This is a genomic window from Methanococcoides sp. NM1 (assembly GCF_900774285.1).
Lineage (GTDB): Archaea > Halobacteriota > Methanosarcinia > Methanosarcinales > Methanosarcinaceae > Methanococcoides > Methanococcoides vulcani.
Genome location: NZ_CAAGTW010000002.1, coordinates 56537 through 114207 on the forward strand (window position 1 = coordinate 56537; position 57671 = coordinate 114207).

At 44.6% G+C, this 57671-nt stretch carries 59 protein-coding genes, 1 tRNA gene and 1 pseudogene (2 of these 61 running past the window's edge); 43 read left to right on the top strand and 18 right to left on the bottom strand.

Going from position 1 to position 57671, the window contains the following annotated elements:
• Positions 1 to 327, bottom strand: partial view of a DUF3467 domain-containing protein gene (locus E7X56_RS02215; protein WP_135604450.1) — the 5' portion only. The gene continues 45 nt to the left of window position 1, outside the view; the window shows 327 of its 372 coding nt (coding positions 1-327); the start codon lies at positions 325 to 327; its stop codon lies beyond the left edge, outside the window.
• Between the two features lie 94 nt (positions 328 to 421).
• Positions 422 to 2899 (bottom strand): DUF5814 domain-containing protein, encoded by a 2478-nt coding sequence (locus tag E7X56_RS02220; protein WP_135604452.1) that lies wholly within the window; start codon positions 2897 to 2899, stop codon positions 422 to 424.
• Between the two features lie 172 nt (positions 2900 to 3071).
• Between E7X56_RS02220 and E7X56_RS02225 the strand changes: the two genes are divergently transcribed.
• Entirely contained in the window at positions 3072 to 4052 is a 981-nt protein-coding gene (locus E7X56_RS02225) for an ATPase domain-containing protein (protein ID WP_135604454.1), read from the top strand.
• 73 nt (positions 4053 to 4125) lie between these two features.
• On the opposite strand, the gene E7X56_RS02230 is transcribed toward E7X56_RS02225, so the two are convergent.
• From E7X56_RS02230 to E7X56_RS02260, 6 genes are all read right to left on the bottom strand, one after another.
• Positions 4126 to 4890 (bottom strand): MTAP family purine nucleoside phosphorylase, encoded by a 765-nt coding sequence (locus tag E7X56_RS02230; protein ID WP_135604456.1) that lies wholly within the window; start codon positions 4888 to 4890, stop codon positions 4126 to 4128.
• 18 nt (positions 4891 to 4908) lie between these two features.
• Complete coding sequence (locus tag E7X56_RS02235; RefSeq protein WP_135604458.1) at positions 4909 to 6036, bottom strand: DUF373 family protein; 1128 nt, start codon at positions 6034 to 6036, stop codon at positions 4909 to 4911.
• A gap of 514 nt (positions 6037 to 6550) precedes the next feature.
• The gene (locus E7X56_RS02240; protein ID WP_244603369.1) at positions 6551 to 8074 is read right to left on the bottom strand and encodes a catalase; all 1524 of its coding nucleotides are present in this window, start codon (positions 8072 to 8074) and stop codon (positions 6551 to 6553) included.
• Between the two features lie 433 nt (positions 8075 to 8507).
• The gene (locus tag E7X56_RS02250; RefSeq protein WP_135604462.1) at positions 8508 to 9131 is read right to left on the bottom strand and encodes a 6-hydroxymethylpterin diphosphokinase MptE-like protein; all 624 of its coding nucleotides are present in this window, start codon (positions 9129 to 9131) and stop codon (positions 8508 to 8510) included.
• Between the two features lie 15 nt (positions 9132 to 9146).
• Entirely contained in the window at positions 9147 to 12323 is a 3177-nt protein-coding gene (gene ileS / locus E7X56_RS02255) for an isoleucine--tRNA ligase (protein ID WP_135604464.1), read from the bottom strand.
• Between the two features lie 176 nt (positions 12324 to 12499).
• The gene (locus E7X56_RS02260; RefSeq protein WP_135604466.1) at positions 12500 to 13816 is read right to left on the bottom strand and encodes a KamA family radical SAM protein; all 1317 of its coding nucleotides are present in this window, start codon (positions 13814 to 13816) and stop codon (positions 12500 to 12502) included.
• A 364-nt stretch (positions 13817 to 14180) separates the two neighbouring features.
• Here E7X56_RS02260 and E7X56_RS02265 point away from each other — a divergent pair, with 364 nt between their 5' ends.
• The 25 genes and pseudogenes from E7X56_RS02265 (at position 14181) to E7X56_RS02380 (ending at position 31439) form a co-directional block, all read left to right on the top strand.
• Positions 14181 to 14666, top strand: a complete 486-nt coding sequence (locus tag E7X56_RS02265) for an RNA-binding protein (protein WP_135604468.1) — start codon at positions 14181 to 14183, stop codon at positions 14664 to 14666.
• A 183-nt stretch (positions 14667 to 14849) separates the two neighbouring features.
• Positions 14850 to 15230 (top strand): cell division protein SepF, encoded by a 381-nt coding sequence (gene sepF / locus E7X56_RS02270; RefSeq protein ID WP_091690040.1) that lies wholly within the window; start codon positions 14850 to 14852, stop codon positions 15228 to 15230.
• Positions 15227 to 15892: a ZPR1 zinc finger domain-containing protein gene (locus E7X56_RS02275; RefSeq protein WP_135604470.1), complete on the top strand. Its 666-nt coding sequence runs from the start codon at positions 15227 to 15229 to the stop codon at positions 15890 to 15892. The genes sepF and E7X56_RS02275 overlap by 4 nt, the downstream gene beginning before the upstream one ends.
• A gap of 70 nt (positions 15893 to 15962) precedes the next feature.
• Positions 15963 to 17399 (top strand): proline--tRNA ligase, encoded by a 1437-nt coding sequence (gene proS / locus E7X56_RS02280; protein ID WP_135604472.1) that lies wholly within the window; start codon positions 15963 to 15965, stop codon positions 17397 to 17399.
• Between the two features lie 30 nt (positions 17400 to 17429).
• A pseudogene (gene cobT / locus E7X56_RS02285) lies at positions 17430 to 18476 on the top strand (nicotinate mononucleotide-dependent phosphoribosyltransferase CobT).
• Positions 18477 to 18622: 146 nt separating this feature from the next.
• Positions 18623 to 18821, top strand: a tRNA-Trp gene (locus E7X56_RS11690).
• Between the two features lie 189 nt (positions 18822 to 19010).
• Positions 19011 to 19604, top strand: a complete 594-nt coding sequence (locus E7X56_RS02290) for a 50S ribosomal protein L15e (RefSeq protein WP_135604474.1) — start codon at positions 19011 to 19013, stop codon at positions 19602 to 19604.
• Positions 19601 to 20056, top strand: coding sequence for an RNA-binding protein (locus tag E7X56_RS02295; RefSeq protein WP_135604476.1), 456 nt, complete (start codon positions 19601 to 19603; stop codon positions 20054 to 20056). The genes E7X56_RS02290 and E7X56_RS02295 overlap by 4 nt, the downstream gene beginning before the upstream one ends.
• Positions 20049 to 20780, top strand: coding sequence for a ribonuclease P protein component 3 (rnp3, locus tag E7X56_RS02300; RefSeq protein WP_135604478.1), 732 nt, complete (start codon positions 20049 to 20051; stop codon positions 20778 to 20780). The genes E7X56_RS02295 and rnp3 overlap by 8 nt, the downstream gene beginning before the upstream one ends.
• A complete protein-coding gene (locus E7X56_RS02305) occupies positions 20777 to 21139 on the top strand; it encodes an Rpp14/Pop5 family protein (protein ID WP_135604480.1) in 363 nt (120 codons plus the stop codon). The genes rnp3 and E7X56_RS02305 overlap by 4 nt, the downstream gene beginning before the upstream one ends.
• A 114-nt stretch (positions 21140 to 21253) precedes the next feature.
• Complete coding sequence (psmA, locus tag E7X56_RS02310; RefSeq protein WP_135604482.1) at positions 21254 to 22027, top strand: archaeal proteasome endopeptidase complex subunit alpha; 774 nt, start codon at positions 21254 to 21256, stop codon at positions 22025 to 22027.
• A gap of 40 nt (positions 22028 to 22067) precedes the next feature.
• Complete coding sequence (locus E7X56_RS02315) at positions 22068 to 22760, top strand: ribosome assembly factor SBDS (RefSeq protein WP_135604484.1); 693 nt, start codon at positions 22068 to 22070, stop codon at positions 22758 to 22760.
• A gap of 11 nt (positions 22761 to 22771) precedes the next feature.
• Positions 22772 to 23560, top strand: a complete 789-nt coding sequence (gene rrp4, locus E7X56_RS02320) for an exosome complex RNA-binding protein Rrp4 (RefSeq protein WP_135604486.1) — start codon at positions 22772 to 22774, stop codon at positions 23558 to 23560.
• Between the two features lie 50 nt (positions 23561 to 23610).
• Positions 23611 to 24636, top strand: a complete 1026-nt coding sequence (rrp41, locus tag E7X56_RS02325; RefSeq protein ID WP_135604488.1) for an exosome complex exonuclease Rrp41 — start codon at positions 23611 to 23613, stop codon at positions 24634 to 24636.
• A complete protein-coding gene (rrp42, locus tag E7X56_RS02330) occupies positions 24617 to 25408 on the top strand; it encodes an exosome complex protein Rrp42 (protein ID WP_135604490.1) in 792 nt (263 codons plus the stop codon). The genes rrp41 and rrp42 overlap by 20 nt, the downstream gene beginning before the upstream one ends.
• 94 nt (positions 25409 to 25502) lie before the next feature.
• Positions 25503 to 25790, top strand: a complete 288-nt coding sequence (locus E7X56_RS02335; protein ID WP_135604491.1) for a 50S ribosomal protein L37ae — start codon at positions 25503 to 25505, stop codon at positions 25788 to 25790.
• Between the two features lie 4 nt (positions 25791 to 25794).
• Positions 25795 to 25935, top strand: coding sequence for a DNA-directed RNA polymerase subunit P (locus tag E7X56_RS02340; protein WP_091690053.1), 141 nt, complete (start codon positions 25795 to 25797; stop codon positions 25933 to 25935).
• Between the two features lie 6 nt (positions 25936 to 25941).
• Positions 25942 to 26409, top strand: a complete 468-nt coding sequence (locus E7X56_RS02345; protein WP_135604493.1) for an rRNA maturation protein — start codon at positions 25942 to 25944, stop codon at positions 26407 to 26409.
• Positions 26406 to 26660, top strand: coding sequence for a KEOPS complex subunit Pcc1 (locus E7X56_RS02350; RefSeq protein WP_135604495.1), 255 nt, complete (start codon positions 26406 to 26408; stop codon positions 26658 to 26660). The genes E7X56_RS02345 and E7X56_RS02350 overlap by 4 nt, the downstream gene beginning before the upstream one ends.
• Before the next feature lie 84 nt (positions 26661 to 26744).
• Entirely contained in the window at positions 26745 to 27098 is a 354-nt protein-coding gene (locus tag E7X56_RS02355) for a prefoldin subunit beta (protein WP_135604497.1), read from the top strand.
• Positions 27099 to 27161: 63 nt separating this feature from the next.
• Complete coding sequence (locus E7X56_RS02360) at positions 27162 to 28127, top strand: bifunctional oligoribonuclease/PAP phosphatase NrnA (protein ID WP_135604501.1); 966 nt, start codon at positions 27162 to 27164, stop codon at positions 28125 to 28127.
• 49 nt (positions 28128 to 28176) lie between these two features.
• Positions 28177 to 29481, top strand: a complete 1305-nt coding sequence (locus tag E7X56_RS02365) for a phenylacetate--CoA ligase family protein (protein WP_135604503.1) — start codon at positions 28177 to 28179, stop codon at positions 29479 to 29481.
• Between the two features lie 45 nt (positions 29482 to 29526).
• Positions 29527 to 29964 (top strand): ACT domain-containing protein, encoded by a 438-nt coding sequence (locus tag E7X56_RS02370; RefSeq protein ID WP_135604506.1) that lies wholly within the window; start codon positions 29527 to 29529, stop codon positions 29962 to 29964.
• Positions 29965 to 30095: 131 nt separating this feature from the next.
• On the top strand, positions 30096 to 30443 hold the full coding sequence (locus tag E7X56_RS02375; protein ID WP_210409230.1) for a DUF2103 domain-containing protein: 348 nt from the start codon (positions 30096 to 30098) through the stop codon (positions 30441 to 30443).
• A gap of 18 nt (positions 30444 to 30461) precedes the next feature.
• On the top strand, positions 30462 to 31439 hold the full coding sequence (locus E7X56_RS02380; protein WP_135604510.1) for a methanogenesis marker 12 protein: 978 nt from the start codon (positions 30462 to 30464) through the stop codon (positions 31437 to 31439).
• A gap of 194 nt (positions 31440 to 31633) precedes the next feature.
• Here E7X56_RS02380 and E7X56_RS02385 read toward each other — a convergent pair whose 3' ends face one another.
• A complete protein-coding gene (locus E7X56_RS02385) occupies positions 31634 to 32470 on the bottom strand; it encodes a carbon-nitrogen family hydrolase (RefSeq protein ID WP_371413337.1) in 837 nt (278 codons plus the stop codon).
• Positions 32471 to 32607: 137 nt separating this feature from the next.
• Here E7X56_RS02385 and E7X56_RS02390 point away from each other — a divergent pair, with 137 nt between their 5' ends.
• From E7X56_RS02390 to E7X56_RS02405, 4 genes are read left to right on the top strand one after another with little or no spacing between them, the layout of a single operon-like run.
• Entirely contained in the window at positions 32608 to 33747 is a 1140-nt protein-coding gene (locus tag E7X56_RS02390; RefSeq protein WP_135604882.1) for a methanogenesis marker 9 domain-containing protein, read from the top strand.
• Positions 33737 to 34708: a triphosphoribosyl-dephospho-CoA synthase gene (locus E7X56_RS02395; protein ID WP_135604512.1), complete on the top strand. Its 972-nt coding sequence runs from the start codon at positions 33737 to 33739 to the stop codon at positions 34706 to 34708. The genes E7X56_RS02390 and E7X56_RS02395 overlap by 11 nt, the downstream gene beginning before the upstream one ends.
• A complete protein-coding gene (locus E7X56_RS02400) occupies positions 34708 to 35304 on the top strand; it encodes a DUF447 domain-containing protein (protein WP_135604514.1) in 597 nt (198 codons plus the stop codon). The genes E7X56_RS02395 and E7X56_RS02400 overlap by 1 nt, the downstream gene beginning before the upstream one ends.
• Positions 35305 to 35307: 3 nt before the next feature.
• A complete protein-coding gene (locus E7X56_RS02405) occupies positions 35308 to 35775 on the top strand; it encodes a nucleoside deaminase (protein WP_135604516.1) in 468 nt (155 codons plus the stop codon).
• On the opposite strand, the gene E7X56_RS02410 is transcribed toward E7X56_RS02405, so the two are convergent.
• Positions 35776 to 36681 (bottom strand): tetratricopeptide repeat protein, encoded by a 906-nt coding sequence (locus E7X56_RS02410; protein ID WP_135604518.1) that lies wholly within the window; start codon positions 36679 to 36681, stop codon positions 35776 to 35778. It lies immediately after the preceding gene.
• Between the two features lie 287 nt (positions 36682 to 36968).
• Between E7X56_RS02410 and E7X56_RS02415 the strand changes: the two genes are divergently transcribed.
• The 8 genes from E7X56_RS02415 to E7X56_RS02450 all read left to right on the top strand — a co-directional run bounded on the left by E7X56_RS02415 (position 36969) and on the right by E7X56_RS02450 (position 44395).
• Positions 36969 to 39512: a PAS domain-containing protein gene (locus tag E7X56_RS02415; protein WP_135604520.1), complete on the top strand. Its 2544-nt coding sequence runs from the start codon at positions 36969 to 36971 to the stop codon at positions 39510 to 39512.
• Positions 39513 to 39652: 140 nt separating this feature from the next.
• A complete protein-coding gene (locus E7X56_RS02420) occupies positions 39653 to 40498 on the top strand; it encodes a hypothetical protein (RefSeq protein ID WP_135604522.1) in 846 nt (281 codons plus the stop codon).
• Between the two features lie 216 nt (positions 40499 to 40714).
• On the top strand, positions 40715 to 41068 hold the full coding sequence (gene rpl7ae / locus E7X56_RS02425) for a 50S ribosomal protein L7Ae (RefSeq protein WP_048194001.1): 354 nt from the start codon (positions 40715 to 40717) through the stop codon (positions 41066 to 41068).
• A gap of 22 nt (positions 41069 to 41090) precedes the next feature.
• Positions 41091 to 41306 carry a 30S ribosomal protein S28e gene (locus tag E7X56_RS02430; RefSeq protein ID WP_048205001.1) on the top strand — a complete coding sequence of 72 codons (216 nt, stop codon included), beginning with the start codon at positions 41091 to 41093 and terminating at the stop codon, positions 41304 to 41306.
• A 5-nt stretch (positions 41307 to 41311) separates the two neighbouring features.
• A complete protein-coding gene (locus E7X56_RS02435) occupies positions 41312 to 41500 on the top strand; it encodes a 50S ribosomal protein L24e (protein ID WP_135604524.1) in 189 nt (62 codons plus the stop codon).
• 13 nt (positions 41501 to 41513) lie between these two features.
• Complete coding sequence (gene ndk, locus E7X56_RS02440) at positions 41514 to 41963, top strand: nucleoside-diphosphate kinase (protein ID WP_135604526.1); 450 nt, start codon at positions 41514 to 41516, stop codon at positions 41961 to 41963.
• A gap of 163 nt (positions 41964 to 42126) precedes the next feature.
• A complete protein-coding gene (infB, locus tag E7X56_RS02445; RefSeq protein WP_135604528.1) occupies positions 42127 to 43902 on the top strand; it encodes a translation initiation factor IF-2 in 1776 nt (591 codons plus the stop codon).
• An 85-nt stretch (positions 43903 to 43987) separates the two neighbouring features.
• The gene (locus E7X56_RS02450) at positions 43988 to 44395 is read left to right on the top strand and encodes a 30S ribosomal protein S6e (protein WP_091690070.1); all 408 of its coding nucleotides are present in this window, start codon (positions 43988 to 43990) and stop codon (positions 44393 to 44395) included.
• A 147-nt stretch (positions 44396 to 44542) separates the two neighbouring features.
• On the opposite strand, the gene E7X56_RS02455 is transcribed toward E7X56_RS02450, so the two are convergent.
• The 4 genes from E7X56_RS02455 to E7X56_RS11695 all read right to left on the bottom strand — a co-directional run bounded on the left by E7X56_RS02455 (position 44543) and on the right by E7X56_RS11695 (position 47772).
• Positions 44543 to 45835 (bottom strand): hypothetical protein, encoded by a 1293-nt coding sequence (locus E7X56_RS02455; RefSeq protein ID WP_135604530.1) that lies wholly within the window; start codon positions 45833 to 45835, stop codon positions 44543 to 44545.
• Between the two features lie 18 nt (positions 45836 to 45853).
• Complete coding sequence (locus E7X56_RS02460; RefSeq protein WP_135604532.1) at positions 45854 to 46942, bottom strand: 26S protease regulatory subunit; 1089 nt, start codon at positions 46940 to 46942, stop codon at positions 45854 to 45856.
• A gap of 105 nt (positions 46943 to 47047) precedes the next feature.
• Positions 47048 to 47617 carry a hypothetical protein gene (locus tag E7X56_RS02465; protein ID WP_135604534.1) on the bottom strand — a complete coding sequence of 190 codons (570 nt, stop codon included), beginning with the start codon at positions 47615 to 47617 and terminating at the stop codon, positions 47048 to 47050.
• Entirely contained in the window at positions 47617 to 47772 is a 156-nt protein-coding gene (locus E7X56_RS11695; protein WP_167879423.1) for a hypothetical protein, read from the bottom strand. The genes E7X56_RS02465 and E7X56_RS11695 overlap by 1 nt, the downstream gene beginning before the upstream one ends.
• Before the next feature lie 142 nt (positions 47773 to 47914).
• Between E7X56_RS11695 and E7X56_RS02470 the strand changes: the two genes are divergently transcribed.
• The 3 genes from E7X56_RS02470 to E7X56_RS02480 all read left to right on the top strand — a co-directional run bounded on the left by E7X56_RS02470 (position 47915) and on the right by E7X56_RS02480 (position 52701).
• Positions 47915 to 49246, top strand: coding sequence for a zinc-ribbon domain-containing protein (locus E7X56_RS02470; protein WP_167879424.1), 1332 nt, complete (start codon positions 47915 to 47917; stop codon positions 49244 to 49246).
• Positions 49247 to 49387: 141 nt separating this feature from the next.
• A complete protein-coding gene (locus E7X56_RS02475) occupies positions 49388 to 51172 on the top strand; it encodes a PEGA domain-containing protein (RefSeq protein ID WP_135604538.1) in 1785 nt (594 codons plus the stop codon).
• 137 nt (positions 51173 to 51309) lie between these two features.
• The gene (locus tag E7X56_RS02480; protein WP_135604540.1) at positions 51310 to 52701 is read left to right on the top strand and encodes a tetratricopeptide repeat protein; all 1392 of its coding nucleotides are present in this window, start codon (positions 51310 to 51312) and stop codon (positions 52699 to 52701) included.
• Positions 52702 to 52775: 74 nt separating this feature from the next.
• Here E7X56_RS02480 and E7X56_RS02485 read toward each other — a convergent pair whose 3' ends face one another.
• Positions 52776 to 54122, bottom strand: a complete 1347-nt coding sequence (locus tag E7X56_RS02485) for an MATE family efflux transporter (RefSeq protein WP_135604542.1) — start codon at positions 54120 to 54122, stop codon at positions 52776 to 52778.
• Between the two features lie 152 nt (positions 54123 to 54274).
• Here E7X56_RS02485 and E7X56_RS02490 point away from each other — a divergent pair, with 152 nt between their 5' ends.
• Positions 54275 to 54667: a co-chaperone YbbN gene (locus E7X56_RS02490; protein ID WP_135604544.1), complete on the top strand. Its 393-nt coding sequence runs from the start codon at positions 54275 to 54277 to the stop codon at positions 54665 to 54667.
• 156 nt (positions 54668 to 54823) lie between these two features.
• Here the strand turns inward: E7X56_RS02490 and E7X56_RS02495 are convergent, their stop codons facing one another.
• From E7X56_RS02495 to E7X56_RS02505, 3 genes are read right to left on the bottom strand one after another with little or no spacing between them, the layout of a single operon-like run.
• Positions 54824 to 56467 carry an AMP-binding protein gene (locus tag E7X56_RS02495; RefSeq protein ID WP_135604546.1) on the bottom strand — a complete coding sequence of 548 codons (1644 nt, stop codon included), beginning with the start codon at positions 56465 to 56467 and terminating at the stop codon, positions 54824 to 54826.
• 36 nt (positions 56468 to 56503) lie between these two features.
• Positions 56504 to 56905: a thioesterase family protein gene (locus E7X56_RS02500; RefSeq protein ID WP_135604548.1), complete on the bottom strand. Its 402-nt coding sequence runs from the start codon at positions 56903 to 56905 to the stop codon at positions 56504 to 56506.
• Between the two features lie 10 nt (positions 56906 to 56915).
• Positions 56916 to 57494 carry a helix-turn-helix domain-containing protein gene (locus E7X56_RS02505; protein WP_135604550.1) on the bottom strand — a complete coding sequence of 193 codons (579 nt, stop codon included), beginning with the start codon at positions 57492 to 57494 and terminating at the stop codon, positions 56916 to 56918.
• Positions 57495 to 57630: 136 nt separating this feature from the next.
• Here E7X56_RS02505 and E7X56_RS02510 point away from each other — a divergent pair, with 136 nt between their 5' ends.
• Positions 57631 to 57671, top strand: partial view of a hypothetical protein gene (locus tag E7X56_RS02510; protein WP_135604552.1) — the 5' end (the start) only. It continues 406 nt past the right edge of the window; the window shows 41 of its 447 coding nt (coding positions 1-41); its start codon is at positions 57631 to 57633; its stop codon lies beyond the right edge, outside the window.

Consider the following 57671-nt stretch of genomic DNA (forward strand, 5'->3'; position numbering starts at 1 on the left):
TTTTGGTGGCTGCTTCTGCACTCTGGCGATCGGTCCGAACATTGCCTCGTAGTCGCGGATGTGCTGCTCAAGCCAGTGGGAAAGCTCCAGTGCCGCAAGAGGTGAGAGTATCACTTCTGTCTCAATGCTTCTCTGGACCACCTGTGAATTAGATGACTTGTCGAATCCCTTTGGGCTGTCATTGTAGAAGCCGATCCTGAAATCATAAGGGCTGTGTCCGCCAAGTGCACCGATGGCATAAACTTGTTTGAAGTCCTCAGGTTTCCTGATCTCGATCTTCAACTTCTTTGTCACTTTACCTTCAGGATTTTTTTTCTCTTCTGTCATGGTCATATATCCTTCAAAAGCCGTACCTAATTTGGAAAAGTAATTGTTAACATACATTAAAAGGTTTTGTTATCATTAATTCAAAGTGCGGTCTTCATCCTACGATAAGCTTCTTAAGATGCCTCGCCGAATTTGCCAGGTCCTTTTTGGAATAAGCCTTTGCGATCCTTTCAACAGCATCAAGGTTGCGTATCGCATCATCCAGGTATCCCAGCAGGTCTCCCGGGTAGGCAGTGATGCCGTACTTATCCTCAAGGTAGTTCACGATCTGTATTGGGTCATAACCGTCTACCCTCAGGTCAATGATCTTCTCCGAGAACAATCTCTCAGGACAACCGCAGTAAGGACTTTCCTTGCAACCGCAGGTCAGGAAATCAGTAGCGAAGTTCAGGATCTGGTCCTGCATCTTCATCTCAAGCCTGGAAAGGTTCTCACCCTCAAGCACAATGTCCATGGAAGCTCCCTGGAACACCCTTGAAGGCATGTTGATCTTCAGTGCAGTAGATATCTGGGCTGCGTACTTGAAATAGACCGCTTCAAAGAACTCGAGGTTGGTTATTATCTCCACCGGCCTGTGCTCGGAAAGCACTGCATCCCGTATCAGGAATGCCTTTGAAACGGAAAGGAAATGTCCGGCAGCAATGCTTCCGAACTTCGTAAGTGCGATATTGTCTCCCTTGATATTCAGGAACTTCTTTTTCTGTAGCCTTGAAAGCAGTGCCTTCAATGAATAGTTTGCAAGCATACCTTTGTGTATCGCCTCAAGGTCATGCTTTGATGATGTCACCGCAGCAGTAGCCAGGATTTCCTCCATCTGTTCCTCTTCACCATATTCCACCTCAGTGTGTTCCATCTCTCCGTTAAGGAGCTTGATGGCAACCTCTTCCTCTGTGCCGTTCTGCTCGCTGGTATAGCTCTTCTGTGGCGTAGCAAGGACCACTACCACACCCCTGTCATGGAAATCCGGCCTTCCTGCACGTCCCAGCATCTGCAGGAACTCCTGCATGGTAAGCCATTCGATACCCATTGAAAGGGATTCGAATATAACCTGTGATGCAGGGAAATCAACACCTGCTGCAAGTGCAGCTGTTGTGACCACGACAGGTAGCTCTCCCTTCTCAAAACGTCTCTCTACCTTCTTCCTCTCCTGCATGGAAAGACCTGCATGGTAAGGGGCAGTGGATATTGGAAGTGCCTGAGCTATTCGGTGGCAGTTCCTTCGTGAGTTCGTGAATATGATTGTCTGGCCTTTGTGGCCTTTGGAGGATGTTTTGGCATACTCGTCCCGCACAAGCTTTGACATAAGCCTTATCTTGTTGCTCTCCGGGCAGAACAGCAGGTGTCGCTCAATGGGCACGGGCCTGTATTCATACTCCACAAGCTCGGCATTAAGTCTTTTCGCAAGCAGCTTCGGTTTAGCCACGGTAGCTGAAAGATAGATGAACTGTGCTCCCGATGCTACGTACTTCAGCCTTCCGATAAGCCCGTCCACTCTATGGCCACGCTCGGCATCCTCTATCATGTGGACCTCATCGATAACAACAGTGCCGATCTGGCCCAGAAGGTCGGAATCCTTTGACCTTAGTATGTAGTCAAGACCTTCATATGTGGCCACAATGATGTCAGAATCAAGTGTTCTTCGCATGGACTTTGTCTTCGATGTCCGTATCCTGGAACTTCCCACTCTTATAGATGCCTTGATCCCGATTTCGGAATACCTCTTGTTGAACTGGTCATACTTCTGGTTCGCCAATGCCACAAGCGGTACAAGATATAGCATCTTCCCCTGGCCACGTATGATGTTCTCAATACCGGCTATCTCTCCGATGAGCGTCTTTCCGGTAGCAGTTACCGATGTCACAAGCTGGTTCTTACGCTTTAACAGCCCCTTTTCCACCGACAGAGATTGTACCGGCAATAGAGTATCAGACTTCTTTAATAGTACCTTTTTGAACTTATTTGACAGCGGGATGTCCTTTATCCTGATCTGCGTGAGCTGCGTCTGGGCCTCTATCGTATCAAATCGTGTGTACTCAAGGTCAAGGTCCTCCGGACTCAACATGCCTATTGTGCGGTCAAGGTCCCGTGTGTTGAGCATGATCTGCTGGATTCGTTCTGCCGCCTCATCTCCAAAATAACTATGGGCATTTCGAAGTGCACGGTCCAGTTCTTCTTTTGCACATTCCTCGCAAATAAGCTCATGATGATATTTGATGGATTTTTTATTGATAAAGTTGAATCTCTTTTTCAAAAGGCAGAACCTGCACACATGTGCATGCTCCCAATCAAGATGAAAACCTGCAAGCAGTTCCTTAACATCTTCCTCTCCCTTCCTCTCGCTTTCGATGTCGATGAGAATACGTTCTGACATCCGTAGCAGGTCTATGAACTCTTCAGGTGGTCTAAGTTCATCCTTTTCATCCCTGAAGATCCGGAACTTGTGTGGACGCGGTCCTGCGTCTGTCTTTCGCAGGATAAGCTCTCCGGTAAACTGGGGATGACGTTTCCTGTCCTTAATGGCCATTACAATGACCTTGGCCTTTTCGGCCTTGAGAAATGTCCACAGAGTCATTTTCGGGTTTCAAAGAGATGTACTTGTATATAAACAATGTTAATCCTTGTAATTTCACAATGAGTGTACTTCATGTGGGCATATGTGTTCATGCCTTTTATATGCATGTACATGCCTACATTTAATTGAGTATATCTAACCTGATCGTATAATTCGGTATGGGGTGTAACAAATGTCAAGTCAGCTTTCTGTAGGTACGGAGGTAATAATAACTCCAAGGGTGTCGCAACGTAAAAGAGCGGCAGAACAGGAGTTATCTCTTGCAGAAGAAACCCAAGTACAGAGGAAGCTTGAACTACGAGCCGTTCCGCAGGACATTGTTCCTGTAATTGAAACAAATGATTTCAGGGAAACTGTGGTTTCCAGTGAGATCATGGAGACCATGAGTTCTGTGGTAAGCAGGGATACAAATGAGGTCAAGTCTATCCCTAAGAATGTCTATAATGGTCCTGTTGTCGTTCCAACTGGTATCTACGTATTGGACAGGACCCTTGGAGGGGGCCTTCCTCTAAACTCCATGGTCTATTTCTCTGCAGATCCAAGATCCATGTCAGAGGTATTCTTTTACGAGTTTACACAGTCCCGTAAAACATATTACTTCACCACTGGGCGCAGACCTAAATATGTCCGCAGTGATATCATGAACCAGAACCTTGATCCTTCGAATGTCATATTTGTGGACATCTATAGTGAGTATTATTTCACTTCCATGGGAGACATGGTCGATCATCTGGGTAATGGGCACATTGATTCCAAGATCATAGAGTACGCCGAATATAACTTACGCACCATCCTGAATGATTCACAGGGCGAAGAGATCAACATCATTTTTGATAATTTCTCGTTTTTCATGAACCTCAATGTGAATCCGGGACTTCTCAAGCGTCTGATCAATCTTCTCTATGAGACCACAAAAGAAGCCAACAGCATTACATTCCTCTATTCTTTGAAAGGAAGTCATGATGAACGGGCTGAAAATGAAATTCTCAATGCATCAGATGTTATCTTTGATGTAGATGTTGAAAGGCATCCTGATAAGATCCTGAGCAAGCTTTCGATCCCAAAGATACGTGGAATGGCACCTAAAACAGATGTTATCAAGTTCAATGTCTCAGAAGGCATTAACATTGATACATCAAAGGATATTGCATAATCCCTTTTTATTTTCTTCTTTTTCTAATTCTGCTTTTAGCTATTCTTAAGCTTCAAATTCGACCTGAATGATCTCAAAGCCGTGCTCCTTGCATAGCATTCATGCATTCACATTCACGTGTTGCAGGAATGCAGTCAATGACATCGGTTAGCACTTCCAGCAGAATATCCTGCGTCGTACCAAGCTCATCCACTACCTCGTCAGCTGTTATCTTGTTCTCTGTCAGTCCGCATGCCTGGTTCGTTATGGTGCAAATGGATGCATAGCACAATTCCAGTTCTCGTGCAAGGACAACTTCCGGAAGTCCTGTCATGCCTACAATATCCCCGATCGTGCTCATCATTTTGATCTCTGCACGGGTCTCAAAGCGTGGTCCTTCGGTACAAACATATGTCCCTCTGGTATAGTCAAGCCCTTTCTTCTCAAGTGTATCCATAAGGCACTTGCTGATCTGGGGGCAATATGGTTCTGTCATATCAACATGAACTGTGTTCTTGTCATAGAATGTGGATATGCGGCTCTTGGTAAGATCGATAAAATCATCAGGGATGACAAAACTGCCAATGTTGTGACTTTTCATAGTTCCCACTGAATTGGTGGCAACTATCTTTTCTGCACCAAGTTCCCTGATGGCCCAGATGTTAGCACGGTAATTGATCATATGGGGAGGAACATGCTCAGCAGCTCCGGAATGCCTCGGGACTATGGCTATAGTCTTATTGTTCAGTTCGATGATGTATGCACCAACATCCCCATAAGGTGTATTAACGATCTTTGCAAATCCCTCTATGAAAGATGAGAATCCAACACCACCAAGTACTGCTGCATCGATTTTCATGTGTGGTAATCCGTCTTATTATTTTTTAGTTTTACCCTTTCCTTTCTTCGGGAGCTTCTCAGATGATGGACTGGTCATGGATATCTTGATGCCGAGAAGGGCGATCAGTATTGCACCTACAACAGAGTATACAAAATACTGCAGGCTCAGTTCATTACTTGCTGTGTCACCGGTAAAAGCGCTTACTGAGAGTATATAAGTGCTTGCACCCCAGAAAAGCAGACCAATTGCTATTATGAAAAGAGCCGGCGAAACTTCTTTTATTGTAAAACTTTCGCTGATCTTCTGGTCGACCATCTTCCCGATGTCTGCAAAAAGGATGGCTATAACGTACCACCAGATGGTGACATTAATGAAAACGGTAATGAGGGTAACTATTCCATAGTACCAGCTACCGCCTGTAATATGGTACTGCCAGAGCGTCACAGCTCCTATCATGGTGGCGATCACTCCGAGGATAGCAGCTATCGTGTAAGTGACAAAGGTCATCTGGCCTTCGTAAAAAGAATCCTTCATTCTTTCTCTCAAAAGAGCGAATGGCTGGTCGAGGTTAAATCCCCTGTAAAGCATGTACATGCCGATTGCAGCCGATATGCCAATAATTGCACCTTCCGGGTATCTTGCCAGCAGGAAAATTGCATAGATAAGCGCTGCAAGTCCCAGCGGAACAAAGAATGTCTGTGATATTTTCGGATCGTTCAGTGCATTTTTTAGGATATAGTAAGTACTTTCGAGGTTTGCACTTTGCTTAACCACGATACGCTTGACCGAATCGATCTTGATGCGGGATTGGACGATAGGCAGGAGTGTTTCATCCTCTGCTCCATCGGATATGAATATTGCATTTGTGATCTCATTCTCGCTCAGGAATGCATCCAACTGGGAAGATATCTTCTGGTCTGATATAACACCCACATTCTTGTCACCTGCAAATGTGATGATCTGGGCATCAAGTCCCTTTGCAAGCAGTTCATCAAGAACATTCACGCCGCCAAATATTGTATTGCTGTCGGAATCCTCCGGATCTGCAGTTGCAAGTTTCACTGCTGCATCGATGTTATCTTCACGTCCTATGATTGGAGTGATAACATTTGCTTTTTCACCAAGATCATTGTCCCTGTCAATGCATATGACTAAAGTTTGCATGAAACCTCTTTATGTTGTAAATTTGTACGAATAACACTTCAATTCTGTTCATTGTGTTAAAATTCACTACCTGACTTTAGAAGTATTACAATTAAAAGAATATAAAGGATGCTATCTCAGCCTTGATATTATTGCATCTGATGTTGTATTATTATGCCTGATGATACACTTGATTATTTTTTTTCTGCTCTTGATTCAGGAAATAAACCTTGAGAATTCAAATAGTAACGTTCACCGGGATTATTAATTATGTCTGGATCAAGATCTTTAGCAGTTTGATCAGTTGCCTTGAAGGCAATAATAAGAATTGTTTGAACTAATTGCATAAGTCCTAAGCATACTCATAAGGAGGTCTGGGAATGAAATATTCCTGCTATTCTCTTCAGTGTAGTGGTGGCAATGGCAGTAGAAGTAATAGCAGCGGTAGTAGTAACCACCGTGAAACCAGAATTGATTGGAAATCAGGATATTTCAGTTTCACGGCGGGCATTAAACATTTCATCGCAATGCAGTTTTACTCTTCAGTGGCTTTTGCACGTTCTTCTTTGGTCATGTCGGCAAGACGTTCTACTTCCTTTACATCAAGTCCCAGCCCCTCAGCTACCCGGCTTCCGTAATCAGGGTCAGCCTTGAAGAACAGAGCTGTCTGCCTTAACTGGATACGCTTTTGTGCACCTGAAAGATGGGACACAATATTGCCTACCAGATTCTCACGAGCCTGATCGTCCATGACGTTGCGATACAGGTTGCCTGCCTGTACGAAATCATCGTTGGGGTGGCTATAAGGCGTACGTGCTGCCGGACCGGAGACTTCAAATTCCGGTTCCAGAGCATCCTGATCTGGCTCAGGTCCGCCAAAACTGTTGGGCCAGTAATTTGGTCCGCCACCACCATTGGCATCAATGCGCATGGCTCCGTCACGCTGGTAATTTACCTCTGGTGCGTTCTTGGGTCTGTTCACAGGGATCAGGTGATAGTTGGGCCCAAGTCTGTGGATGTGAGTGTCGTGGTAGGAAAATACCCTGGCCTGCAGCATCTTGTCTGGCGAGATCGCGATCCCTGGCACAAGGTTGCCGGGGCTGAATGCTGCCTGCTCGATTTCTGCAAAGTAATTTTCCGGGTTCCGGTTCAGCACCAGCTTTCCTATCTTGATGGTCGGGAAATCACCGTGTGGCCAGACCTTGGTTATGTCAAGGATATCAAACCGGTATTCTTTGGCCTGCTCCAGTGTCATGATCTGCATCTCAAGGGTCCAGGAAGGGTAGTCTCCCCTCTCGATAGCCTCATAGAGGTCCCTTGTAGCATGGTCGGGGTCGCTGCCGCTTATTTTATCTGCTTCCTCGTGGGTCAGGTTCTTTATTCCCTGTTCGGTCTTGAAATGATACTGTACCCAGACGTAATTGCCATCTTCAGTGTACCATTTGTATGTGTGGCTCGAGTAGCCGTTCATGTTGCCGTAGGTTGCAGGCGTACCCCTGTCCGAGAACAGGATGGTGACCTGGTGGATAGATTCCGGAGTAAGGGAAAGAAAGTCCCAGAACATGTTGGGGTCCTTGCAGTTGGTTGCAGGATTCCTTTTCTGGGTGTGAATGAAATCTGGGAACTTCAATGGGTCTCTTATGAAGAACACAGGGGTATTGTTACCTGCCAGGTCATAGTTTCCTTCTTCTGTGTAGAACTTAATAGCAAATCCTCGTGGATCGCGTGCTGCATCAGCAGACCCCTTCTCACCACCCACGGTTGAAAAGCGGACAAGTACTTCGGTACGCTTCCCGATCTCTGAAAGAAATTTGGCTTTTGTGTATTTGGTAACGTCGGCGGTCACCTCGAAGTAACCTCCTGCACCTGCACCTTTTGCATGTACTACGCGCTCAGGTATTCGTTCACGGTCAAAGTGTCCGAGTTTCTCCAGCAGATGAACGTCCTGCATTAGAACAGGCCCACGTTCTCCGGCTGTTAAACTGTTCTGATCGTCCCCGACCGGGATCCCAAAGGCAGTAGTTAACACCTTTGGAGCTTTCTCATTTGTATAACTCAATCTTGTTTCCCCCATTGTTGATCTAATTTCAACTGGTGTTAGCGAGAGATAAATAATGAAATCTCTTATGCTTCACCTTTCTTGAATGAAATAGTATGGTCTCGATCTCCCACTGTTTCGAGGATACGGGGAGCGAACCCATGCTCCCCGCTCATACTATTCAGTAATTCTTTGTGTTCAAGTTCCTCATGTTCAGACAGTTTGCCCCCAATTGTCTGATACAAAATTTATGCTTACATGTTATTTATCTATTCTGTAAGCAGGGTGTATGTGGCAAAAACAGTAAGCAACAATGTTAACAATTTTTGTAGATTTCAATAGGTCGCGCATTGCTATATCAAAAGCTGCCCAATAACCTCTTTGTGTTATCTATTAAGAAAATGCATTGGTTTTGCAATAAAACCAGTATGGGTAAATTCAAAAAAAGAAAGTTTCAGAAAGCCCCTAAGAGCTTCTGTGCCCACTTGAGCTTCTTTTCCTTCATTGGTGTCACGTTCTTGTCATGGAAATCAAAACCCACAAGGGTGATGCTTTCAGCATTGAACTCGGATGCAAGGAAAACGCATCTGTCTCCGTCCGTGAAACCACCGAAGTTGTGAATGTTTGCAAAAGGTTCTGCCTGTGTGGTGCCGATGACGTTCTTGAATTGTGGAACGTATCTTAGTAGCTTTTCAGTATTGTCACCATGTGCATGGATGACCATGATGGAACCTTCCTGATTTGCCTGTATCTCTTTTTCCACATCCCCGTCGAGGTCTGTGACGATAACGTGCGGGACAATGCCTTTATCGATCAGTGGTGCTGTGGCGCCATCGGCTGCTATGATCACGTAGTCGTCTACGTTCACTTCCTTCAGGTCGACCAGAAGCTTTGGTGCGTTCCCACATACAAGGACATCCTTTCCGCTGATCAGCTCTTCAAGTGCGTTTGTATCAACAGTATTTGATCCTATCAAAAGATGGGAAAGGAGGGTGGCGGAATTCTCGTCACCCTCTCTGGAAAACCCGAAGTCCTCAAGGATCTTCAGGTAGACTGGCTCCCACTTCTTAAAATCCATTATTTCACCTCGATTTCATTCTTCCTTTGAGATTGCGATATGCATTGAAATGCCTTCGACATTCCAGTCCTTTGCAAGTCCTCCGGTGACATCAACATCAATGCCGATCACAAGAACGTTTGCACGAACTTCTTTTGCGATGTAGTTCTCAAAGTCAAGTACAAGGTCAAGGACCCTTTCATCATCGATCTGGATATGTGCCTTTATGCTGTCATCAACATCGAGGTCAAGCTCCTTGCGCATATCCTGTATCCTGCGGATAACTTCTCTTGAGTATCCTTCGGATTCGATCTCACGGGTAAGGTTTGCATCGACAAAGACAACTCCGCCTGCAAATTCAGCACTGGCTACAGCTTCCGGAAGTGTTTCGGAAAAGTTCACCATCTTCTCAGTGATAGTGACATTTGTGCCATCTGCAAGGGGTATCTCCATTTCGCCGTCTGCAAGTCCCTTCTTTAGTTCCATAGCATCGATCGAAGCGATAGCTGCATTCACCTTGCCGGCATCTCCCTTAAAGACAGGTCCGATTGCTCCTGGGTTTGGTGCAGCTTCAACTCCGAGCTCATTCCAGCTTTCACCTATCTCTATAAGTTCGATATACTTGGCGTTGGTCTGGTCCATAAGAACATAGCGAAGTTGTTCAACGGCTGCAACGGTGTTCTCATCGGTCGGGCTGACCACGATGCGTGATACAGGCCATCTGAGCTTGCGTCCGACCTTCTGGCGTGCGTTCGAAGAAGATTCAACCATGGAGCGTACCGCTTTCATATGTGCTTCAAGGTCAGTGTCCACAAGTGCCTCGTCGACAGTTGGCCAGTCGCAAAGATGGATGGTCGCAGGAGCATTCTCATCGACATTCCTGACAAGGTTCTGGTACATCTCTTCTGCAAGGTGTGGCATGAATGGTGCGATCACCTTTGCAGTTGTCACGAACACATCATAGAGCACCCTGTAAACTGCAAGTTTGTCTGGATCGTTTGCTTCGGTCCATGTCCTTGGCCTGATAAGCTGGATATACCATCTTGAAAGGTCCTCAAGCACGAATTCATTAACAGCACGCATTGCCTTGTGCAGTAATCTCTCTTCCATTGCCTTGTTGACATCCGCAATGACGGACTGCATGCGTGAAAGTATCCACTTGTCCTCTTCCCTGAGGTGTGCTTCAACGGATTCGTATGAAACTTCCTGTGGGTCGAACTTGTCAAGTGCCATGTATGGAAGCGGGAAGCGATAGACGTTCCACAGGATGTTGTTTGTCCTGTGCATTGTTGCGATCTCGTCCCAGTTGAACTTCAGGTCTTCCCATGGTGCGCTGGAGGCCAGTACGTATGCCCTTAGGGTGTCAGCACCGAACTTTTCGATGACCTCTGCTGGCTGTACAACATTTCCAATGCTCTTTGACATCTTCTTTCCGCTGCCGTCAAGAGTGAAACCGTGCATGAGCACGTTCTTGTATGGTGCTTTTCCAAATGCTACCATGCTGGCGCCAAGTTGTGAATAGAACCATCCGCGGGTCTGATCGTGTCCCTCTGTGATAAAGTCAGCAGGCCACCACTCATCGAACTGTTCCTTTGTGTGCGGGAACCTGAGTGTAGCCCAGGATGCCACTGCAGAGTCGAACCATACGTCGAAAACATCTTTCACACGTTCCATGGTGCCGCCGCAATCACAAGGCATAGTGATCTTGTCAACATACGGTCTGTGCAATTCAATATCTGCATCTGCACCGGAACGCTCCACAAGCTCTTCCCTTGTGCCGATCACATCGATCTTTGCACACTTTGAACATTTCCATACTGGAATTGGGATACCCCAGTAGCGCTGTCTGGAGATACACCAGTCACGTGCGCCTTCGATCCAGTCCTTGAACCTTGCAGAACCTGCCCAGTCGGGTGTCCAGTTGACCTTTTTGATCTCTTCAAGCATAGCTTCTTTCAGCTCGCCGATCTTCAGGAACCATTGTTCGGTTGCAAGGTAGATTATAGGTGTCTTGCATCTCCAGCAGTGACCGTATCTGTGGCTGATGGTCTTCTCGGAGATAAGCAGTCCCTTCTCGAGGAGGTCATCCATAACAACGCGGTTTGCGTCACGGATGTTCATGCCGGTGTATTTTCCTGCTTCATCTGTGTAGCTACCATTGGAACCTACAGGGCAGAAGATAGGCAGGCCGTTCTTGACACCGACCTCGAAATCGTCAACACCATGTCCGGGAGCAATGTGGACACAACCGGTGTTCTCTGCTGTAACATAATCTGCATTGTAGACCTTGTGCTCGATCTCAGCCTGGAGGGGCACGAGGTCTGCAAGAGGATGCTCATAGGCCAGACCAGCAATGTCTTTTCCGCTCATGGTCTCAATGATCTCGTAGTCTGCATATCTTCCTATCCGAAGTACGTTCTCTACAAGTTCAGTAGCCATTATCAGTGTTTCACTGTCACCTTCGGTGTTGAATGCCTTCACTCTGGCATACTCGAACTCAGGATGTACTGCCACAGCGATGTTGGATGGGATGGTCCACGGTGTGGTGGTCCATATGACGATGAATGCATTATCTTCATCTTTTACTTTGAACTTGATGTAAATCGAAGGATCATCACGGTCCTCATATTCGACTTCAGCATCAGCGATAGCTGTTTCGCATCGGGGGCACCAGTTGACAACTCTCTTTCCGGTATCAAGCAGGTCTTTTTCATGTGCCTGCTTCAATGTCCACCATGCAGCTTCTATGTACTCATCCTTGAGTGTCATGTATGGATCTTCCCAGTCAAGCCATGCGCCCAGTGTACGGAACTGACCGGTCATGTCATCCTTCTGGCGAAGTGCGAACTCCTTGCATTTCTCAATGAAATTACCGACACCATAGGCCTCGATGTCTTTCTTTGACTCAAAACCAAGTGCACCCTCGACCTTTACTTCGATAGGGAGTCCGTGCATATCCCAGCCTGCCCTGTCAAGGATGTCATGGTCGTTCATGGACATGTATCGCAGGATAGAGTCCTTTATTATCTTGTTCCAGGCAGTACCGAGGTGGATGTGACCTGTTGTGTATGGTGGTCCGTCCACAAAAAAGAACTTCTTGGCGCCTTTTCTGTGCTCACGTACTGCTCTGTATGCATTATTTGCTTCCCAGAACTCGTGAACCTTCATTTCGATCTCATTAGCATTGTACTGATCAGTAACTTCTTTTATCATGCTGGTGGCCTCCCGGATAGGTCCAGTTTCTTGGCTACGTTATAGATACCATCCTAATGCAGTAACCAATTTAAATATTATTGTATGATACTGCCACAATAGAAATTAAAATAAAATGTATATGTGCACAGTTCGTGCACCTTTAAACATCGACCAATGCAGGTAACAAGTTCTTCTTATTCAAAGAAGAACTTCTCTTTCCCAAAAGCGGGTTCAAGATCTGTAAGCCATGAAACTGTTGGAGAATATTTCGCAAAGAACGGCTTGCGCACCCACTTGCTTTCACGTCCCTGCAGGAACTCAAGAAGGAATACTTTTTCATCGTTTATCTCCTGGACTCCGAGAATATTGATCTTTCCAGGATCGGTGGACATACTTGGTCCGCGAACCGTTCTTGCAAGACCACTGACATTCTGGTATGCCTTCTGGAAGATCTCCCATGCCCTTGCCATGGGTACGTCGAAATAGTGCTTTGCGCCTGTGTTCCTTACCATGAACATATAGTAGGGTACACAACCCAGACGAACCTGTTCGCTCCACATCTCTTCCCAGAGCGCAGGGTCATCATTTATGTGTGCTATCAGGGGTGACTGGGTTCGTATTTGTGCACCTGTCGCACGGATGTTCTGTATTGCTTTCTTCACAATATCCGTGGAAAGTTCCCTGGGATGGTTGAAGTGTGCCATGAGTGCCATGTGCTTTTTGTGTTCAGTAACATTGCTGAAAAGAGAAAGTATATCTTCGCTATCCTTATCAGAAACAAAACGCTGAGGCCAGTAACTTAATGATTTGGTGCCTATCCTTATGTTCTCAAGGCTGCGAATGTCTGCTTCAAGGACCGGTTCAATATATTTTTTGAGAAGGCCTGCACTCATGGTCATGGGATCTCCTCCGGTGAAAAGCACATCCCTGATCTCCGGATGTTCCTGCAGATATGATATTAGAAGTTCGATCTCACGACTGGCAAATTTCAGTTCATCCATGCCTATGAACTGTGCCCACCTGAAACAGAAAGTACAGTATGCATGGCAGGTCTGGCCCTGTGCAGGGAAGAAAAGGATCGTTTCATCATATTTGTGCTGCATTCCACTAATGATCTTTCCATCATGTTCCGGAACGTTCTTCTCCAGTTGCCCTGCAGGATGTGGATTAAGGCTCAGGCGTATTTTCTGGATTTCACTTTGTATGTCTTCTTCCGGAGCATCGTTTTGTAAAAGATCCGCCATTTTTTTATAATGCTGTGGAAGCAGCATGTCCCTGTTAGGGAATGTCAATGTAAATATCGGGTCATTTGGAACATCATTCCAGTTGATGAGTTCCTCGACCACATAATTGTTAACACGGAATGGAAGTATCCGTGCAGCAATTTCTATCTCTTCCAGATGTTGCTGGCTTAGATCCTGTATCTGGGGAATGTCTTTGTAATTCGAAAGAGTGTATGCAGAATACTTCTTTCTCTCAGCATCACTTATGCTAGGACCTCCATAAATCATTTTTTAGAAAACCGATCAAGTTGAACGGTTATGGTATACTTACTATGATATGTCTATCTTGAGTTTCTCGGTTTATGCTAATTGCAGTGGGTTAGTTGTAATATACTATATGTATTATTCGGCCACTCATGCTAAACATTTATGATATCTTCCGTTTCTTGGTGAACGTTACAATTCAGGTATTTCTATCATATGATATAATCCATGCTTCTTTTTGTTCATGCTCGAAAGGAATTGGAATGCTTCCTTAAATTATGCGTTCGGTTCATTCTTCGTTCCTTTCGATATCGCCTGCGCGAAACGTTTAAGGATAAATGGCACTTAATGTGGTGCAAGCTAATATTTTCTTATCAAAGGTGGTAAGTTGAAAATAAAGTCCAGAGTTCAACTACGAAAATCTGCAAAGAACAAATTGTTGACTTCCCTTAGGTCCTCCTTTGGCGATGTCATTGACAAGATCGAAGAGCGAAAGTTAGAAAGTGCTACAGCAGACTGGTTTAATATCATAATAGTGGATGGTGATATCCTGTTCTTTCAGGAAAAGGATGATCGTCCTTTCCCAACTGTCAGAGGTGTACTGGAGCTTGAGCTTGACTGTTGTAAAGTGACAGTGGATGCCGGAGCAGTGAAGTTCGTTGTCAACGGTGCAGATATCATGTGTCCGGGTATCGTAAGTGCTGATCCTGAAATTGCGGCGAACGATCTTGTTATCATCACAGAAGAGACTCACGGCAAACCGCTTGCTATTGGTCGTGCACTGATACCTGCAAGCGAGATGGTCGGAAAGTCCGGAAAAGCAGTAAAATCCATTCATCATGTCGGGGATGATCTGTGGAATCTTGAAGCATAAGATGTCGGTGATATTTATGGATGCAAAGCCACCATTAAAATATGATGACCATACATAATAAACCCGTTAACATTGCTGCAAAGCTAAAAATTCCTAAAATGGCTAATGGCTTAAATATTAAAAGACTCAATAAAGATATATTCTATATCCATTCAATAAAATTTTAACACAAAGGTGCGGACTATGGCAAATTTCATGGACAAATTATTTGGAAGCGGATCAAAGGGTGCAACAGATGCTGACGAATATACCGAGCTTGATCTCGGCAAGTTTGAGCAGGAACTGGCAGATGAACCTGCAGAGACCTATGTCAGAGTGGCAGAACTTACGAACCTGAACGAGCTTCCTGGTCTGAAGAAAGAGGTCTATGATGGCAATATCCTCATGATCGACATCTCCAACATCAAAGCTGACAAACTCATGCTTGACAGGGCACTCAAGGACCTGAAGGATGTAGTCATCGATGTGCATGGTGATATTGCAGGTATCAAGGATGACCAGGTGCTTGTCACACCAACAGGCGTCAAGATCGACAGGTCTAAGATAGTTGGTGGAAGGTATTGAGCATAGAGAACAATTCCGGGGTAGGGTCCCGGAATTCTTTTGAAACACGAACATCATGCCCTCTCTGCCACGAGGAGCTTGTTATTAAGTGGCATGGCGATGAGATCCCCTATTTCGGGGAAGTGATGTATATTTCGACTATTTGTTCTAATTGTAGTTTCAGGTTCACGGACACTATGATCCTGACCCAAAAAGAACCAGTGCGTTTTGAGATGATGGTAGAAGGCCTGGAAGATCTTAATGCAAGGGTAATTCGTTCCACGTCAGGTACTATCCGCATTCCTGATCTGGGCATTGACGTTGAACCGGGCTCAGTTTCAGAGTCCTATGTAACAAATATTGAAGGCATCCTGGAAAGGGTCAGATCTGTTGTAGTGACAGCTACCGAATGGGTAAAGGATGAACCTGAAGCATATGAACGTGGCCTGGAGCTACAGAAGATGCTTGAAGAAGCTATTCAGGGTGAACTTCCGTTAAAGGTCATTATCGAGGATCCTCTGGGAAACAGTGCTATCATTTCTGAAAAAGCGATATCCCGTACTCTTTCTGAAGAAGAGGCAGCTAACCTCCATAGCGGTATGGTAGTCTTTGACGTCGATTCTTCCGAGCTGGAAGTCGATTCTTCTGATAAGATCCAGCCGATTGGAAATGAATATAAATGATGTATGTGTTAGCTGACACAATTCTAATTAAATATTCTAATTGAATCATTTTGATCTTATTGGTGACATTATGGCCGAACAAGAAAAAGAAGCAGCGCTTCCTCCAAAAGAGAACTTCAGTGAATGGTATAACGACCTGCTCCAGGTAGCAGAGATCATGGATGTACGTTATCCTGTGAAGGGTTCGTACGTATGGTATCCTTTTGGTTTTTCCATTCGCAGGAACGTGTATGGAATAATTCGTGAACTTCTCGACAAGGACCATCAGGAAACGATGTTCCCTCTTTTGATACCTGAAAATGAGTTCATGAAGGAAGCTGAGCACATTAAAGGTTTCGAGGATGAAGTTTATTGGGTATTGAACGGAGGAACAACTCCTCTGGATGTGAAGCTTGCACTTCGACCTACCAGTGAGACTGCAATTTATCCTATGTACCGTCTATGGGTGCGCTCACATGCTGACCTCCCATTGAAATTGTATCAGATCGTTAACACTTTCAGGTATGAAACAAAGCATACCCGTCCACTTATACGCCTGCGAGAGATCACATCTTTCAAGGAGGCACACACGGTACACGCTACATGGGATGAGGCTGCTGCACAGGTGGATGAGGCCATAAGGCTATACTCTGAGTTCTACAGGAGACTCGCAGTTCCTGTGTTACCTTCAAAGCGACCTAATTGGGATAAGTTCCCAGGTGCTGATTATACGATCGCAGTGGATGCACTGATGCCGGATGGCAAGACATTGCAGGTTGGAACTGCCCATCATCTGGGTGATAATTTCGCAAAGACCTTCGATATCAAATATGAGGATGCTACAGGGGAACAGGTCTATGCCCACCAGACATGCTATGGCATTTCTGAGCGCTCTATTGCTGCTCTGATCTCAATTCATGGTGATGACAAGGGTCTTATCATGCCACCTGAGGTCGCACCTGTCCAGGCAGTGATCATTCCGATCCTCTTCAAGAAGTCAGAAGCTGTTCTGGCTGCATGTAATGATGTAAAGGAAACCCTTGAAGCTGCAGGTGTCCGTGTTACTATCGATGATAGTGATAAGCGTCCTGGTTCCAAGTACTACAAATGGGAAATGAAAGGTGTTCCTTTAAGGATCGAGATCGGTCCGAGGGATCTTGAGAAGGAAGCCGCTATGCTTGTAAGGCGTGATACTGGCGAGAAAGAACAGGTACCTCTTTCATCTATCGCTAATGAAGTGATCGAGAGGTTCGCTGTCATCCAGTTCTCTCTCCTGGAGAATGCAAAAGAGAACCTTAAAGCACGTATATTTGATTGTAATACTGTGGAAGAGATTAAAGAGAAGGTTTCTGAAGGTATTGCACATGTCCCGTGGTGTGGGGAGGAGAAATGCGGACTTGAAATGGATGAAGAGGTTGGTGCAGGCATACTTGGAATTCCCACTGACCAGGATGGGGAAGGGACCTATAAGTGTCCTATGTGTGGCAAGGATACCAGCATAAGGGTTTACGTTGCAAGGACATACTGATATTGTAAATACATGGGAGGGTGATCAATAATGGAATCTCTGATAGCTAATGATAAGAAACCGGAAAAGCCACTTTTCATTTGTGTGCTGGCAAATACTGAAACTGCCTACATTGAAAAGATATCTGCCGCTGGAAAGACTGCCAAACTGACGGACTATACTCCGACAGGGGATGCAGAACTTGTGGAGACCGGTGGTATCATCAGCACTCCGGTACTTCCAATGACCCCTCCGTACAATACTCCTACTCCGGGCCTTATCACCCGTGCATCCTTGCAGCTTTCAAATGTACCTCATCTCTTCGTGAATTCCGGTTTAAAGATCGCTCCTAAGGTTCCATTTGAGGACCTTAAGGCAAGGCCCGGTGAGGATATCCGTAAGGATGTCGCGGTTCATGATGTTGAAGGTATTATTGAACGTGCACGTGAAGTGGGTGAGAAGGTACGCGATGATCATGATATGTTCGTGATCGGGGAAAGTACTCCTGCCGGAACGACCACTGCAATGGGTGTGCTCAATGCCCTTGGGTATGATGGTCATGTGAGTAGCAGTTCTTCTGATAATCCGGTTGCTTTAAAGCAGAAAGTGGTTAGTGAAGCAATGAAGGTCTCGGGTGTTACAAAGGGAAGTCTTCAGTCTGACCCTCTGAGAGCTCTTTCATGTCTTGGCGACCCTATGATGCCAGCAACCGCAGGTCTTGTGGAAGGTCTTAAAGGTAAGCGTGTTATCCTTGCAGGTGGTACTCAGATGGCAGCGGTCTACGCTTTCATGAAACATATGGGTACTGATCTCAGTAATGTTTCCATTGTGACCACCAGCTATGTGGTAGACGATGAAAGTGCCAATTTCGAAGAGATCATTGAAGCACTTGGTGCGGATATGCATGCTGTTGACCCTGGATTTGGACGTTCTTCCCACAAAGGCCTGAGGCAGTATTAGCTTGGATATGTTAAGGAAGGCGTTGGTGCAGGTGGTGCACTTTATCTTGCAGGTCTTCTGGGTGTATCTGTGGACAGCATTCGTGAAGAGATCGAGAATATCTGCATTGGGCTTGCTGACCTTATAAACGCGGAATAATTTGCTGACCTTATAAACGCGGAATAATTGTTAGTGTCGTGGTTGTGAATGTATTCCGGTGCATTCTAAACCCGATTTTTCAGTCCCTCATACCGATACCTATATTATTGATGAGATGTATTTGAGGGTTGCAATCGCAAGGTTGCGGGGCTGTGGCCTAGCCAGGAATGGCGACGGGCTCCAGCGGATAAATGATGAACAACGGGTCTGCTGAGATCTACCCGACGGGGTAGGTCGGTGAGGAACCGTTGGAGCACTGATGTGTGTTCTTTAAGAACATTTACTGTCGTAATGGCAGTGTTCGGAGAGACCCGTCGATCGTGAGTTCGAATCTCACCAGCCCCACGTCCTTTCTTTTTATTTTCTTAATTTTCAAATAGTTCTGCTTCTTTTTATTTTCTTCTTATACAAACCTTTAAATGCTATAGTGTATGTACTACCGGATGTTTCATTGTCGGGATGAGAGTCCCGTAGGAGTGTGGCCGAAGTAACTTTGGCTGAACCGTGAAACTAACATGAAACAAGGTGAATAAATTGTCAAAATCATTTTATGGATATGTAAGAGACGCATGGAAGAACCCTGGAGATTCATATGTTCGTGATCTCAGATGGGAAAGACTTCAGGTATGGAGAAAGGAAGGCTCAGTTACAAGGGTAGAGCGCCCAACCCGTATCGATCGTGCACGAGCACTTGGCTACAAAGCAAAGCAGGGTATCGTCGTAGCTCGTGTGAAGGTCCGAAGGGGTAGCATGAGGAAGTCACGCTACATCCGTGGTAGGCGTACTCAGCATACAGGTAAGAACAAGATCACTGTTGGCAAGAGCATCCAGAGGATCTCTGAAGAGCGTGCAAGCAGGAAATTCCCTAACATGGAAGTACTTAACTCTTACTGGGTTGGCGAAGACGGTAAACAGAAATGGTATGAAGTTATTCTTGTTGACCCAAGCCACCCGGTTATCAAAAGCGACAAGAACCTCAACTGGATCTGTGGCAAGGCTCACAGTGGAAGGGCATTCCGCGGTAAGACCAGTGCAGGTCGCAAAGGCAGAGGTATGAGGACGCGCGGCACTGGTACTGAAAAGACCAGGCCAAGCATCAGATCAAACATCAACAGCAGCAAAAAGTGATTCACTATATCTCTGTGCGTGTAACCGCACATGCTACTGAGGATGAGTCCAGAGTGAGAAATGCTCTGGACCTCTTTTTATTAAATTCATTTGACAAAGGCAAGTGTACTGATACTGGGAAGTATGTTGAGGTACTGAATGTTGAAGGTTATCACGGCAACCCGATCTCTCTTTTAAGTGCTACTATAAAAAGAAAGCCCGACACTCGTGCTTTTGCAACATTTGTTCGTAGCAACATGTCTCCAGGGGATGTGGAACTGCTTAGAAGTGAGATGCCTGACAGGCTGGATGATGACCAGATGTTCCACTTAAGGTTCGATAAGCAGGCGGCATATGATGGTAAGGTAAAACTTTCCTCTTCATCTGATGCGATAATCGTGAAGTTGAAGATCGAAACATATCCAAAGGACCGTCAGCAGGCCGGAATTATTGTGGAGGAATTATTTGGCTGATCCTGTGTTCTATGATCTTTGTGTTCATTGTGTACCAGATGGCAAAAGTACACAGGAAGAAATGGTTGCAATGGCAAGACATCTGGGTTTTGGTGGCATTGCACTAACGAATCATTCCAATTCGGATTCCCTTCCAAAAGGCAGTTCAGACAAAGGCTTTGAGATATTACGCGGGGTCGAACTGGTGTCCTCCAATCCTTCTAAGCTCCACGGGCTTGTGGGAAAATATCGCAAAAAAGTGGATATACTTGCTGTACATGGCGGCGATGAGGGCATAAATCGTGCAGCGGTGGAAAATCCGAATGTGGATATACTTTTGCATCCTGGCACTCCAAAAGGATGTGGATTGAACCATGTGCTTGCAAAGTCCGCAAGCGATAATAATGTCGCAATTGCATTTGATATGGCTTCTCTGATAATGTTGCGTGGAGGCCGGCGTGTGCACAGTCTTTCCCATTTCAGGGAGATCCTGGCACTTGCAAGGAAATATGATGTTCCGTTTTTGCTTACAAATAATGCATCATTCTCTTATGGTCTGCGTGCTCCGCGAGAGATGATGGCTCTGGCAACACTTTTTGGAATGGAGCGCGGTGAGGCCTTAAAGTCTTTGAGCGAGACTCCTGCAGAAATTATAAGGCGAGTTCGCCGTGGTAACAACTTCATATGCGAAGGTGTGGAGATTCTTGAAGATGATCCTTCGGGCATGGAAGGTGAGGAGAAATGAAGATACTTCCTCCCACACAGCGTACTAATAAGAGGTATTTTGCTTTTGAACTGATAGGCGGAAATGGTGTAGATCGCAGTGACCTTCTTCGCGAGATATTTTCGTGTGCAGGCTCACTTATTGGCGACAAAGGTTCCAGTGAATGTGATATAAGGTTACTTGATTTTGAGGATTCCAAAGGTGTTGTGCGCTGCCTTCGGGAAAGGATGGATATGACACGTGCAGTCCTTGCTTCTGTAACTTCAGTTAATGGGAATCCTGTGATGGTCCATGTTCTGGGTATATCGGGTACTGTTCATGGAGCAACAAAAAAGTATTTAGAAGGGTGTACGGTATATAGTCCTGAAGAAAAACCATGAACATCCATTTATAGAATAATTTAAATAAGTTATAAGTGAACTAGGTGAATGTACAGAAACTCTATTCATACGTTTTTTAGCATCACGAAAGTAAATAGTAGGAGATAAAAGATCATGCAAATGGCACCACAAATGGGTTATGATAGAGCAATTACTGTTTTTAGTCCTGATGGAAGGCTTTTCCAGGTAGAGTATGCAAGGGAAGCTGTCAAGAGAGGTACTACGGCAGCTGGCATAAAAGCAAAGGACGGTGTGGTTCTGTTGGTAGATAAGAGGATCACAAGCAGATTGATAGAGGCAGAGTCAATTGAAAAGATCTTCCAGATAGATGAGCATATAGGTGTTGCAACATCAGGCCTTGTTGCAGATGCACGTGCACTTGTAGATCGTGCAAGGGTCGAAGCTCAGATCAATATGGTCACATATGACGAGCCTATAGGTGTAGAGGTTCTCTCCAAGAAGATCTGTGACCACAAGCAGACCTATACACAATACGGCGGAGTTCGTCCGTACGGTACTGCTCTTTTGATAGCGGGCGTTGATGACAACAAACCAAGGTTATTCGAAACTGATCCAAGTGGCGCACTTCTTGAGTACAAGGCAACTGCTATCGGTGCAGGCAGGAATATCTTCATGGAAACCTTCGAGGAAAAACACCGCGATGACATGACCATGGATGAAGTTGTTATGCTTGGTATGGAAGCACTTTACAGAGCAACAGATGTGAAACTGGATGCATCCACACTTGAAGTGGGTATGGTAACTCTTGAAGACCACCAGTTCAGAAAATGTCCTGAAGAAGAGGTCGCATCCTTTGTGGAACGCATTCTTGAAGAACACAAAGAAGACGACAAAAATAAAGGGGCAGAGGAACAGCAGGAAGAGTAATTGTTTTGAGCATTGCTAAGTAAATAGGAGGGAGTAGAGTATGGTATCACTTGATGAATCATTGGTTGCAAGGTTGAAGAAAGGCAGCATGCATTATGAAGTGCTTGTAGACCCCGATAGGGCACTGGAGTTCAAGAAAGGTGGCAATGTAAAGATCGAGGATATTCTTGCAGTCGAATCCATCTTTGAGGATGCTAGCAAAGGATACCACGCGGCGGAGTCCGATCTCTCCAATGCATTCGAGACCACTGATGTGTTCGAGATCGCAGCACATATTATAAAACACGGTGAACTTCAGCTCACTAAAGAGCAGAGGAAACATATTCTTGAGGAAAAGACCAAACAGGTCATTTCCATTATTGCACAGAACGCGATCAATCCACAAACAAGGACCCCTCATCCCCCGGCACGTATAGAGAAGGCCATGGAAGAGGCAAAGATCCACATTGACCCATTGAAAAGCGTCGATGAACAGGTCAATATCGTAATGAAGGCCATTAGACCAATTATACCGATCCGCTTTGAAGAAGTGGAGGTAGAGGTCAAGGTCCCTGCAGAATATGCTGGTAAATCATATGGTGATATTGCAAAGTTCGGCACTATGCTTAAAGATAGGTGGGAGAATGATGGATCATGGGTTGCTGTGGTCAAGATGCCTGCAGGGTTGCAGAATGATTTTTACGGTCTTGTAAACAATCTGACAAAAGGGGATGCTGAGACCAAACTTTTGTAAGAGGCTAATTCATGGATCGGAAAATCGTAATCCCCGGACAACTCCTTTCTGATAAGGAGAAAATGGCCGGAGCGGGAACATATGTAAAGGACGGCAAGGTCTATTCCTTGCTCTATGGAATTGCAAACGTCAAGAACAAAGTTTCAGTTGTACCTTTTTCAGGAAAGTATTATCCTTCACGCAAGGATTTCATAATCGGTACTGTAATTGATGTAACCCCTTCGAATTGGATAATGGAAACTGGTTCTCCTTATGACGGATTGCTTCATGTTTCCGAATATCCAAAGCGCGTTGACTCCTCAGAAATGAGGAAATGTATGAGTATTGGGGATTGCGTAATTGTTCGTATAAAGGATGTCAGCAAGTCCATGAAAGTGGAACTTACCATGCGTGAGCCGGGTTCAAGAGTGTTGACAAAAGGTCGTATCATCGATGTCGTACCTGCAAAGGTCCCTCGTGTGATCGGTCATAGTGGTTCCATGGTCTCGATCCTTAAGAAAGAGTCGAATTGTGATGTGTTCGTAGGAAAGAACGGCCGTATCTGGATCAACGGAAAATCAGATGATATGGATCATCTGGCAGCTGCTATTGAAATGATCGAACGTGAATCTCATATATCCGGTTTAACGGATAAAGTAGGCAGGTTCCTGAGGAATGAGCCGGAAGAGGTTGCGGAGTCGGATGCGGATGAGCTGATAGAGGAAGAAAGGTCAACTCTGCCCGCAAAAGAAGACAACGTTACCGAAGAAACCTGTCGTAAGGTCGATGCCCTCCTTGATGATGAAGTGGATGAGGCATGAACAAGACCTGCTGAACTATGGGAGAAAAGAGATGAAATTGGAGATTGAATATGAGTGATAAACCGGAAAAATTTTTTGATGAAAACGGGATGCGCCTTGACGGTCGGCGTGTCGATGAGATCCGCCCTATGACCGTTGAGATGGGCGTACTCACAAGGGCAGATGGTTCATGTTATCTTGAATGGGGTAATAACAAGGTTCTTGCTGCAGTTTATGGTCCAAGGGAACTTCACCCACGCAGGCTTCAGCGCCCTGGTGAAGCGCTTGTAAGATACAGGTACAATATGGCAGCATTCTCCGTTGAGGACCGCATACGTCCTGGTCCAAGCAGGAGAAGCACTGAGATATCCAAAGTAAGTGGAGAAGCATTCGAACCTGTTGTTATGAAGCAGTTTTACCCATCTGCTGTTATCGATGTGTTCGCAGAGGTCCTTCAGGCTGATGCAGGAACAAGGACAGCTGCTATCAATGCTGCAACACTTGCATTAGTGGATGCCGGTATCCCTATGAAGGGACTGGTGGCTGCCTGTGCTGTCGGTAAGGTGGACGGTCAGCTTGTGCTTGACCTTAACAAACCTGAGGACAACTATGGTGACGCTGATCTGCCTATTGCAATGACCGAAGATGGTGACATAACTCTTTTACAGATGGATGGAAATCTGACCGCTGAGGAGATCAGCAAGGGTATCGAGATGGTCAGGGAAGGCTGTGAGCAGATATTTGCAATACAGAAAGCCGCTCTTCTGGAAAGGTTCGGCACTGCTGAAGAGGAAGAGATCCTTGAAGATGCTGAGCTTCAGGCTGAGCTCATGTCCGAGGAAGAAGAAGTTTCTGAAGCAGCTGAAGAAGAGGATGCTGTGGAAGAAAGTGAAGACCTTGAAGCTGCAGAAACCGAAGATCCTGAAGATGTTGAGGTCGAAGAAGCTGAAGCCATGTTCGAAGAAGACGTCACTGAATTTGAAGTGAACGAGGGAGAATGCGAGGAAGCAGCAGCAGAAGTAAATGAAGAAGACATCGCTTCAGAGCCAGAGGGCGAGGAGTCCACTGAGGAAGAGGGTGAGAAATATGAGCAATGAAGCTGTATCAAGACTTAAAAAAGATTTCATATTCAATCTGGCTCTCAAGGGTCAGCGTGAGGACGGTCGTGCATTCGATGAGATGCGTGATATCAAACTTGAGACCAATGTTATAGACAAAGCAGAAGGCTCTGCAAAGGTCTGTTACGGCGATACCCAGGTTATTGTAGGTGTAAAGCTTCAGGTCGGTACACCTTTCCCGGATTCTGCTGATAAGGGTGTTATAATCACCAGCATGGAATTGAACCCGATCGCTTCACCAGACTTCGAGGCAGGTCCTCCAAGACCGAAAGCTATCGAAATGGCACGCGTGGTAGACCGTGGTATCCGTGAATCAGGCGCAATTGATTTAAACAAGTTGTGTATTACGGAAGGAGAAGAGGTCTGGATGGTCTTTTTAGACGTCCATGTCTTGAACGACAGCGGAAACCTGCTGGATGCAGCATCACTTGGTGCAATTGCAGCTCTCATGACAGCAACCATCCCGGCAGAACGCGAAGGCCGTGGAGAAGATACAAAGATGCCTATTCGTGAGATGCCTGTATCACTTACCTTTGTTAACGTTGGAGGTGAGTATTTCATTGATGCAAGCAACAACGAGGAGTCGATCTGTGATACAAAGGTCACTATCGTTTCCAATCAGGATGGTTCGATCTGTGCCATGCAGAAGAGCGGCGCAGGTTTGCTTTCAGAGGAAAAGTTCCTGAAAGCTGTTGAAAAATCATGTGAAATAGGCGCTAAGATAAGGGAGGAGTACCTCCTTAACATATGAGTTTGATCGATGCTCATCGTAGCAGTTCATGACGATTATATCCGATCATTATAAGCTCGATTATTAAGGAATCCATATCAAGGAGACGATTATAATGGCAAAAAAATACTCAAAGAAAGGACGTGTGTCCCGGTCTGCAGGAAGGTTCGGCACACGCTATGGAAGAAGGGACCGTAAGTTGGTTGCGGATCTTGAAGAAAAGATGCACATGCCACACAAGTGTGCAAACTGTGCACGCCTGACTGTAAAGAGAGTTGGGACCGGCATCTGGAAATGTAAAAAGTGTGGATATACCTTTGCAGGTGGCACATACCTTCCAACTACTACAGTAGGTAGTACTGTAATGAGGTCTGTTAAGAAAGCCACTGAACAGGTTGAGTAATCATATGGACTACAAGTGTACTCGATGCAAGCGCCCGGTCGAGATCGACTATCAATATACCGGTATCCGCTGTCCTTATTGTGGACACCGGATACTTGTAAAGGAAAGGTCGCAGGCATCGATCAAAACAGTAAAAGCCGAGTAAGAAGTCATGTTAATAACTTCTTCTCGCAAACCTTCTGTCAATACTCGCACTTTGTGCAAGTATTTGGCATCTTTTTTTAATTGTGAGTATCTGACCCGGGGTAAAATGGGTCTTGCTGACGTTATGTCCTATTCCGACGATACTCATGTAGTAGTGGTTGGTGATTATCATGGAAGTCCTGGAAGCCTCATGTTCTACGATGAAGAGGGGGCAGAGCTTTTATCCATTCGTTTGAGCATGTTCTATCCCGATGGCTACAAATTTTCCAATCTCAAATCCATGGAACCTTTTCTAATGGGTAATGGTGAACTTGGAAATATGTTGTCACTTTACTTTGGCATTCCTCAGGACGAATGCGATGGAATGGCCAAATGTATTCGGGTAGAAGATGACCGGATGGAGTTCCTGTATTCCGGCAAGTTACTTTTCAGACTCAATGTAAAAAGCTACAGGGTTTCGGAGGCAGCTGATTGAAGCTATTTTCTGAATCAGTTATGGTGTTGGATGATGCAGCAGCTGTCTACAGGTCTATCCTGCCTGAACTGGAGACTACTGTAACTGATAGGGCTTCTGTCGATGTAGAGGTCAGGAATTCTTCTCTCGTGATGCGCGTAAGTGCTGATGATATAATTTCCATGCGTTCCACATTGAATACATGGCTCCGTCTTGTGCAGGTGGCACATGGTGTATGTGTGGTCGGCAAGGGTGCCTGCAAAGGTGTATGAGATACCCCGGCTTCTGTTTTACCTTATTCGTGATAGAAACATTAAAATCATTTCAGGTTTATTGACTGGTCAGGTGAAACCAAAATGAGTTCAGAAATACCCCCACAAGTACAGAACCAGCTTGCACAATTGCAGCAGGTTCAGCAGCAGGCGCAGTCTCTTGCAATGCAGAAGAACCAGATGGCATCCATGCAGAAAGAGTCTGAAATGGCGCTTGAAGAGCTTGGGAAACTTTCAGATGATGCTGTTGTTTACAGGGCTGTAGGAGATCTTCAGATCCAGTCCACCAAGGAAGAGACCGTAACAAAGCTCAAAGAGAGACTTGATACACTTTCATTGAGGCTTCAGTCACTATCCCGTCAGGAAGAGCGCATCTCAAAGCGTTTTACCCAGCTCCAGGAACAACTTCAGCAGGCAATGGGTACACAGGGACAATAATCCTTGTAAACCCGCCGATTATCTTTTCCAGACTGTGTTCTGTGAGAAAGATGAGAGGTAGAAATGCAGGTTGATGAAGTTGGCTTTTTCAATCGACTTCTGGATTATCACAACATCTTATATCTATGCCATCGTAATGCCGATCCTGATGCTATAAGTAGTGCATTTGCACTCTCTGAAGCAATAGGGGGGGCCGTAGGTCTGGTTGATGGTTGTAACAGGGTTGCATCCCTTCTTGTTGATAAGCTGGAGATCGATGTAGTAGAAAGTCCAAATCCAGAAGATTATGATCTGGTAGTGGTAGTAGATACATCTACCAGCGCACAGCTTAATGACATCGAGCTTTCTAATTATTGCGTGATAGATCATCATGCAACTACTGCACTTACGGAAAATGCTGCTTTTTATCTTCACCGCAATGCTACATCTGTGGCGGAGATCGTTTACGATGTACTCAATTGCATGGGTGCTCCCATCATGCACCGACTGGCATTGGGATTGATGGCAGGAATTGTTACGGATACAGGTCATTTCAAGCATGCTACAAGCAAGACCTTCAAGACGTTTGGTAAGATCATCGAGTCAAGCGGTGTGGAGTATGCGGAAGTGCTTGACCTGATGGCTTCAACTCCCCAGGATGTCTCAATGAGGATCGCAATGCTCAAGTCCGCTTCACGTGCAAGTATCGAGCGTATTAGTGACTGGCTTGTGGTAACATCCAATGTAAGTTCCTTTGGCGGCTCTGCATCCTCCATGCTGATCAATATTGGCGGAGATGTTGCTTTTGTTGGCACTGCCCGCGGTGATAGCATAAGGGTGAGTGGTCGTGCAAAACGTGATGCTGTAAATGCAGGAGTAAATCTTGGTAAGATCATGGAAGAGATCAGCGGTCACTATGAAGGTACCGGTGGAGGGCATGCCGGTGCAGCAGGCATCGATGTCGTTGCCGATATGGACACTGTTCTTTTTGAATGCGTCGAGTCGGTAAGAGAAATTTTGAAGGACAAGAAAAACCCGTTGAGCTTATAAGTGGTTATGACAAACCCTCATCAATATTAATCAACAATAGCGTGATAATATGATAGAATACTGGAATCCACAGATCGAGAGAATGCCTGTTGATGAGTTAAAAAAAGTACAGGAGCAGAAATTATGCCAGCTCGTGAAATATGTTTATGAGCATTCTCCTTTTTACAAAAAGAGATTCGATGATGCAGGTGTAAAACCTGAGGACATACAAACACTGGATGATGTTACAAAGCTACCATTCACATTCAAGAAAGACCTGAGGGACACTTATCCGACAGGTATGTTCTGTGTTCCGAACAACAAGCTTGTACGCTTCCACGTTTCATCAGGGACCACCGGTAAGCCTACCGTGGTCGGTTACACCGATAATGACATTAGGGCATGGTCAACTTCCCTTGCACGTGCATTGACCTCTATTGGTGTAGGAAGGGACGATGTCATGCAGATAGGTTATGGATATGGTCTTTTCACAGGTGGTCTTGGTATGCACTATGGTGCAGAGGAAGCCGGATGTACTGTTCTTCCTGCCAGCTCCGGAAATACCGAAAGGCAGATCGAACTTATGCAGGATCTTGGGTCCACTGTCATTGCATGCACTCCTTCATATCTTTTGTTCATGATCGAAGCTGCAAGGGATGCTGGTATCAGCTTCCAGGATGATACAAAGCTTCGCGTGGGTGTACTGGGTGCCGAGCCCTGGTCAGAGGAGATGCGTAAGAGGATCGAGGATTCCACAGGCATCAAGGCCTATGATATATTCGGAACATCCGAACTTAGTGGTCCTCTCTTCACTGAATGTCAGTCTCAGAATGGTATCCATATATGGGCAGACCAGTTCCTTGTAGAGGTCATTAACCCTGATACTGGTGAACCTGTAGCAAATGGTGAACGTGGTGAGCTTGTGATCACAACACTTGTGAAGGAAGCATTGCCGCTTATCAGGTACAGGATAGGTGACATAACTGTGCTGAACTGGGATGAATGTGAATGTGGTCGTACACACCCACGTATCATGCGTGTACTGGGTCGTGCTGATGACATGCTTATCGTTCGTGGCATCAATGTCTTCCCGGGACAGGTAGAATCCGTTCTGATGGATATTCCTGAGGTAGGCGAGCACTTCATGATCATCGTTGACAGGATCAATGAACTGGATATTATGAAAGTTCAGATCGAAATGACTGACGCTGCTTTCAGCGATAAGGTCACTGACATCATGGACCTTGAGAAGAAGGTGGGTGCAGCTCTTAAGAGCGTACTGAACATTGCTGTCAAGGTGGAGCTTGTTGAGCATGGGTCATTGCCACGTTCAATGGGTAAGGCAAAGAAAGTTATCGATAACAGAAAGATATAATACTTTAGAAGCCATCATTCTAATAGAACTTAAGGGGTTGATCTCATGGAAGAGAAAATGATCAAACAGATCTCATTATTTGCAGAGAACAAGCCGGGAAGGCTTGCAAACATTGCTGAGAAGTTTAAGGAATCCGGCATTAACATTCGCGCTTTTACTATTGCCGAAGCCGGAGACTTCGGTATAATCAGGATGGTTGTAGATCATCCCGATTCAGCTCATAAAGTGCTCCATGATGCAGGATTTACTGTATCCGAGACAAATGTTCTTGGTGTGGAGATGGAGGATGTACCCGGCCAGCTTGCCATGATCGCAGATGTTCTCAGTGAAAAAGACATCAACATCGATTATGCTTATGCCTTTGTCACAAAGACCGAGAAAGCATTCCTTATCGTGCGCGTAAATGATATAAGGGGTGCTGTCACGGCTCTTGATGGCGCAAACATCCGTCTGCTCGATATGAGCGACGTGCATGACATTTAAGTGGATAGAAGCACCGATCGGTGCACATCCCTTTTTCCTTTTTCACTTTAATTTACTTTCTTTTTCCATCTCTTTCTTTTTGACTTATATATGTCAGTAATGTTTTTATATCAGCTTTTCAAATTTCGTGCATGGAAGATAATTCGATTAAAAATTGGGAAGCATTGTTAAAAGGGAAACTTCATGGTGCTCACTCAACCGTTATAGGTGAACGTCAGGGGAAAAAGATCCTCGGTATCATAAGCCAGCACGAAGAGGTAAAGAGCATCATTCCATCCGTTATAACCGTCAAAGGAAAGAGCTCTCCTGGCGGGAATCTTACTGCAAAGGTCCTGCGTCCTGATGAAAGGGGCAATTTGCGCATGCTTTTGTCCCACGGCACTTCTTCACAGGAAATAAGGATCGTTACGACCGTTGCTACTCGCGATGAAGGTGAGCGTGTGATGGAAGAGCTTAACGCCATGCTTTTTGATGTCTAATATTTCAAGGTGTTAGTTATGTTCATCGGGATTGATCACGGTACCAATGCAATGCGTTTTGCCGGGATCGGTAAAGAATATATAAAAACTTTCGAACTACCGCGTTCAGAAGTGGCACACATGTCCGGACCGGAGATCCTTGAATCTGTAACTTCCAATCTGGAGGTCGGTATTTCGGATATTGAACTTGCTGCTGTTACCTATTCTATGGGCGATGGCATAGTTGCCATTGAAGACCTTAAGAGGGTATCATCCCGTGGAGTTATAAGTATCGAGGGTGTCGGCAAAAAAACCGGCGCAGGTACACGTGTTTTTGATGCGATCAAAGAATCCGTTATACCTGCGGTATTGATTCCCGGGATCCATTCGAAAAGCAACACTGACTCCCGTATGAACGTTTTTTCACATTCAACGAGCCCGGAAAAGATCGGGATCGCATACAACGCTTACTGTACAGGCGTGGATGACTTTGTGGTTTCCGATATCAGCTCCAATACTGTGACTATAGGTGTCTGTGGAGGGGAGCTTGTAGGTGCGATTGATGCCTGCATTTTTGCTCCGGGAACCCAGCATGGTCCTCTTGATCTTGAAGCTATCAGGGATGTCGATGCAGGCAAATGCAGTGCAAATGATGCTTTCATGAATGCCGGTGTATTGAGCCGTAGCCCTTATTCAAGTGTTGAAGAGCTTCTCGGAGCCCTGAAGAACAAAGAGGATGAGGCTGTACTTGCAATGGACCGTATTTCACTTTTCGCAGCCATGGAGATCGCTGCAATGCAGGTACTGATGGAGGACCATGGGGCAAGAGGCAAGGTTTTCCTTGCTGGTTCAATGGGTGAAGAGGATTATGCCGTAGACCGGATCGGAAGGCATCTGGGTGTTAAACCTGATGTACTTGGTAAATGGAGTGCTTCCATTGGCTGTGCAGAGATCGCTCGTGACATCGCTGGTGGAGCAGATCGTATACTTGGACTTGATGTCCATTTTAGTTTCTAATTCCACTCTTTAGTAAAGTTGGTTCTCATTAACATCGAGTGGGTAATTTTAACGTCCTGCAAGCAAATATTCGCAATTATAGATCATCTCCCTGTACAATCCTTTAATTGTGATGTGGTATTTTTGCTCATTCGATTGCGATTTGCATTAGTTCTTTGAATTCCATGACGCTTGAAAGGTAGATGTAAATAAATTTAGTTACCCACACGATGTTGAAGAGATCCGTAAAGTTCAGGTCTCCGGTCACCAAAGACCGGAATTGCTTTTCTCGTATCTTCTATCATTTCAGGATCAATTTCGTGAATGATGAAGCACTCTTTATCTTTTGCATCTGCCAGAACGTTTCCAAGGGGATCAAGGATCATAGTGGCTCCAAAGAATGTGGAGCTGGGATCTGTGCCAGTTCTATTGCAGGCAATATGGTATGTCTGGTTCTCAATAGAACGCGCTGTTGCAAGTGATCTCCACTGGTATTCCCTTGGGTTTGGGAACTCTGCAATGGTTACAAGGATATCAGAACCGGCGATCGCCAGCTTTCTTGCAATTTCCGGAAAACGCATCTCATAGCAAATCTCCAGTCCGATGGTAAGATCATAGCTTTTAAGGCGGATCGGTTCGATCTGATCGCCGGGTGTGAAATAGCCTTTTTCCCTTCCGAATGGATGCGTTTTAGTGTATGTTCCTGCAAGATCGCCGTTCTCGATACAGAAGCCCATATTCGTAAAGTGATTTTTTTCCTCTTCTTCTTTTTCTTCTTCTTTGTCGTGTTTCTGTATTATGGAACCGATCATAACGCAGGAATTCTGTTCAGAGAAATCGCTTAGCTGTTCGATCGTAGGGCAGGGTTCTGATTCTCCTGCGTTGTCCAGGTCTTCATAGCAGAATCCGGTAGAGAACACTTCAGGGAGCACTATGAGGTCTGCACCCTGTGAAACTGCATTTTCAGACAGCCTGAGTGCTTTTTTGATGTTGTCCTGTTTTTTGCAATGGGAAATGTCCATCTGGATGGCTGCGGCCTTTATGGGTTTCACTTGATATCCTCTCTTCCTTTTAGATTTATTCTCTTGTTTCTATATATATCAATTTGTTCTGTAACGTTACATTAATATGGAACTACTTTCTTTTACAGCCCAAATTAAGCTAAATGAACCTTTATGAGGCTATTATTGTGAGCGATGAACTTTTTGATCTGCAAATTGGTTATGTCAAATTCAACAACCCCATAGCCCTTGCGCCAATGGCGGGTGTTACTAACAGTGAATTTGCAAACAATTATGCAAAGAATGCCGGTCTTGCTGTGATCGGCGGCTATAATCTGGATGATAATACGAATATAGCGGCTAAGGCGCTTGTTGGGAAGGGTCGGGATGAGTTCATAACCGATACTCCGCTGGAATTTTTGAAAAATGAAGCTAACGAGATCAATATTGATGGTGCTGTGGCTTTTAATGTCAGAAGTACGACCCTTGAGCCGTTGCTCAAAGCTGCTGAAATCATAAAAAATGCCGGTGGGATCCTTGAGCTGGATGCTCATTGCAGACAGGATGAAATGATCTCTATCGGTGTCGGTGAATCACTGATGAAGGACATGCCCAGACTTGCAGACTGGATCTCTAAGATCAAGGAGACCGGTGTTGTCCTTTCTGTGAAGGTCAGGGCAAATGTGGTCGATGATATAGCTCTTGCAAGGGCCATTGAAAAGGCTGGTGCCGATATATTGCATCTGGATGCTATGAAGGAAGGCGCAGGTGCTGACCTTAGTGCGATACTGCGTATCCGTGACTCTACAAGGTTATTCCTCATAGGCAACAATTCCATTCTTGATTTCTACGATGCTAAAGAGATGTTCTCAAAAGGTGCTGATATGGTCTCCGTTTCAAGAGGCGTGCTTCAGGACCCGCATCTTATTGATCATCTTGTTGAGGAAGTATCTCTGCTTCAGGAGCAGATCGGCTGGTATAATTCACCCAAGCATGTCTGCCGTGGTGAAGGGGATCTAAGGGGACTTGCATTCTGTTGTCTGCCCGTTAAACCATGTGCTGTGCACAACAAGGCAGGACAGCTTGGATACAGTCCTAAGGAATTTGCCAACATCAAGATGGAGTTTGCAAAAGGCACCCCTCTTGAATTCGGGGATAGTACCTGTTTTGGCAGCCTTGTTTGGTGCTGTAAGATCTCAAAACCCTGTTATTTAAGGGACGGAGTTCTTGATCTGCTTGATCTTTCTGCAGCAGATTACATGAAATTGAAGAAAGACCTTGCAACTTATATATTAGATAATGCTAAAAAACCTGTGAATGGATTTTAATTATCACGGGACAACATCCAATGGACTGAGCTGCAGCGGGCAGTCTGCAGCATCATATATTGCGCGTTGTGCCCAGCTTGCAATGATCCTGGAGGTCTCAGCTTCTCCCAAACCGGGAAACATAGACCGTCACCATGATTACGATGACACCAGGTACGAGCACTTCCTTGCATCTGCTGTAAGCATTTATCCTGTAATTGAAGATGCAGCCAGAGGATGCACAGGCATTGGTGAGAGCTTAAAGAATGCTGTTTGCCAGAGCAATTCCTGGCAGGCTGGCGGTAACACACATTTCGGTGCATTTCTTCTCCTTATCCCGCTTTCTATGGCCGCAGGGGAACTTCTTGAAAAGGATGGAACTTTCGATGTGGATCAGCTTATCAGTCGCGCCCAGAAAATCGTCAGGTCAACGGATACAGACGATGCCCTGGATTTCTACAAATGTTTCAGTTCAGCGGGCGTGCGCGTTAATGATGTGGATGAGTTCGATCTTCAGGATGAAGGGTCGCTGGGCTCATTGAAGGACAAAGGGGTTACATTATACGACCTGATGGTGATTTCACAGGGTTATGATCAGATCGCCAATGAGTGGGTCAATGGATTCAAAACATGTGCAGATTGTGCATATACGATCACTCGCTTAATGACCGCTCATAATGGTGAAGATTCTATTCCTGACATAAATCAGGTTATCGTTTATACATTTTTGAAGTTGCTCTCGGAAAATCCGGACACGTTCATCCGGACAAAGACTAATATAGAAACAGCGGAAAATGTTTCTATGCAAGCAAAGTATATTATTTCAAAAATAGAGAATAACGATTACAAAATGTCTCTATTCTGGAATGACATCGAGAGTTTCGATACGGAACTACTTGATCGAAAAATAAATCCGGGATCTACAGCAGATATGATCATCGCAGGTATTTTCATAACGTTGCTTGGGGGTTTGAGATTCTAATGGCAAAAATTGATCTTGATACATTTGGTATAAATGAAGGCATTAGTGAAATGATAGTGACCACCTATCAGGGCTGGTCTCCAAATGCTGCTCCAATGGGTATCATTCGTAAAGACAATGAGTTACTTGTGCGACTTTTTAAAGGCTCTACTACATATAACAATGTTCTGGCAGAGCATAGGCTTGTGGCAAACCTTGTCTATGACCCCCTCCTTTTTGTGCGTACCACTTTTGGTAATGTCGATAGTTCCGAATTCGATGTTTTCACTCACGATGAACGCAGTTTTGCAGTGCTTAAGGAAGCAGTAGCATGGGCTGTTTTTGAGTGTGTTGACATGAAGGAAACATCTGAAGCACTGGTGGCAAAATTAAAGCCCCTCCATGCACGGATGAACAAACATGTTTTTAGATCGGTAAACCGCGGATTCAATCTCGTTATCGAATCTTGTGTGCATGCGACACGCTATGAGCTGACAAATGATGAAAAATACATGAGGCTCATCAAGGCTTATTCCTGCACTGTGAACAAATGTGGCGGTAAAGCTGAAAAGGATGCAATGAAGTTTCTTCTGAACTACCTTGGGGAGAAAAAGTAACGTATGTCTGATAACTTCATGGAAGTCGCTGTGGAGGAAGCACGCAAAGGCATGCAAAATAATGAAGGTGGTCCTTTCGGAGCTGTTATTGTAAAGAACGGAAAGATCATATCAAAGGCACACAACAAAGTGCTTGGCACCAACGACCCCTCTGCACACGCTGAAATAGTTGCGATACGCGAAGCTTCTTCAATTCTTGAGAACTTTGACCTTTCCGGCTGTGAGCTATATGCTACTACCATGCCCTGTCCCATGTGCCTTTCAGCCATATGCTGGGCGCGCATCAGGAATGTATATTATGGGACCAGTACCGATGAAGTTGCTTCCATAGGCTTTGATGATGGCATGATCTATGATATTCTGAGAAAAGGTGCTTCACCATCCGTATTGGAAAAAACCAATGTCGAATGTGAAAGCTGCCGCAAATTGCTGGATGAATGGGAGAAAAAACCGGATAAGATGATGTATTGATCACTTCCCGGGTTTCGGTTCATATTCAAGCGTTTCCTTTGCTTCTTCCTGCCTTCCAAGTTTTAACAGTATTTCCGCTTTGTTCTCACGTGCAGCGTTGAAATCCGGTTCAATGTGAAGGGCATTAGTGAAAGCCGTTAATGCATCCTCATCCCTGCCGACCTCTGCCAGACAGTTGCCCAGGCAATACCATGCATCCGGGAATGCTTTTTTTATTTCAAGGGCACTCCTGTATGCTTCAATAGCTTCTTCCTGCCTTCCCAGCTTATCGAGGGTATTTGCTTTAGCGTACCATACTCCGGCAGCATTTGTCTTTAATGTGGGGTCGGGATCTATGTTCAGGAGGGAATAGCGTGGGAACTCGAAATTCATTATGCCTGCATATTCGATAGCCTTTTCATATGCTTCAAGTGCATCTTCAAAACGTTCTATTTGATAGAGGGCATTCGCCTTGCAGTACCATGCATCAGGTAATTCCGGTTGCATCTCAATGGCCTTATCAAGTACCTTAAGTGCTTCTTCATATCGACTTATGCTGAACAGAACAAAGCCTCGGCTGAATATGATCCTTGGGTCTTCGGGACTTTTACTCAGTGCCTCATCGATGATCTCAAGTGCATCTTCATATCGTTGAAGTTTGAAAAGAACAAAACATTTGTTGAACCGGGCATCTCTTGCTTTTTTCTCGATTTTCTTTGCTTCTTCTTCCATATCACTTTCAAGCATCATTTGCTGTGTCTCTTCCAACATAGCTGCAGCTTCATCATATTTTTCCAGTGCTTCTTCATAGCGGCTCATTTCAAAAAGAACGTAGCCTTTTCCAAATGTGCTCTCTGCTGATTTCTCCATCTGCTTTAGCTTTCGCCTGTAAGATGTTTGACTAACGATATCCTTGAAAATGCCCATATGTTGAATTAGAATAAGGCTGTTGATATAGTTTTTGCAGAAGGGTGGCAGTTTTATGTTTTGTTAAACGTGGTCATCGAATTATTCGTGTTAATCGTATCAATTATTGATTTTTGACCGGTTAAGGCAAATTACTTTCTAAAATATAACATACGTATAAAGAACAGAATGAATTTTTGTATTTTCTTTGTATTAATGTATAAATAGGTTCAATCTCTAATTGATATTTACAAACCTTTGGGGTCGATCACATTACTGCCGGAAAAACGAATGTAAATAAGGCAAAAATGCCTTTTCTTGATGCAGAATCTATGGAAGAGGTCTTTTCATCCGTGGTCAACTCAAGTCCTGCAGTTGTCTTTGTCTGGAGGGAAGATGAAGGCTGGCCTGTGGATTTTGTTTCAGAGAACATTTCTCAGTTCGGTTACGATCCGGAGGAATTTACTTCCGGTAAACTCCGATATGTTGATATTTTACATCCTGATGATGCGGATATGGTCATGTCCGAAGCATCCCGGCATGTTAGCAAGGAAGATACAAGCTTTGATCTAAGGTATCGTATTCTCACCAGATCAGGGGATGTCAGGTGGGTGGATGAAAGGACATCTGTCCATTATGACGATTCTGGTAAGCTCAAGTTCTATCACGGGATAGTTGTTGATATAACTGAACAGAGGATGGATGATATTGCGCTGCTGGATGGTGCACTGGAGATGAAGAACACACTGGAATCGGTCATAAATTCCAGTCCTGTTGTTGTGTTCTTATGGCGTGCTGAAGAAGACTGGCCTGTTGAGTTCGTTTCGAAGAACATTGATATGTTCGGTTATTCGGTGGAAGATTTCACCTCGGGAGAACTTGTTTATGGTGATATTGTACACCCGGACGACATCGATCGGGTACGTGCAGGTGTTTCTAAATCGACTGAAGGCGGTTACTCTGATTTCTTCCAGGAATACAGGATATTGACAAGGTCGGGCGAAGTTCGTTGGGTGGACGAGAGGACACATCTTCATCACAATTCAAAGGGCGAGGTCACATATCTCCAGGGTATTATCGTTGACATCACCGGCCGTAAGAAGATCGAAAATGTGCTGCACACCGAGGAGATGCGTATCGAGGCGGTGTTGAATCTTTATCAGATGACAGATTCATCCGTTCAGGAGATCATGGATTTTTCGCTGGAAGAAGCAGTAAAGCTGACCGGGAGCCAGGTTGGATATCTTGCTTTTGTAGATGTGGATGAAGCTACAGTTACGATAGACTCCTGGTCCGGAGAAGTGATGAAGAAATGCTCACTCAAAGATAAGAATCCAGGATTCCATTTTGATCATGCTGGTCTCTGGAATGAATCTCTAAAGCAGAAACTGCCTATTATTATCAATGATTATTCTGCAGAGAACCCTTCGAAAAAAGGCTATCCTGAAGGGCATATGGGTATTACAAGATTCCTGAGTATTCCAATATTTGAAAGGGATCGTGTTGTTGCCCTTGTTGGTCTGGGTAATAAAGGTGAGGATTATGACCTGTCGGATGTGAGGCAGGTAACACTTCTGATGAATGGGATGTGGAATATCCTATTACACAAAAAGGCGGATGCGGAACTTCGCCGCTCCCTTGATATTCAGAAGATCCTGGGTGATGTGATAAAAAGCAGTCCTGCTGTTGTATTCTTATGGCGTGCCGAGGAGAACTGGCCTGTTGAGTTCGTGTCCGAGAATGTTGCCCAGTTTGGTTATTCTGTTGATGATTTTATCTCGGGTAAGCTTGTATATGGTGACATAGTCCATCCATATGATCTGGAGCGTGTGCAAAAAGAGCTTGCCAAGAGGGTGGATGCAGGCTTCATGGACTTTAATCAGGAGTATCGTATATTTACTAAGTTCGGGGATGTACGCTGGGTTGATGAAAGGACGTTCATAAAACACGATGAGGCGGGAAATGTAAGGTACTTGCAGGGTATTATCGTGGATGTTACGGACCGGAAACATTCCGATGACTTCATGCATGTACAGCTTGACCTTGATACGGTCCTTAGCTCTGCAAACACAATTGAGGAAACCTTTGATCAGATGCTGAATTTCAGCCTGAAGATCGATCCGGTGGATTCCGGCAGATTCTATCTTTTGGACGAGGTAACAGGTGACCTGAAGCTTGTTGCACACGAAGGCCTGTCGGAGCGGTTTGTGAAAGATACTTCCGTTTTTGCAAGGAACTCTGTGCAGAACCGTCTGGTCATGACCGGGCAGCCGGTCTACAAGCATCATTCCGAGCTTAATGCTATTGGAACCCGGGAGAAACTCCAGTATGAGGGACTTCATGGGGCTGCTATCATTCCTGTGAAACATGAAGGGAAGGTCATAGCAGCGCTTTGTCTTTCATCACACAGTGAATATGAGATCCCTGATAGCTCGCGCAGCTCTCTTGAAACGATAGCCAACCAGATCGGCATTGCCATTTCCAAAATACGCTCTGAATCCGGTATTGCTCAGAAATATAAAGATCTTCGATCCCTTGTTGATATGATGGACGAGTTGGTGGTGGTGATGGATATGGAGGGTTATGTCCTTTATGCCAACAAGGCAGTAGCAGACTATCTGGGATTTTTGGAACAGGATGTTTCTGACATGCATTATCTTGAACTGCACCCCGATTCCGAATGGGATCAGGTAGATTCTGTTCTGTCGAAAGTAAAGGTAGGCAAAACGATCGTGTTCGAGACATCTATGCTGGGTGCCGAAGGTCTTTTGCATAAGGTTGAGACAAGGCTTATGTGTGGCGAATGGTCCGATCGGTCCTGTGTGATATCGACATCACGTTTTCTTGATTGAGTTTCCTCCAAATTGATCTTTTGTTGTGTGTGCCGGAACAAAACAAACGGTCTTTATATAGGATTATGTAGATAGGATGTTCCAACTTTTAAAAAGTGCTTTTATTAAAGCGCTTCTAATGTTTATCCCGGAGTATATAAATGAATCAGAAATATATAGCGATCTTTTTAGCGGTCATTATGGTAATGTCCATACTGCCTTTCTTTTTCACTGGAAATTCGAATCAGGCAAATGGGGACAGTTCATCTATGGAAGCGGCCAGCTTTGATTCCATACCTGGCAAACACGTAGATTACGAATTGAACTCTATTAATGATGGGCTTGCAGCGACAGCTGAAAATGCTGTTGTTGTACAGTATTTTGATATAATGGCTATCAGAGGCACTCCTCTTGAGTTGATAATAGGAAATACATCACAACTTGATGGCCTATATGGCTCACAGGTCAATAAGATGTACACTGCACAATACATTGATGATACTTGGTTCAATATGCATGAGATCTCCCCGCAGGTCGTTGCTTTCCAGTATTATCTGTCACCGGATCTATACAATGGATACCAGCTTCTATCCCGTGGTAACAATGTGTATAATGTGGTCGGTGAACCAATGTTATTCGGTGAGAAAGTTCAACTGGAGTCTGCTCTGGATGCAATTGAAGGTGAATCTGCACCAAATGCCGAGTTTGACCGGATACTTGAATTCGTGGAACCTGGAGCTGAAATGCAGCGCCTGCTTGTTATAGAGGATGGCTTTGCGGACCAATATTACCTTGAGATGAAACTTGAGGACGATATGTCATACTCAAGGACCACGGTCTACCTGAACCCAACAGAGGGTACTATTAACAACGTGACCTCTCTTGCAGCTAATAGTTCAGAACGTGCTCTCTTCTATGATATATATTCAGAGGATGACATCCTGAAAGTTACTGTAAGTTCCAATGTTTCGAACTTCTATTCTCTGGCTATGGAGCCTGCATGGTGAGATCCTTTCTCACCTTTTTTTCTTTATTGATATCTTTTCTGCAATATGCGCTGCATTTTGGCGCAAGCTATATATGTGACTGTGGCGATTCATATCAAATACTTCGGCGTATGTAAGTATTGTTCCATTCGGGAAAATAACTTGTTGCGTTTAAGTGAATTACAATGAATAATGACAAGCCGCAGCATAAGAAGCGGTTTCGAAGGAGAATTTAATATGGCAAAATTTGACGTTCCTGATGAATTAGCAGATAAAGCACTTGAAGCAATCGAACTCGCAAGAGACACCGGAAAGATCAAGAAAGGTACAAACGAAGCAACAAAGGCTATCGAGAGAGGCATTACAAAGCTTGCTGTCATTGCAGATGACATTGAGCCAGCAGAAGTTGTTGCTCATATTCCAGCTCTTTGCGAGGAAAAGAACACACCATACATTTTTGTAAAACAGCAGAAAGAACTTGGTGCAGCCTGTGGCATAGGTGTCGGCTGTGCAGCTGTTGTGATCACTGATGCAGGAAAGGGCGGCGAACTTGTAGAAGACGTTGCACAGAAAATCAGTGCACTCAAATAAACGATAACCGGAGGCATCTCAAATGGCAGATGATGATACAGGCTTTGCAGCCGAGGTTATCGATGTGATCGGAAACACCGGTATGCATGGTGAAGCAAGCCAGATACAGTGCAGGGTTCTTGAGGGTCGTGACAAGGGCAGGATCATTACAAGGAACTGTGTAGGTCCGGTAAGGATCGGCGATGTGTTCATGCTTATGGAGACATCCAGAGAGGCTAAGAAATTAACTACCAGGTGATGATAATGGAACAGAGAAAGTGTTCATTTTGCGGTGAGATACTTGAGCCGGGAACCGGCATCCTTTTCGCAAAAAAAGATGGCTCTTCATATTATTTCTGTTCTTCAAAATGTAAGAACAACTTCAATCTTGGAAGACTTCCAAGGCGTACTGTCTGGACAGAGCAGGGTAGAGTATATCTGAAGAAAGCATAAGCGGGTGTGTCTGATGGAAAAAACTTATGTTATGATCAAGCCTGATGGCGTTCAGCGCGGTCTTGTCGGAGATGTCCTTTCAAGGATCGAGAAGAGAGGCCTTAAGCTCGTAGCTCTGAGGATGAACGTAATGGAAGTGGCTACTGCAGAGGAGCACTATAAAGAGCACTCCGAGAGGCCATTCTTTGGTTCCCTCGTTTCATATGTGACCTCAGGACCATCCGTTTCAATGGTTGTAGAAGGCAAGGATTCTATCAAGATCATGCGTGCCGTCAACGGTGCGACAAATCCTGTAGAAGCATTACCAGGTACCATCCGTGGTGACTTCGCTATTGAGACCGGAAGGAACATTGTCCACGCATCAGATGCTCCGGAATCAGCAGAGCGTGAGATCGCTCTTCACTTTGAAGAGTTTGAGATCACAGGCTATTCCAGGATCGATGAAGGGCAGCTTTACGAGTAAGCTTAAAAGGATCGAACCATCGACAACTGAATGATATTCTGAAGCGTCAGGTCGGACCAGTTCCGGCCTGTCGTGGATGTCATATTCAAAGGGTCATATTGACCCTGGGTATATTTTTTATCACTGATCAGATCAATAAGATAATTCCAAAGGGAGCTGCACTATGGCTGTAAAGGATGACTTAAGAACCCCTATCGTATGTGTAATGGGGCATGTGGATCACGGAAAGACCTCATTGCTCGATAACATCCGCGGAAGTGCGGTTGTGTCCGGAGAAGCTGGTGCTATAACCCAGCATATCGGTGCAACCGAGGTTCCTATTGGGTCCATTGTGGATAAATGTGGAAATCCCGGTTTACTGGACCAGTTCGTTGTTCCGGGCCTTTTGTTCATTGATACTCCCGGCCATCATGCTTTTACGACCCTTAGGAGTCGTGGTGGGGCTCTTGCGGATCTTGCTATTGTTATAGTGGATATCAATGAGGGCTTCAAGCCCCAGACCATTGAAAGCCTGCATATATTGAAGCAGCACAAAACTCCTTTTGTAGTGGTTGCCAACAAGATCGACAAGATACATGGCTGGAACCCGCAAAAAGATTCTCCTTTCATGGCATCCTACAACAAGCAAAGCGAGCATGTGAGGACCAGTCTGGACAACAGGTTCTATGAGATTATCGGTGAGCTTTATAATCATGGTTTCAGCTCGGATCGATACGATCGGGTGGCCGATTTCCAGCATAATATTGGTGTCATACCTATCAGTGCTATTACAGGGGAGGGAATTCCTGACCTTCTGATGGTACTTCTGGGACTGGCACAGAGATTCCTGGAATCCAACCTGCATTACGATGCAACAGGTCCTGGTGTCGGAACCGTACTCGAAGTAAAAGAAGAACGCGGTCTTGGAACCACTATAGATCTTATACTTTATGACGGAACACTGAAAAAAGGCGATACTATCGTAGTTGGAAGCCTGGATGAGCCTATACAGACAAAAGTGCGTGCAGTGCTGAAACCTCGTGTCCTTTCCGAGATCAATGTGGAGGACAAGTTCAAGCAGGTCAGCAAAGTTACAGCTGCTATTGGTGTAAAGATCTCAGCTCCGAATCTCGATGGAGCCCTTTCAGGTGGTTCTGTGAGGGTAGCAACTCCTGAGACCCTTGAGACAGTTGTTGAAGAAGTTCGCAGTGAGGTTGAGGACGTTCAGATCGACACTGACCAGAGCGGTATAACCATTAAAGCAGATACGATCGGATCTCTTGAAGCTCTCGTAAACGAGCTGAAGAAAGAAGATATTCCTATTCGTAAAGCAAATGTTGGTGATATCTCTAACAGGGATATTGTGGAAGTTTCAGCTATTGAAGACCCATTCCACTCTGTGATAGTTGGATTTAATGTTAATATTCTTCCTGATGCAAAGGAGAAGTTACGATCTACAGGTGTCAAACTTTTCATGAACGATGTCATCTATCGTCTTATTGACGATTATAAGGACTGGATAAAAGAGCAGCGTGCACTGTCTGAGAAGACGATCTCCGAGACGATCATCAAGCCAGGAATGTTCACCATCATGCCGGATTGTACGTTCCGGCAGAGTAAACCGGCTGTTGTAGGTGTAAGGATCATTGGTGGTGTTGTCAAGACCAAGGTCGACATAACCAATGAAGATGGCACTGTCGTAGGTACTATAAAAGGCCTGCAATCCCGGGGAGAGAATGTTAGCGAAGCACGCACTGGCATGGAGGTTGCTATGAGTATCGAAGGCCCAACCGTGGGAAGGCAGATACACGAAGGCGACATCCTGCATGCGAATATACCTGAAAGACATGTCAAGATCCTTGAGCATGAACTTTACGATTCACTTTCGGCGGACGAATTAGACGCAATGGATGCATTTCTTGAGATCAAAAGAAGGGACAATCCCTTCTGGGCGAAATAAATATAATATATATGTCTGTTAGACATATACCAGATTCAAATTAATTAAACAATAGATAAATATTACTAATATTTGGAGGCAAATCATGGCAGATTTTAAAGTTGTAGTTTCAGATCCTAAAACCAAGACCTACCAGTTCGATATCACTGGTGCTGAATCAAACCAGTTCATCGGTAAGGCCATTGGCCAGACCGTAGATGGCTCAACAGTAGGTCTGGATGGATACACCCTGACCATCACAGGCGGTACCGACAACAGTGGTTTCGTAATGACCCCTGACCTTCCTGGTTCAAAAAGACAGAAGGTCCTCATTGCAAAAGGCGTCGGTTATTCAGCAAAATCAAAAGGTGTACGCCGCCGAAAGTTCCTTCGTGGAAGGGAAGTCGCAACCGATATTACCCAGATCAACACAAAGGTTACTGCATACGGTGATAAGACCATTGAGGACATCCTCGGTGGCGGTGCAGAGGCTGAAGCACCTGCAGAAGAGTGATCCTTTCACTCTTTTCCTATCTTTTTTTTAATTTATTTTATTAATTAATCTATTTTATTAAAAGATTAATTTTATTAATAAATTCATTTCGTTAAAAAATTTAATTCATTAATAGATATGTTCTATTGATCGATCAATTCCTTAATTTTATTTTGATCTTGTATATTTTGGTGAATCCAGCCCAACATCGATGAGCACATTTTTCCTGACGAGACCATCTATGAATTTTTTAGCCCCGCTTAAGTTAAGCCCGGAATGTTCCATAACATCATTAAGGTCAAAGTACTCTTCATCTTCAATGAGTTGATCAATGATCTCTGTCAATTTAGGTCGGGTTCCATTTGTGGAATGCCAGAATGCAAATTTCCGGTTATTTTCATCAGTTTCATTGTATACAAGATCGTCTTCTACAAGGTCGTAGAGGAAAAATCCCAGTCTCTGATGTGAATATGTCCTTACCCAGTCCTTTATGCTTTGATCCCAGGAACTGCTGATAAAACACAGGCTCATGTACTGGTTTTGTTCGATGGTACTTGCTTTTGCCTGTATCATCTCGATGATATCTCTTTTATCATCAATGGATTTCCAGTAGTTATCGACGATAAGCATTGGTGTTTTGAACCTGCCTTCCTTTATGGAGCCACGCACACTTCTTTTTGAAAGATCGACCTTCCATTGCTTGTCTGCAATGTATTCTCCATCATAAGAGACCTCTGGATGCTGTTTCTCAAATTTTTGCTCCAGAATATTAATGTAACTGTAAAGTTTTGAAAGGACTTCTGTATCAAGTTCATCTTTTTTAATAGGGACCTGTGCGTCATCCGGGATCGATGTTTCATCTTCAATATCATCAGTTGAGCTGGTTTTGATCTCGGAGGGGGAAGATTCAGATATTTCAAACATTTCAGTTTTGTCTTCTGCAGGGGCTTTTTCCTCAGCTTCCTTCTGATCTTTCTCTCTTCTCTCCTTTTCTTCCCTTCCCCTTTCTTCTCTTTCAGCTTGCTTTTTACTTATGATCCTGTTCTCGTATTCGCTCAGGTTCTTGTCTGTAAGTTCGATCCTGTGGCTAAATCCCATCTCCATTTTATCCACTAGGTCACTGATGGCAAAGACATCGACATTCTCACCGGTAGCAAGGGCATTCTCCACTTCCTGAAGCAGCATCGTAGGGGTATCTACAAATCTTTCTTCGTTCTCATAGAACTCATCAATGTTGCCGTTGTGACTTCCGAAGGGGTCAAGTTCTTTTTTTTCCGCTTCTGATATCAGTACTGTTATCCGCGTCCGAAGCTGTCGAAGTAGTGAAGTAGCGGCTGAATCCTTTTGTTGATATGTCTTCTGGATCAGTTTTTCGATGCGCGAATGCGTGTTCTTCAGGAGTTCATGCACTTTTTTCCTGTTTTCTTCCTGCAATGTTGTGGGGTGGGATTCCAGATCCATATCGTTCACTCTCTGCTATTAGTGGAATAGCTCTCTAAAGACTTCTTCTTCGCCACTTTTCTTTATTTCACGTTTTGCTTCGGAATACCAGCTGGTGATCGAAGGTTTCCTTTGCTCCAGTACTTTGATGAAATCATCCATCTTTATCTTCCGGGGTTCTGCACCACGAAGTGCCTCTCCAAGCGGAATGTCAGCGGCTTCTTTGCAAATAGCTGAAATGTCTGCTCCCGAATATGATCCGGTCATCTCTGCCAGTTTCTCTACGTTGACATCATCATCGATCGGTCTTTTCTTCAGGTTGATCTTAAAGATGGCAATTCTTGCAGGAAGGTCCGGTTCCGGTATGAAGACAAGTTTACTAAAACGTCCCGGTCTGCGAAGTGCTGGGTCTATGGCCCATGGCTCGTTGGTAGCTGAAAGGACCAGGAGGTTATCATCGGCTGTATCCACTCCATCCATCTGGGCCAGCAGTTCATTGACCACCCTTTTGGCATAGTCTTCAGCTTCACTTCGCCTGCCTCCAATGGAGTCGATCTCGTCAAAAAAGATAATGGCTTTCTCACATTCCCTTGCAGTGTCAAAGACCTTCTTTATGTTCTTTTCAGAAGCACCTACCCATTTGCTTACGATGCTGCTTGTTTTGACACTGATGAAATCTGCACCACATTCCTTTGCAGCGGCCTTTGCCATCATTGTCTTCCCGCAGCCAGGGGGGCCGTGCAGGAGTATTCCTTCGCCAGCTTTCTGGCCATACATCTGGTATAGTTCCTTGTGGGTGAACGGGTATATTATGGCCTTTCTGATATCTTCTTTCACAGACTCAAGGCCTCCAATGTCAGAAAATCCGATATCAGGTTTTTCTGTCATTATCAGGTCATCTTTTGATAATGATGACTCATCGGTATCTTCTTTTGTACCCGTGCCTGAGCCGGAATACTGGACGCCTGAACTTTTGAATGACTGTGCCTTTGCAAAAAGGTGTTCTGCAAGGTCACGCTGTGTATTCTTATCGGTTTTGTCAGTTGAGAGTTTCGAAGCTTCATTGTAGAGCTTTGCAGATCTTAGATATAGTTCCCTTGCTCTCTCTTTTTCATTCTCTTCTTCCAATGTCTTAGCAGCTTTTGCATAGCCTCTTGCCTGTGCTGCCAGTGAACTTGCAGATCCCAGATTTGCACCTCCGCAGTATCTGTAGGTCAGTATGATCCTGCTAGATCACTCTGACTCGGCCATTTCTGATTCTATCTTCTTTGATAGCTCATCTTTGGATGATGTATCAGTGCTAAGTTCTGCCAATAGCTCGGATCGAAGTGAGTCCTGCATATCACTAAGCTCTGTGCCACCGTTCATAGCTGCATCCATTGAGGATGTCATAAGGTTGGTAGCAGTATTCACTTTCTCCATAGATGTGCGGATATTGGTAATAGCTCCCTCGAGCTTTGTTGTGTCAAAGCCAAGCTGCTTTTGCCATTTTCCGAGGTTCGCCCCGATCTCAACAACCTCTTTAAGTCCACTTTCCATCTCAATTACATCGGTCATGGACTGTGCCATTTCGACCATACTTCCAATAGTGTTGACCTGGCCGTCTATCATCGAGTATCTGCGAGAGGCTACCCTGAACTCCCTGTCGTTCCCATCTGAAAGGGCATCCTTAGCTTGTGTACGTGCCTGTTGTCTCTTCTTGTTGAGCTCTTTCTCACGTGCTGTCAATCTCTGTTCGGACATCGATAGCTTTGTTTTCAGTTCATCAGGTGATACCTTTTTGAATGGATTAGCGAATCCCATTATATTTCCTCCTCCATTTTCTTTTGTTTGGCATACCTTATACATATTTTCAATGCTTCGGACATGTTTATAGCGACTCCTTCTTCAACAAGATGTTGTAGATATTGTTTACTATCTTCTGAGACCCTTGCACTTACTGGATACGAACGACCCATTTTATCTCCTCTTGTTTAGTTTTTTTGATTACATATATCTATTTTTCTTTCGTTGACTTTTCTTCGACTGGTCTATCAAAGAAATCAACGATTATGTATGCCTATGTATACAATAGAAAACATTATATATAATATTTGTCCAATGTTATTCTATAGCATATTGCCGGATGATGGAGGTATTGGAACTATGGCGTTCAAATGGAAGAAGGATCTTGATGATATTGCACGTGTTGTCCCTAAGAAGAATGTAAAAGGTTTCTTCAGCAAGTCTATTACTCTCTCACCTAATGAGAAAGCTGTTATGATAAAGAATGGTGTAGTTGAAGACATCATCGACAGTGGAAAAATGAGAGTTGGTGGCCTGCTAAAACCAGGAACCTTGCATAAGGATGTGGATGTTGCTCTTATTGACACTTCCTTTAAGGAGCTGAGGTGGGAGGTTCCCGGTCTATGGACTCGTGATGATCAGGAAGTTGGATGTGGAGGTATCCTGAGGTTCACTATAAACGATCCAAAAAAGTTCTTCAATATGATATTCTCCTATACGGTTCCGGAGAAGAACGGGGAAAGGAATCTCTCGATCTTCGATATCTACGATCGCCTTGAAAGTGAAACGATAACCCGTGTCCTTGAACCGGAAGTTCATGGGGAGAATATTGAATCCCTTTATGGTAACCGTGATCTTCAGCTGAGGATGGAAAATGAGCTTGAAATGCAACTTAAGGACACTCTTTTGTTGTGGGGAATCGAACTTGTAAAATACACTTGCGAGTGGGACTTTGGCAACTATGCTGTTGTGAGAAAGGAACGCAGTGAATTCCAGGTTCGCGAAGAGCTTAAAGAAATGTCTGTCCTTGAAGATGAGGGTGACCTGGAACGTGACAGCCGTGTAAATGTTGCAGCGACAAGGGCTGGCTTTGCAGAAGAAACAGTGAGTGCAGCGCATTACAGGACAGAGGGAGAAAAAGATGCTCTTCACAGGTCCACGATCTCACAGATCGAGAATGAGGCTGATGCTAACGAAGCTAAACAGGCAATCGAGACATTTTCTTCATGGAAACAGGCGAAAACCGGGACCAGAAGGGCTGATCTGGAACTTGATGAGGATATGAACGACCGTCAGCATTCCCGGGACATGGAGTATATGGGCAATGTTATGGAAAAAGGCGGTTCAGATACTGCCACTATCATTGCACAGGGCAGGGAGTTCCAGAATATGTCTCCTGAGCAGCTTGAAGCACTTGCCAAAATGAAAGAAGCGGAGAACATTGCAAAAGAGGACAAGGTCCGGTTCATGATGGATGTTGAGGACCGCGAGCGTGAGGATTCATATCGCAGAAAGGAACTGGATGCTGAAATGATGGGTGCTGCACAGGCCCGCAGGACTCCGAGTGTAAAGAAATGCCCCGGTTGTGGTACTACAGTCCCTGCAGAAGCGCATTTCTGTGGTCAGTGTGGGACAAAGCTTGATTAAACTCAATGTAAGGGCAAAAATTTACTTTTAATACAAATATGCTTTTAAAAGTAATATGCATTATCTGTATAGCTTTGCTCTGGAAAGAACTAATAGCGATCAAACTTAACATAATATGATAGTTTCCACAGGTGTCCGATCTTGATAGAAAAACACGTGAAAATACTGGTATTATTATCCGTTTTGGTCCTGTCATTATCCGTTGTCGGCAGTGCCTCTTCGACTCTGGACTATGATGTTGCACTCTCTGAGGGTGACTCTCTTTGGCTGGAAGAGGGATATGTTCTCAATATAATCGATATTGATACATACAACAACTATGCACAGATGTCTGTGACATGGAACGGTTATGAAGTCCACAATGCCATCTACTATGAGGGAGATTATTTCTATTACGACGACGGCCTTCTTTCCCTGGAATTTGATATAGTAGACATCTATTCGGAATCATATATTGACCATATGGATATTAACGGTCTTTACATATTTTATAAAGACTTTCCTCAGGGTACCATAGTGCTCTATTCCATCCCGAATGGTGATGATGTCTATCTCGATAGTTATTATCAGGCCACAAGTGACGGTTACACTTTGATACAGTTAAGTGACCTGGAACCCGGTTATCATTCTGTAACCCTGGAATCTTCTGGATATGATGACCTACAGGCCAGTTTCTACGTCTCATCAGGTGAGGTCCAGTATTATTCTGTCTCGGATTTTAGCAGGACTGCCAGTGGTGACTCTGAAAGGATCGACCCCACATACTATGACGATTACGATTACGATGGTCAAAATAACACTGACAACGCGTTCGGTGTTGTTCTTCTTATCCTTTCCTTCATCTTTTTAGTGTTTTTCTTAAGAGGTATCATTAAGGCACGAAGGCGGAACAAAAAGTCTAAACGATCCGGGGCTGATAATTTCCGTGGTAGTGCATCTGTCAAAAGCGATCTTTCATCTAAGGGTACTGTTAAGTCCGGTAATGTTCCTGAAAAAGGTCCATCCATTCCCGTGGGAACCGGCGAGGTCAAGGGCGCTTCTTCACCTTTGAAGGAAAGTAGTTCTATTGTGCTAAAATCTGCATTTTATTACCGTGGCGCTCTTCTCCAATACAAGGTAAAGGTCGTGAACCATACTTCTGAGCCGATAGGGGATATTAAAGTTGCTCTTTTTGTACCTGATGTTTTCCTGTTGAAAGAGGCTGAGAAAAGGATGTCTATGCTTGAACCCGGTGAAGGAAAGACGGTTACTTTCGAGGTCCGTCCTACTGGTGAATGTGGTGACTGTAAGATCTCTGCAGGCATTGATTACTATGACTATAACACGAAGAAGCGCAGTCATGTTGATCTTGAAGGCAAGATGGTAAGCATAGTGTGTCCGGTACTTCGGGTCCGGCAGATCGATGAACCTTCCTGGAGATCAGTAGTAAATACCCTCATTTCAGCAGAAGAGGATTCTAAAGACCTTGAGATCCCTGCAGAGAACCTGTTCGATATTGCTACAAGAGTGCTCAAGGATATGAACATGTACATGATCGAGCCGGAGATCACATCAACACCTCGCCTTTTTACGGGAGTTGCAAGGTTCTATGCTGAAGGTGTTAGTGGTTTGAAGTATGCCTCATATGTTGAAGTTGTAGGCAAGAGCCGATCACGCCTTATATTGAGAGCATGGGCTGAAAAAGAAGACGCACTTACCGGTTTCTATCATAAGATGCTGGAAGAGATCGAAAAGAGAACCGATATCAAACTTTTTGTTGATGAGGGTTCTGCACAATACAATATAAGCACTACCAATATTACTGATAGCCTTATCCAGCGTTCTACTATAGGTTCGGAATCTGAAGTTCGAAAGTGCCCGGCTTGTGGAAAAGAAGTAAAGGATAATGCAAAGTTCTGTGAAGAATGTGGGGAAAGGCTGGACTGAACAGGCAGACTATTTCTGGTCTGCAAATCCCCCTCCCTTATTTTTTTCTTTTTTTCACTGAAAAAACATATAACTTATGCATTTAATTCTTACATATCATTTACTTTATATATTTTATAATTTGAAAAGGTGGTTCGTTGTCAAAATATCCGGAGTTGGCCATAAAGAAAATATGTGCCCAGAGAAAAACACTGTTGTTGCCAGTGTCACTTTTACTTTTGTTTGCATTATTAATAAGTCCTGCAAATGCCTCTACTGTAACTGAATGGGTGGCAAGCGGGAACGATATGCTTGAAGAAGGAGATTACGAAGGCGCATTGAACGCATTTGATTATGCTATCTCATTACACCAGACGCATCCTGCCGCATGGTTAGGTAAAGGTGATGCATATTATCATCTTGGGAACTATGAGGAAGCTATAGTAGCTTATGACCAGGCTCTCCTGTACAATCCTGATTCCATGGATGCATATGCAGGCAAAGCAGATTCTCTCATAAGGCTTGGAATGTATGACGAAGCATGGGACATCTATGATGAAGCAACGGCGATGGGTGATGATGATGCCCAGATCTGGTATCGAAAGGGACGGATCCTTTACGAGTTCGGCCAGTATGGTGAGTCTCTTGAAGCATACGACATGTCCTTATCGACCGATCCGGGTTTCGTGTATTCATATTCCGGTAAGGGTTATTCACTTCTTGAAATGAACAGGTATTCGGAAGCCATCGATAATTTTGAATCGGCAATTGAGCTGAATGAGGATTATCTGGTTGCATGGGTAGGCAAGGGTGATGCATTCTATGGCCTTGGACTTTATGAAGACGCTATTGATGCTTACGACCATGTGATCTCAAAAGATTCAGAATATGCTTCTGCCTGGTCCGGAAAAGGCTATTGTCTCTATGAGATGGAAAAATATGAGGAATCAATAGATGCTTTTGATGAGGCAATATCTATTGAGCCGGATTATGTTAATGCCTTAAGCGGTAAAGGTTTTGCACTTTTTGCTCTTGGTGATTATGAGGGGGCCATCGAAGTATTCGATGCAGCAATAGAGGCTGACAGCACCTATGCAAAAGCATGGGCCGGAAGAGGAGATGCTTATTCTGAGCTTGGTTTTCTTGAAGATGCCCTGAGCTCTTATGAAAGGTCAGTTGAACTCTTCGCAGGAGATGTGGACGTACTTTACAACCTCGGGCGTGTGCTATATGACCTTGGTCGGTACGAAGAGGCCCTCGAAGCATTTGGTTCAGTTCTTGAGGCTGATCCTGATCATTCTCTTGCACTTGTTGGCCAGGGCTATAGCCTGTATGAGCTTGAGGAGTACGACGATGCACTGGTGGCATTCGAAGATGCATTAGCTATCGATTCTGAAGATGAGGGTGCCATTGGTGGCAAGGAAATGACCGAGACTCAGCTCAGGATGGGATGGGTAAGAAGTCCGTTCTCGATCGCAGTAACTTTGCTTGCTTTCTCTGCACTTGTGATCTATTTCGTTTACAGGAAAAGAAAGCAGGATTCGGAATAATAGATACAGATCTATTATTCTCATTTTAACTTTTTCTAACGTTTTAAGCTTATTCGATCGTCCACCCTATGCCATTATGATCTCATTCTGGCAATTTCTTTCCTTGTGATGAGAACTGCGACCACGCAGGCAAGGAAATCTGATATTGGAAAAGATATCCATATGCCGTTGAGGCCGAAGAACAACGGTAATATAATTACCAGTGGTGGCAGGAATATGGTCTGTCTGGAAAGTGTCACGACAAGTGATTCCTTTGATTTTCCCAGTGATTGCAATAGAGCTGTTGCGACCACCTGGTAACCAATGAATGGCATCATAAGGAATGAGATCTTCAGTGCTGTGATCCCCATGGATATGAGTTCCGGTTCATCACTGAAAACACGCATGATCTGTTCCGGTATCAGGAAAACTATGATGGTGCTTACGATACACATTGCTGTAACAATGTAATTTGAAAGGGAGATGGTCTTCCTGACCCTTGCATACTCGTTAGCTCCGTAGTTGTATCCTACTATCGGTTGTATTCCCTGCTTTATTCCGATAATTGGCATGAGTGTCAGCATGAAGACCTTAATGATGATTCCAAAGACCGCGATCGATACATCTCCTCCGTATAACAGGAGGCTCTGGTTGAAAAGAAGGAAGAGAGCACTTTCCACTACATTGAATATGAATTCAGACATTCCGATGGAAATGGTCTCGCCAAGTATCTCTGTATCAGGTGTCATGTATGCAAAAATAAGATTCAATCTGCTAAGGCTGCTTGCGTAATAGTAGGCCACCATGACGCATCCGACCAGCTGTGAGATCACCGTGGCAATGGCTGCACCTTTTATTCCCATTCCGAACTCGAAGATGAACAGGGGGTCCAGGATGATGTTCGTAACGCTGGAGACCAGCATGATAGCCATTGCAAACTTTGTATTTCCTTCTGCACGGATAGCATTGCTCATAGCTGCAGAGAATGTGAAGAACGTCGTTCCAATGACAATATACTTCGTGTACTCGCTGGCAAAAGGAAGTACAATATCAGAAGCTCCAAAGACCTTTAGCATGGGGTCGAGGAATATCAGGCCAAGGGCGGTAAAGGCTACACTGGCTGTGACTACCAATGTTACCATATTAGCAACCGTTCTCTCAGCTTTTATTATGTCTTTTTTACCCAGCGCCCTTGAGATAATAGACGAGCCCCCTATACCGACTCCCAGAGCGATTGCCATCATGAGGATCTGTACAGGAAAAGCTACGGATATGCCGGCGATCCCCAGCATGCTTTGCTCTCCCAGTCCCCTTCCGACGAAAATTGTGTCTACAAGGTTATATAATGCCTGTACAAGCAATCCTACTATAGCGGGTGCAGATAGTTTGACTATGAGGTTGCCTATGGATTCATTCCCAAGCATTGCATCGTTCTTGTGCATTATCTGAATTCTCTTTCAGGTCGATTCAAAGGAATACGCAAAAAGAGAACTTCTTGTACTTATACTTTAGTTGGATTCTCCTATCAATATGGCAAGGGATCAAAAACAGTGATTATTTATTTTATTACTTCCATTAATTATGTGGGGATATTATGCAGGATGAACTTATCGTAGAAGCAACTGATGGTAATTGGGAAGGGCTGGTTGAAAAAGAACCACTTCCGGTCGTGGCAATGTTCTATCTTACAACATGTCCACATTGCAAGGCAATAGAACCTTATTTCCGGGAGTATGCCGGGGAGTTCAGTAGATCCTGCAAATTTGTCAGGATCGATGCAGAGCAGAGTCCCTGGACTGCGGAAAGATATGGTGTAGAAGGAACACCCACGTTCGTATTTCTCTGTGGGGGCACTGTGATACAGGGGCTTGCCGGAGTGTCTCATCCTTCAATACTCAAGAGTAATATCGAGGATTTCATTAAAGAAGGATCGACATGTGCTGCGAACATTACAAAACTGAAGTACGATATCTCTTTGTATGAATGAAAATACGGAATTACGATGGATGTTAGAAAAGTTTCGTAATATCAATTATTGAAACCGAACTTTTAAAATAGAATATTATGATCAAGCATCTATTATAGACTGTTTAAATAGAATCTTAAAGGGTCTTTTGAGGACCCTTTACATCGATCTTGATTTTTACTTGTCCTTGTTTTCCAGGAGTTCCACTGCCATCTCGCGGAGCTTGAACTTCTGAACTTTACCACTGGCTGTCATCGGATATTCCTCAACTATGAATATGTGCTTCGGTACCTTGTAGCGTGCGATCTTTGTCAGGCTGTGATCCCGTATGTCCTCAGGTGTAAGATTGGAATCATCGTTAAGAACTACGAATGCACCTACTATCTCTCCATATTTCTCGTCAGGGATACCGACCACCTGTGCATCTTTAATTCCATCAATGGTGTAGAGGAACTCCTCGATCTCTCTCGGGTAGATGTTCTCTCCACCGCGGATGATCATGTCCTTTATTCTTCCGGTAATGCGGTAATAGCCGTCCTCATCCACTGTTGCCAGGTCACCACTGTGTAACCAGCCATCTTTATCAATGGCCTTTTCGGTCATTTCAGGCATCTTGTAGTAGCCTTTCATCACATTGTAACCACGGCAGCATATCTCGCCCTGTTCGTTCGGTTTGACAATTTCCCCGGTCTCAGGGTCCACGATCTTGACCTCGATATGATCCATTGAAGTACCTACGGTTCCTACTCGGCGGTCAATGGTATCATCGGTGCTTGTCTGGGTGAAAACAGGAGATGCCTCTGTCAGACCATAGGCAATGGTGATGTCCTTGCAGTTCATGTCATCGATGACCTTTTTCATAGCTTCTATCGGACACGGTGAACCTGCCATTATGCCGGTCCTTAATGAGGACATATCGAACATTTCGAACATTGGGTGTGAGAATTCTGCGATGAACATTGTAGGCACACCATAAAGTGCTGTACATTTCTCTTTCTGTACTGCAGCAAGTACAAGAAGTGGGTCGAACAGTTCTATCATTACAAGGGTTCCGCCATGGGTGAGGGTTGCAAGAACACCGAGTACGATACCGAAACAGTGGAACAGCGGTACCGGCAGGCACAGCCTGTCCTCTTTGGTGAATTTTTGCCTTTCACCGATGTAGTATCCGTTGTTAAGGATGTTCTTGTGTGTAAGCATGACACCTTTCGGGAATCCGGTGGTTCCGGAAGTATACTGCATGTTAATGGCATCTTCACAATCAAGGGTCGTTTTGATACGGTTCAGCTCGTCACTGTAGGTGTGTTTTCCAAGAAGCAGCATCTCAGCGGTGTTGTACATTCCTCTGTGTTTTTCCTGCCCGATGAAAATGACACTTTCAAGTTTAGGGTATTCCTCGCTTTTCAGATTACCTCTCTTGCAGGTCTTCAGCTCAGGTACCAGTTCGTAGACGGTCTCAACATAATCGACATCCCTGAAATGGTCAACGATCGCAAGCATCTTCATGTCTGACTGTTTCATGACATAAGCAAGTTCATGGCTCTTGTATGCAGTGTTCACCGTTACAAGTACAGCACCTATCTTTGCAGTTGCAAACATGAAGGTAAGCCAGTCAGGTACATTACGTGACCATATCCCGACATGGTCACCTTTTGTGATCCCCAGGGACAAAAGTCCTTTTGCAAGGTCATCGACCCTTTCATTGAACTCCTGGTATGAAAAACGCAGGTTTCGGTCAGGATAGACCATAAAGTCCCTGTCCGGGTCCTTTCTAACCTGTTCCTCAAAGAACTCACCAATAGTAGATTCAGTAAATAGCATGATCTCAGGTCCTCTATGTTCTGTTATTCGTTTTTATTACTCTGTGATGAGGTGTTCGCTTAATGCTTCCCTGATGCTCCCGGTCAAGGGAATGGACTTCTTGTTAATGAAATCATAATGTACCAGAACTGCAGTTCCCCTGGTCCTTAACTCTCCCCTTTGCCAGGCTTCATGTAGTAATGTGAAGGAAGAATTGCCAATTTTCTGGACATAGGTCCTTATTTCAACATCACCGTCAAAGAACATCTCTCCAAGGAAATCAAAGTCTATCCTTGCCATGATCAGGTTCCATTTCCCAAGGGTCAGGTCAAGGGTAGGACTGAACATTCTGAATATGGGGTTTCTTGCCTCTTCGAACCATCCCGGAAGTACGGTGTTGTTGACGTGTCCCAGACCATCGATGTCGCCAAATCGCGGTGCTACAGTTGTAACGAACATTTCTTATCCCTTAGATAGGTGTGTAGACTACCGCCAGTATCTTTGCTTCTGTTCCTGCTGCGTGGACATCATGTGGTACAACGGAGTCATAATATATGCTATCCCCTACGGTCAATGTGTAGGTTTCGTTTCCATATATCACTTCTATGTTCCCTTCAAGTATGTAGATGAACTCTTCTCCTTCATGGGATGACAGCTCGTGCTCCTCATCATTCTTGAATGGGTGAACATCAATGATGAATGGTTCCATGTTCCTTGCCTGCTTGTCTGCTGCAAGTGAATGGAAATCGAGTGCGCTTTCTTCAGAGCTTTTGGATTTTCCGGAAAAGCGAACTACGTTGTCTGAGGCTCCGTTTCTTACTACGACAGGGCCAGTCTGTGGTGCATCATCAAGGAATGTGCCCAGTCGTACTCCCAGTGCACGTGCGATCTTCAAAAGAGGTGTCAATGATGGAATCAACTCACCTGCTTCAAGTTTCTCTATAAGTTCCACACTGCTCTGACTTTCTTTTGCCAGCTCTTCCACGGACATCTCATGACTCTCACGGAACTGGCGTATCTTCTCTCCGACGCTGTTTTTTTCTGTCAATGTATTCACCTCTTTTGCGTAGGTCAACGCAAATAAATGGTGTTTCAAATTAGAATCGTAACTTAAAAAGGTATCTGTTATGGTTTACAGGCAACGTTTATAATGTATTGAAAGCCAAATATCATTGTGAATTCAAATGAAGAGTAAAATGCTGGTATTGATATTGGTGCTATCATC

Bases quoted from the DNA above. Each gene is read 5' to 3' on its own strand.
- E7X56_RS02365 (WP_135604503.1), top strand. From the start codon at position 28,177: ATGATAGAATACTGGAATCCACAGATCGAGAGAATGCCTGTTGATGAG.
- E7X56_RS02225 (WP_135604454.1), top strand. From the start codon at position 3,072: ATGTCAAGTCAGCTTTCTGTAGGTACGGAGGTAATAATAACTCCAAGG.
- E7X56_RS02335 (WP_135604491.1), top strand. From the start codon at position 25,503: ATGGCAAAAAAATACTCAAAGAAAGGACGTGTGTCCCGGTCTGCAGGA.
- E7X56_RS11695 (WP_167879423.1), bottom strand. From the start codon at position 47,772: ATGGGTCGTTCGTATCCAGTAAGTGCAAGGGTCTCAGAAGATAGTAAA.
- E7X56_RS02220 (WP_135604452.1), bottom strand. From the start codon at position 2,899: ATGACTCTGTGGACATTTCTCAAGGCCGAAAAGGCCAAGGTCATTGTA.
- E7X56_RS02455 (WP_135604530.1), bottom strand. From the start codon at position 45,835: ATGGATCTGGAATCCCACCCCACAACATTGCAGGAAGAAAACAGGAAA.
- E7X56_RS02230 (WP_135604456.1), bottom strand. From the start codon at position 4,890: ATGAAAATCGATGCAGCAGTACTTGGTGGTGTTGGATTCTCATCTTTC.
- E7X56_RS02430 (WP_048205001.1), top strand. From the start codon at position 41,091: ATGGCAGATGATGATACAGGCTTTGCAGCCGAGGTTATCGATGTGATC.
- E7X56_RS02420 (WP_135604522.1), top strand. From the start codon at position 39,653: ATGAATCAGAAATATATAGCGATCTTTTTAGCGGTCATTATGGTAATG.
- E7X56_RS02375 (WP_210409230.1), top strand. From the start codon at position 30,096: ATGGAAGATAATTCGATTAAAAATTGGGAAGCATTGTTAAAAGGGAAA.
- E7X56_RS02470 (WP_167879424.1), top strand. From the start codon at position 47,915: ATGTTATTCTATAGCATATTGCCGGATGATGGAGGTATTGGAACTATG.
- ndk (WP_135604526.1), top strand. From the start codon at position 41,514: ATGGAAAAAACTTATGTTATGATCAAGCCTGATGGCGTTCAGCGCGGT.
- E7X56_RS02495 (WP_135604546.1), bottom strand. From the start codon at position 56,467: ATGCTATTTACTGAATCTACTATTGGTGAGTTCTTTGAGGAACAGGTT.
- E7X56_RS02380 (WP_135604510.1), top strand. From the start codon at position 30,462: ATGTTCATCGGGATTGATCACGGTACCAATGCAATGCGTTTTGCCGGG.
- E7X56_RS02305 (WP_135604480.1), top strand. From the start codon at position 20,777: ATGAAGATACTTCCTCCCACACAGCGTACTAATAAGAGGTATTTTGCT.
- E7X56_RS02395 (WP_135604512.1), top strand. From the start codon at position 33,737: ATGGATTTTAATTATCACGGGACAACATCCAATGGACTGAGCTGCAGC.
- rpl7ae (WP_048194001.1), top strand. From the start codon at position 40,715: ATGGCAAAATTTGACGTTCCTGATGAATTAGCAGATAAAGCACTTGAA.
- E7X56_RS02370 (WP_135604506.1), top strand. From the start codon at position 29,527: ATGGAAGAGAAAATGATCAAACAGATCTCATTATTTGCAGAGAACAAG.
- E7X56_RS02340 (WP_091690053.1), top strand. From the start codon at position 25,795: ATGGACTACAAGTGTACTCGATGCAAGCGCCCGGTCGAGATCGACTAT.
- ileS (WP_135604464.1), bottom strand. From the start codon at position 12,323: ATGATAAAAGAAGTTACTGATCAGTACAATGCTAATGAGATCGAAATG.
- E7X56_RS02490 (WP_135604544.1), top strand. From the start codon at position 54,275: ATGCAGGATGAACTTATCGTAGAAGCAACTGATGGTAATTGGGAAGGG.
- psmA (WP_135604482.1), top strand. From the start codon at position 21,254: ATGCAAATGGCACCACAAATGGGTTATGATAGAGCAATTACTGTTTTT.
- E7X56_RS02465 (WP_135604534.1), bottom strand. From the start codon at position 47,617: ATGGGATTCGCTAATCCATTCAAAAAGGTATCACCTGATGAACTGAAA.
- E7X56_RS02435 (WP_135604524.1), top strand. From the start codon at position 41,312: ATGGAACAGAGAAAGTGTTCATTTTGCGGTGAGATACTTGAGCCGGGA.
- proS (WP_135604472.1), top strand. From the start codon at position 15,963: ATGGCCGAACAAGAAAAAGAAGCAGCGCTTCCTCCAAAAGAGAACTTC.
- E7X56_RS02355 (WP_135604497.1), top strand. From the start codon at position 26,745: ATGAGTTCAGAAATACCCCCACAAGTACAGAACCAGCTTGCACAATTG.
- E7X56_RS02410 (WP_135604518.1), bottom strand. From the start codon at position 36,681: ATGGGCATTTTCAAGGATATCGTTAGTCAAACATCTTACAGGCGAAAG.
- E7X56_RS02235 (WP_135604458.1), bottom strand. From the start codon at position 6,036: ATGCAAACTTTAGTCATATGCATTGACAGGGACAATGATCTTGGTGAA.
- E7X56_RS02500 (WP_135604548.1), bottom strand. From the start codon at position 56,905: ATGTTCGTTACAACTGTAGCACCGCGATTTGGCGACATCGATGGTCTG.
- E7X56_RS02450 (WP_091690070.1), top strand. From the start codon at position 43,988: ATGGCAGATTTTAAAGTTGTAGTTTCAGATCCTAAAACCAAGACCTAC.
- rrp41 (WP_135604488.1), top strand. From the start codon at position 23,611: ATGAGTGATAAACCGGAAAAATTTTTTGATGAAAACGGGATGCGCCTT.
- sepF (WP_091690040.1), top strand. From the start codon at position 14,850: ATGGCAAATTTCATGGACAAATTATTTGGAAGCGGATCAAAGGGTGCA.
- E7X56_RS02260 (WP_135604466.1), bottom strand. From the start codon at position 13,816: ATGATTTATGGAGGTCCTAGCATAAGTGATGCTGAGAGAAAGAAGTAT.
- E7X56_RS02400 (WP_135604514.1), top strand. From the start codon at position 34,708: ATGGCAAAAATTGATCTTGATACATTTGGTATAAATGAAGGCATTAGT.
- E7X56_RS02415 (WP_135604520.1), top strand. From the start codon at position 36,969: ATGCCTTTTCTTGATGCAGAATCTATGGAAGAGGTCTTTTCATCCGTG.
- E7X56_RS02345 (WP_135604493.1), top strand. From the start codon at position 25,942: ATGTTAATAACTTCTTCTCGCAAACCTTCTGTCAATACTCGCACTTTG.
- E7X56_RS02360 (WP_135604501.1), top strand. From the start codon at position 27,162: ATGCAGGTTGATGAAGTTGGCTTTTTCAATCGACTTCTGGATTATCAC.
- E7X56_RS02405 (WP_135604516.1), top strand. From the start codon at position 35,308: ATGTCTGATAACTTCATGGAAGTCGCTGTGGAGGAAGCACGCAAAGGC.
- E7X56_RS02315 (WP_135604484.1), top strand. From the start codon at position 22,068: ATGGTATCACTTGATGAATCATTGGTTGCAAGGTTGAAGAAAGGCAGC.
- E7X56_RS02250 (WP_135604462.1), bottom strand. From the start codon at position 9,131: ATGGATTTTAAGAAGTGGGAGCCAGTCTACCTGAAGATCCTTGAGGAC.
- E7X56_RS02485 (WP_135604542.1), bottom strand. From the start codon at position 54,122: ATGCACAAGAACGATGCAATGCTTGGGAATGAATCCATAGGCAACCTC.
- rrp4 (WP_135604486.1), top strand. From the start codon at position 22,772: ATGGATCGGAAAATCGTAATCCCCGGACAACTCCTTTCTGATAAGGAG.
- infB (WP_135604528.1), top strand. From the start codon at position 42,127: ATGGCTGTAAAGGATGACTTAAGAACCCCTATCGTATGTGTAATGGGG.